The organism is Runella salmonicolor, assembly GCF_024158025.1.
In the GTDB taxonomy this organism is placed as follows: domain Bacteria; phylum Bacteroidota; class Bacteroidia; order Cytophagales; family Spirosomataceae; genus Runella; species Runella salmonicolor.
The window spans coordinates 173,015-230,685 of sequence record NZ_JAMZEL010000001.1; the positions used below are offsets into that span (position 1 = coordinate 173,015).

Genomic DNA, 57,671 nt, shown 5'->3' on the forward strand with positions numbered 1-57,671 from the left:
CCATTGCCCAAAAACACCTTGGCCACGACCCGCGGCTGGAGTTGATCTGCCTTCCTGGCGAATACGTCATTGTGACCCTTCCCACCGATAGCTTTGATTTGATTTTTGCCGATACATGGCCCGGCAAATACAATCATTTGGCCGAAACCCTGAATTTGGTCAAACCGGGCGGTTTTTACATCATCGACGACATGCTCCCCCAACCCAATTGGCCCGAAGGACACGCCGAAAAAGTAGCCACGCTCATCAAAACCCTCGAAGAAGATTCCCGTTTTGAAATGGTTAAAATGTCGTGGGCCTCGGGTGTGATTATTTTGGTCAAAAAAGCATAAAACTCTGCGGGTAGGTTTCGCAGCCAAGCGGTCGTGATGCTGACAATCATTCTTTATGCACATCTTTAAATTTCAGCATATCGACAAGTCGCTGTTCTTTTTCGTTGTCAAAACCGCATGAAGTCTTAAATTCTTTCGGATTTTCATACGTTCCAAAAAGCATATCCCACCAAACAATATCACCATAATTATTGGTGTGTTTGTTGTATTCGTGATGAATTCTGTGCATTTCTGGACGTTGGAAAATATAACCAACCCATTGCGGGCTTTTAACATTTGTATGATAAAAAAACTCCCCAAGTGCGGTACAAAGCGTATAAATTCCACCAGCCTCAATGCTTAATCCAAGTAAAAAATACACAAGCAAACTTCCAATGATTGAGTTGACCGTCATTTCTAATGGGTGCTTGTAAAAAGAAGTGATGACTTCGATTCGTTGCGGACTATGGTGAATTTGATGAAAATGCGTCCATAAAAAATCAACAGTGTGCCGCCAACGATGCCACCAATAAAAAATAAAAGTCGCGATAAAATACGCAATCACTCCCCCTAAATAAGGGTTTACGTGGTCTGAAAGATGAAATAATGAATAGACCGAAAACCACTTTTCCCACGTGTATCCTGCCAGTATCACTACGCCAAGTTGAACAAAATTTACCGCCAAAACTCTAATGGTCCAAGTCGGCACGTCAGGAAGTTTCCAACCCGGAATGAGTCGTTCTAAGATAAAGCAAAATCCAAAAACGATAAAAATGAGTGTAAGCATATTTTTAGTAGCTTTTTTGGTTTCTGTTACAAAACTCACCCCATATTCACCGTAAAAAATTGACATAAATCAATTCTCAAATCGGGCTTTACCATTTCTTAGCCCTCAATCTGCTGAGGGTTTCAAAGCTGATTCCCAGATAAGAGGCAATGTATTTGAGCGGCACGCGGTTACTGATATCGGGAAAAGAAGTGACCAAATGTCGGTAACGTTCATCTGCGGTTTTTTTTCTTAAATTTTGGGTGCGCTGCTCACTCAACACATAATAATGCTCCGTCAGAAGCCGCCCTACCCGATTAAATTCGGGGTATTGAAGATACAATTGATGGAGCCGTTGGAAAGAGATAGACCATAAAATACAGTCTTCAATCGTCTCAATCATCTCTTCGGAAGGCGTTTGAGTATAAAAGCTGACAATAGAGATTACAAAATCGCCTTCTTTCATAAACCACGAGTTTATTTCCTCTCCCTCTTTCAGATAATAGCCCCGCAAGCATCCCTGCTCTACAAAGTGCATTCGATGCGCCGTTTGTCCCTCTTTCAAAATCAATTGTTTTTTGGGCACGACTTCCTTAACCAAGGAGTTTCGCAATACCTCCTCAAACACATGGCTCATCGAAGGCCACAGTTGTTTGGTGAGTTCAATCAGCTTTTCCATATTTTGGGTTGTTTCAGGGTTTTAAACGCAAAATGGCCGCACATAAATGTGCAGCCATTTTAGTACTGAAAAGTTATTTATCCAAAAACGCGGTTAGCTCAGGCTCTTCACAATCTCCTGAAACTGCTCTACATCGATGGTCTTAGCCTCCAACGGCAGTTGCGTTTTAAGGGTTGCAAACACCTTATCGTCAAACACGAGGTTGAACATTTTGGAGTAATTGTTTTCTTTTTCTGACGTCAGGTAGTTCATCGCAATCTTACGGATGGTGTCGTTCATCTGCTCGCCCATTTCGTTGCCGTAGAAACCAAACTGCTCACGTACCATGTCTTCGGCGCGAGCAATCACTTCTTCCGATTCTACTTTGATGTCGACTTGTTCGGCCATCTTGTTTTTAATCAACGAAAGTTTCAGCGACTTCGTAAACTGCGGATAGTCGGCGTCGATTTGCTCAGACGTGAATTTTCCTTCGTTGGCGTTAAACAACCATTTTTTCAGGAATTCTTCTGGTAAATCAATGCTGATATTGTCTAACAACGCTTGGTCGATGTCACGACGCAACAACGAATCGGCTTCGCGGGCGTAGTTATTTTTGATGATTTCGGCTACTTGGTCGCGGAAAGCTTCTTCGTTATCTACTTTACCCACGCCCAATACTTTATCAAAAAACTCTTGATTGATTTCAGCAGGTGCCTGACGTGTGATGTCTTCTACCGTGAAGGTAAAATCACCCGCCAATGCAGCGGCATCTTCGTCTTTCAAGCCTGTCAAATGCGCTACGGCTTTGTCGTCAACGAAGGTGTTGCGAATATCAAACGTAATCTCGCTGCCTTTGCTCAAACCGATAAACTGTGCCTGCGCTTCTTCTTTGATTTGGCGCGAAGGTATAGCCGTTTTGGTTGAGAAGTCACCTTGTTTCAACTCGCCATAAATCATATCACCCGCTTCCGAAACTTCGGGATTGATTTGACCCGCAAATTGCGTACGCAGGTTTTCGATGGTATCATTCAATTCTTTTTCGCCCGCTTCGATGGTATAATTAGCAACCGACGGCAAAGTGCTCAAGTTCACCTCAAAGTCAGAAGCCAATCCCAACTCGTAGGCAAACTCAAATTCGCTTTGCTTGTCCCAGTCGATGGTTGATGTTTTTTCGCGGTCAATCTGCGGATCACCAACTACGGGAAGTTTATTGTCGCGGATATAGCCACTGACGGTGTCGCTCAACAATTGGTTGACCTCATCAATAACGATGCTTTTTCCGTACATGCGCTGAATCACCTGCGCGGGCACTTTACCCGGGCGGAATCCCTTCAAATTAACGCGTTTGCTATAATCTTTGAGGGTTTTATCTACTTTTGGTTGGTAATCCTCTTTTGCCAACTTTACGGTCAACGTGGCGTTGGTGGGTGTACTTTTTTCTAACAGAACCTCCATTTTGCAGTTATTAGTTATCTGTTATCCCGATGTCAATCGGGACGATGATTGAATGGTTACTCATTGAAAAAACCCTCAAACTTTGCGAGCTTGAGGGTTTAGTTTTTGACGGTTTCCGAAACGTATTTTTGTTCACGGACGACGGCCACTAAAGGTGCGGGCGGAGGGACTCGAACCCCCATGCCTTGCGGCGCCAGATCCTAAGTCTGGTATGTCTACCAATTTCACCACGCCCGCAGCGTGTGTGTTTGGGGCTGCAAAATTATGAATAGATTTGTAATAAATGCAAATAAATAGACAAGTTTTAACGTCTTTATTTTTGATTTTTTTTTCAAACCAAACTACTTAGCTGTTTATCAACAATTTACTAAAAATATAACCGTTTGTATTTTGCTCATAAATCAGAAAATAGTTGTAAAAAAAAATAATTCTGACTACTTTAGTCGTATTGAGTACAACAAATTCGGTCCACCGACCCATCCATAAACATGCCCATCGAAGTAGAAATTGATTTGGATCTTGAGCGTCTGGAGATTCTGAAACGATACCGCAGACTTCTACGTGCCGCCAAGCCCTTTTTGAAAGACAATGACGCCAAACTCATCAAAAAAGCGTTCAATCTTTCTGTTGAAGCCCACAAAGACATGCGCCGGAAGTCTGGCGAGCCTTACATTTATCATCCCATTGCCGTTGCCCAGATTTGTGTTGAAGAAATCGGCTTGGGAACTACCTCTATTATCTGCGCCCTTTTGCACGACGTTGTCGAGGACACCGACTATACCCTTCAGGACATTGAGCGCCAGTTTGGGAAAAAGGTAGCGCAAATCATTGATGGCCTCACCAAAATTTCGGGCCAGTTTGAGTTTGGAACGTCGCAGCAAGCCGAAAACTTCCGGAAAATGCTGCTGACGCTCTCTGACGACATTCGTGTCATCATGATTAAACTCGCCGACCGTCTGCACAACATGCGCACCCTCGACAGCATGGCGCGCGACAAGCAGTTGAAGATTGCTTCCGAGACCATCTTTATCTATGCGCCTCTCGCCCACCGTTTAGGTTTACATTCCATCAAGACCGAACTCGAAGACCTGTACCTTAAATATACCGAGCCCGAAGGTTTTGAAGAAATACGGAGCAAGTTGAGGGCGACCCGCGCCTCCCGCGACCGTTTTATTGCCAAATTTATCGAGCCGATTGAAGACGACCTCCGGGAGCAGGGATACGATTTTGTCATCAAAGGGCGTCCAAAATCCATTTATTCCATCTGGAATAAAATGCGGAAGCAGAAAAAGCCTTTTGAGGAAATCTACGATTTGTTTGCGGTGCGCGTCATTATGAATTCCAAAGACGACCCCAAAGAAGAGAAATCTGACTGCTGGCACGCGTATTCGATTGTCACAGACCATTATACCCCAAACATCGACCGCCTGAAAGACTGGCTGGCCACTCCGCGTGCCAACGGCTACGAATCGCTCCACATTACGGTGATGTACCGCCCCGAAGGCACCGACAAAGCCCAATGGGTGGAAGTACAGATTCGGTCCAAACGCATGGACGAAATCGCCGAAAAGGGGGTAGCAGCCCACTGGAAATACAAAGGCAACGATACCAAAACCAGTCAGGGAATCGACCAATGGATCAATCAGGTGCGCGAGATGCTCGAAGCCACCAAAGACAGCAAAGCCGCCGCGTTGGAATTTTTGGATGATTTCAGGAGCAATCTTTTTGCCGAAGAAGTATTTGTGTTTACCCCAAAAGGCGAACTACGCGTGTTGCAGCGCGGAGCTACGGCCCTAGATTTTGCTTTTGATATTCACTCTGAAGTAGGCGCTCGCTGCATTGCAGCCAAAGTAAACAACTCGCTCGTACCCATCAGCCAGTCGCTCAACAACGGCGACCAAGTTGAAATCATCACGGCCAAACGACAAAAACCCAGCGAAGACTGGTTAAAATTTGTCGTGACGTCGAAGGCCAAAGCGCGTATCAAAGAGCTTATCAAAGAAGAAAATAAGCAGTACCTTACAGACGGGCGCAGTATTATTGAACGCAAGTGCAAGATTCTGCACCTGGAAGTAACCAACGAATTGATTAATCAGCTGCGGGCGTATTTCAACTGCAAAACGCCCAACGACCTGTATTATCGTTTCGGAAAAGGCTACATCAATGCCGACGAAATCAAGAAATTCAAGCACGAAAAAGAAGCAAAGTTGAATGTGTTGGCCAAAATCAACACCGATACAATGCAAGACGGCAAGCAGTTTACCAAAGAGCTCAAAAAGATGCACGGTGAACGTGCCGACGCCGACGCACTGCTCATTGGAGAAGACATGGACAAGATTGACTACATCTTGGCCAAATGCTGTAATCCTATCCCCGGCGACGACGTATTTGGGTTCGTGACCGTCAACGAAGGCATTAAAATTCACCGTACTACCTGCCCCAACGCCCCCGAGTTGCTCTCCAATCACGGCAACCGTGTCATCAAAGCCAAGTGGACTTCACAACAAAAATTGGCATTTTTGGCGGGACTCCGCATCGAAGGCACCGACCGCGTGGGCTTGGTCAATGACCTGACCCGGATTATTTCCAACGAACTCCACATCAATATTCGGTCTATTGCGGTCGAAACAGACGAGGGGATTTTTGAGGCCATCATTAAGTTGTACGTGTACGATACCCGCCACTTAGAACAGCTTCTACAAAAACTGGAAAAAGTGGAAGGTGTATTTAAAGTCGCACGTTTTGATTGAAAATTCGTACTTTTGCCCCCGTTAATTGTTAATCGCACGGGTGCCTACGCGTCAATTATTAATTGCAGTGAGTACGCACCAGTGACTTTTAACCTTAACCTGTCAACCAAGAAAAAAATGCCCCAAGCCAAACACGAAAATTTAGAAGCGGCCAAACGCATCCTGACGGCTTATTTGGAACGTAAAGGTCTGCGCAAAACGCCCGAACGTTTTGCGATATTGGAGGAGATATACAGCCGCGAAGACCACTTCGATGTGGATGAGCTGTATATATCAATGAAGAATAAAAAGTACCGGGTAAGCCGCGCCACCGTCTATAACACGCTTGATGTACTGGTTGATTGTGATTTAGTGACCAAACACCAATTTGGCAAAAACCTAGCGCAGTACGAAAAAGCCTACGGCTACCGTCAACACGACCACATCATTTGCATGGACTGCCACCACGTGATGGAGTTTTGCGACCCACGCGTTCAGAATATCCAAAACATGGTCGGTGATTTGCTCAAATTCAATGTATTGCACCACTCGCTCATCTTCTACGGCAACTGCCAGCGCGTAAACTGCGAAAATAAAAATAAAATAAACGAAAGACCGCAAAGAATTGAAATAGAATAACTTATGAAAGTTGACGTATTACTGGGCCTCCAATGGGGCGACGAAGGGAAAGGAAAGATTGTGGACGTTTTGGCGCCCCAATACCAAGTAGTAGCACGTTTTCAGGGCGGGCCCAATGCGGGCCACACCCTCGAATTTGATGGTTTCAAACACGTACTGCACCAAATACCTTCGGGAATTTTTCGTCCTGAAATCAAAAACATCATCGGCAATGGCTTGGTTCTTGACCCGATTGTTTTGAAAAAAGAAATCGATGGACTCGCAAAATACAACCTCCCACTCAAGCAAAACCTCTTTATCTCCAAGAAAGCTTCGGTCATTGTACCGACCCACCGTTTGTTGGATGCCGCTTATGAGAAATCGAAAGGCGACTCCAAAATCGGCTCTACCTTGCGTGGTATCGGGCCTGCCTATCAGGACAAAGTAGCCCGCCAAGGATTACGCATGGGCGACCTTGTTTCCCCTGATTTTAAGGAGAAATACAATCGTTTGGTGGACCAACACAAGGTTATCCTTGATTTTTACCAATATGATTATTCTTCAACCCTCGCCGATGCCGAGGCAACCTTCTTTGAAGCAACGGAGTTTTTGAAAGACTATAACTTTGTAGATAGCGAATACCTCGTCAACGAAGCGGTTGAAGCGGGGCAAACGGTATTGGCCGAAGGCGCCCAAGGCTCTTTGCTTGATATTGACTTTGGCTCGTATCCTTTCGTAACGAGTTCCAACACCACGACCGCCGGTGCCTGCACGGGTCTGGGGTTGTCGCCGCGCCGTATCGGTGAAGTATTCGGGATTTTCAAAGCCTACTGCACCCGCGTAGGCAGTGGCCCTTTCCCCACCGAATTGTTGGACGAAGTGGGCGAACGGATGCGTCAGGAAGGCCGTGAATTTGGTTCTACTACGGGTCGCCCGCGTCGTTGTGGTTGGTTAGACCTGCCAGCGCTTAAATACGCCATCATGATTAACGGCGTGACGCAATTAGTGATGATGAAAGTGGATGTTTTGAATATTTTCGAAGAAATTAACATCTGTACACACTACCAACTGGCCGACGGAACCCTCACCGACCGTTTCCCGTACGATTTGTGTACCAATGAGGCCACGCCCGTGTACAAAACCATGAAAGGCTGGGCGCAGTCGCTCGAAAATCTTCATACTTACGACGAAGTTCCTGCCGAATTAGCCGCTTATATTGAGTTTCTGGAAGCAGAACTTAATTTGCCCATCAGCTTTATTTCAACGGGCCCCGACCGCGAAGCCATCATTCACCGCGAAGCACAAATAGCTTAATCCTAGAGCTATTTTTCAATATTATCATCAGGTGCGGACTTCGGTTCGCACCTTTTTTATTGCCACTTCGCCAACCGATATACGCTGGCGGTTTGCTGCCGTTAATGCGCAGGCAGGCAGTTCAAAGTTTTCGGGTTTTATAGGAAACATAGCACTTAAACGGTCGGGTTGTGAGCAACCCTCCGCACGGGGAAGAGAAACCCTCTGCACAGGGATGAGCAACCCTCCGCACAGGAAGTGTGTCGGGTTGCTCACAACCCGACTGGTGCCCCGAGAATAACCCCCTATTTCAAATAGCCTAAAATTTATGCTCAAGCAATTACTTGCTGACAAAGAGGAGATTCAGTTGTTGTTGTAGTAACCTGAAAATTTTGTATTTTACATCATCAAATGATTTAACAAATGTACTTTTTTGACCAATGATTTTACGTAGCCTGTTACTTCTTTTTATCCTTTCCATTGGCTGTACAAAGGCAGATGAAGTTGCTTCCAAAAAATCAACGCTGAAGATTTTGTTTGTAGGAAACAGCCTTACGTATACCAACGATCTGCCGCAACTAGTACAGGAAATGGGCAAACACGACAGCGTCAACATTGAGTATACGACCTTTCTTTTCCCCAACTATTCGTTGGAAGACCACTGGAACGAAGGCAAAGTGCAAAAGGAAATCGAAACGGGTAGTTATGATTTTGTCGTTGCCCAACAAGGCCCTTCCGCCTTGCCCGAATCGCAGGTTTTATTACTTGAATACACCCAACGACTGGCGGAAGTTTGTAGAAAAAACAATGCATCAATGGCCATTTACATGGTTTGGCCCTCTTCTACCCGTTTTTTAGATTTAGACAACGTCATTTACTCCTACACCCAAGCGGCCAAACAAACCCAATCGCTGCTTTGCCCAGCGGGCTTAGCCTGGAAATACGCCTGGCAATCAACGCCAAGCTTGCCGTTGTATGGCAATGACAACTTCCATCCGAGCATGACGGGCAGTCTTTTGGCAGCCTTCACGGTGTACGGAACATTGACCAACAAAGCCAACTTTGATTTCCTTGCGGCAGGAAAGCCTTCTTGGTCGGATGAAATATCGGCAAAGAATTTGGAGCTCCTGAAACAAGCCGCCTTGAAAGCCATGGAAAAGTGACTGATGGAAAATCCCTAGTTATTTTTCAGCAGTTCCCTCGCATCCTTCCCTTTTTTCAAAACTTATTTCTCTCTGCCAAGTTTATTAAACACATCTGCCAAAGCAGGTGCTCCATAAATCAACTTTTCATAAAAAATGCCTTCTTGTATAATTATTGGTGCGGGAATAACGGGGCTGACTGCCGCGCGTACACTTCAACAAAACGGCTGGAACGTCACGGTTCTCGACAAAGGGCGCGGCGTAGGCGGGCGCATGGCAACCCGACGTCTGGCCAATGCCCGCGCTGACCATGGTGCTCAGTATTTTACGGCCCGTACCGCCGAGTTTCAGCAATTTGTTTCAGAGCTAACCGAAGTAGGAATCGTTAAGCAATGGGCCTTGCAAGAAACCGAACTTAGTGATATTTCTTTTCATCATCCGCGTTTTGTGGGAGTGGAGGGCATGAGCAGCATTGCCAAATACATGGCTCAATCACTAAATGTACAAACTGGTCAGCGCGCAATACACATTTCAGGCGATGAAAACGGGTGTATTGTTCTGACCGAATCAGGACACGCCTATGAGGCCGATACGCTCATTCTTACCCTTCCTGCCCCGCAAGCCTTGGTGCTTTTAAACGACAGTTATCTGCTTTCAGCGGCCGAGTCCAGTGTTTTTGAAAGCATAGAATATGCCCCCTGCATTGCGGTAATGGTACTTTTGAAGGGGAATAGCCATATTCCAACGCCAGGCATCCTCAAATTTGGTCAAGGCCCCGTGGCATGGGTAGCCGATAATTTCCAAAAAGGGATTTCAGAAACAACGTCCCTTACCATTCATGCCAGTGCTGCCTTTAGCACGCAGCACTTAGAGGAAGACCTTACCACAACGGGTGAATTGCTCATTGATTCGCTCAGTGAGTGGATTCCCAAAGCGCAGATTGAATCGTTTCAGGTACATCGTTGGCGGTACAGTCTGGCCGAAAAATCTTATCCGCAGCCCTATTACGTCTGTGAAACTCCATTTTCACTATTGATGGGTGGGGACGGATTCGGTCAGGGAAATGTGGAAGGAGCGTTTCAATCAGGGCGGCAAATGGCCAATTTTTTACTTAAATTTTAGATATAAATATCCTGAAAATCTAAATTTCGGACCTCATATTCCCGCTATCATATCGGCCACCGCTCGGCCCGTGGCCATAGCGGCATTCAACGACGGATAAGAAGTATGATCGCCGCATTCGTACAAATGTTCGCTGATTTTCAAATTTGTTGCGGGCGCATTGGCGGGGTATTTGACCAACGATTCTGGAATATGATACGTACGAAGGTGCTTCCACGTTTTTACTTCATCGCCAAACCAACTAGTCAGCTCCTGTACGATGCGGTCGGTTAGTTTTTTTTCGTCAAACAATTCTAACCCTTGCGTACTCACCGATACCAACGCTTTGCCTTCGGGAGCATACGAGGGAGCAATATCGCTAGGCACACACAAATTATGCACCACAGACAACCGATTAGGATTGAGCGCCAGCATTTTTTCCTTCAACGGAGAACGCTCAGCGGCAAAGTAGGTGCAGGTCGTTACGTTATATTCTCGTTTTAGGTTCCGCCCCAGCAGCACATCAGCTTGTCGGGCATCGGTGGCCACGACTATATTTTTAGCCGTCAGGGTTTTACCGTCAGAAAGATGAACTTTATTACCTTCAATCTTTTCTACTTTGGTGTTTAATCTCAGAGAATGAGGCGGTAATTTAGCCGCCATTTGCTCGGGAATGGCCTGCATTCCTCCCGCAGGAATGACGGCGTCACCAGTGTAAAATTGCTTGAAAATAAACCGAAAAAAGTTACTGGAGGTTTCCAACTCATTTTCCAGAAATACGCCCCCAAAAAAGGGTTTAAAGAAATCGGCAATCATCTCATCGCTCCAGCCATAATTGCGCAAATAAGTAAGCGTATCGGTGGCGTGCTCGTGAAAAAAAGCCTCGGTAGATTCTTTGCTTACATTATTTGACAATTGAAGTACCTTGAGCTTATCCACCAGCGTCCCGACCGATGAAAAAAGGGTTTTCAACACCTGAGTAGGTTCTTTGAAGGGGTCGCTGATGACCGAAAAATCATTGTCTTTGCGAATCAAAGCACCCGAACGGAACGATTTTAACGCCAATGCGTTGTAATTCAACAATCGTTGTGCCTCCGGATACGCCGTCAATAATATCTGGAAGCCACGGTCCAACAGGTAGCCATCAACTTTATCGGTTCGCACCCGTCCGCCAACCGCCTCGGCGGCCTCCAATACCAAGGGGGTAATGCCAAAATGTGATAAATAATTGGTGCAAGACAAACCTGCGATACCCGCTCCGATAATAATGACTTCGTGATTGGCCATGATTGTAAATGAGTTTTGCACAAATTAAAGCGGAAGCCTCGTTCAAACCAACGTTTTTTTTGTTTTTAACGACCCCTCCGCTCCTTAAAATCTATGGTATCAACAAATTCAATCTAAAACTGTTTGCGTACCTTTGTGTCCCAAATTAAATAAAACCACTCGCTCCGGCGAAAAATAACCGTTAATATATACACAAATGCCTAAAGCTGAAATGATTACCGAAAAAGGGACAATGTTGATTGACTTTTACGATCAGGATGCCCCTATTGCCGTTGCCAATTTTATCAAATTATCGAAAAGTGGATTTTACGATGGCCTTACTTTCCACCGCGTCATTCCTAACTTTATGATTCAGGGAGGTTGTCCACAAGGAACTGGCCGTGGCGGTCCAGGATACACTATCAAATGTGAATTGACGGGCAACAATCAGTACCACGACCGTGGGGTTCTTTCGATGGCTCACGCTGGTCGCAACACGGGTGGCTCACAGTTTTTTATCTGCCACAATCGCACCAACACCGCTCACCTCGACCGCAACCACACGTGTTTTGGCAAAGTAGTAGAAGGGTTGGACGTTATTGATGCCATCCGTCAAGGAGATAAAATTACCAAAATCAACATCATCGAAGACGAAGCTTAGGCTTCGTCTTTACCCTTAACCAACATACTAAGATGAAAAAGTGGATTCCAATTTGTTTTCTGGGAATCAGCGTCTTGTTGATGTCCCTGACCAATTCTTCCCCGGTAGCGCTTTCAACAAGCACGGCCGATTCATTGTCTGACTACGTGGGAACGTACAAAATGAAAGACAACGGGTATTTTAGTGCATACAAAATCACCCTCAAAGAAGGTGCGTTGTTTGGAGAAGCCGACGAAAACGGGGCCAATAAGTTGCTCAAACAAGACAAACCAGATACTTTCAAATCCACCAGCCAATACGGCTCAATCATCACGTTCAAACGTAATCCTGAAACCAAAAAAGTGGTCGGGCTTTCGCTCTTGATTCAGGATACAGAAATGTTGGCAGACAAACAATAGCGTGTTGGCCAAAAGATAACGGTTAACTTTTCAAAAATCATGAAAGTAGAATTAGTACGCGTAGACGACGGCTTTCATTTTGAGGCCACGGGTTCATCGGACCAAAAAGTACACACCGATGCCTCTCCAAACATTGGCGGCAAAAATATGGGCGCTCGCCCAATGGAATTATTACTGATGGGACTCGGTGGCTGTACGGCCATTGACGTCGTGCTGGTCTTAAAAAAACAGCGTCAGGAGATATTAGATTTTCGAATTTCGGTAGAAGGCGACCGAATCAAAGAAGACGACACAGAGCGCTCACCTTTCCGCAAAATAACCATTCATTATTTCTTCAAAGGAAACCTCGACCGCGCCAAAGTAGAGCGTGCCGTAAAACTCTCCATGGAGAAATACTGCTCGGCAACGGCCCAATTTGAACCATTGGCCGAAATTTCGCACGAGATTACGATTGAAGCTTAACTAGTAAGCAGTAGACAAAATAGTACTGCCTACTGCTTACTTCCTACTGATTCTACCACCAACGATAAAACAGCCCAACGCGGGCGTTGAGGGTTGAAGCATCTTTGATTCCTTCGGCAACAGACTCAAACGGCATGTGTTGGTAAGTAGCTCCCGCTTCTAAGCCCAATTTTCCCTGTTTTTTAAACAGCACACGCACTCCTGCTCCCGCTTGGGCCACAAATCGAAAGCCATTATCTCCCGTCGGAATGCTTCCCCAGTAATTTATCAATTCGGCAAACGCTCCCCCGAGACCTACCTGCACATAAGGACGCACGCGGGCATTGACGTTTCCAACGTGATAACTCCCCGTCACTACCAAAGGTACGGCCGAAAAAGTACGCGTTTGAACCGCCGAAACATCTTGATTGTCAGAACTATAAACCTGTCTTCCAATACGATTTTGGAAGTATTGCGAGCCTATGGAAAGACCCGCCGATAAATTCGTTTTAGGAAAGACAAAGTCAACCGCAACGTTGTAATTACGCAGCGTTGTGTTATCCATATAATTACCAAATGTACCCGTTGGCAGCCCCAATCCGCCCGTTACCGACACCCGGTAAGTAGTATAACGTTCGTAGGGCGACTGACGTTTAAATAATTCGGGCCGGTCAACCACTTGCTGCGCAAAGAGCTCTCCCGCAAAGACAATGGCAATGGCCAAACAAATGACTCTTTTCATATTTTGTATTATTTAACGAGCAACTTTCGAGGTTTACGGGTCCGAGAAACCCCGCCCATTGCTGAATTTTTAATTCTTTTTAAGGTAGGTTGATTGGGTAAAAACGGCGTCAATGACCGATGCAACGGCATTTTCATCAAAAATTCCATCGCCTCGTATCTGTGCATTCCAGACCACCGTTGCTCTGTTGCTCGTGCCTGCATTCTTAAGGTCGATGATTTCAACCTGCCAATACCTTTCCGTCGTTTGATAATACGAGTACGTAGGCGGATAATAAAAACCACCACCGCCAAAACCCCAGTAGCTGTTCCAAGGATTAAAATTGGCCACTACTCCCGTTTGGGTTTCGCTGATTCGAAGCACGTTTACGCCAAAATCAGGCTTGGCAGTCTTGCCTACTCTGGCGTAGCCTCGCTTGGTCATATTTTCAGCCACACGGCTCAACACGCGAAAATCCAACGCCGTCGTGGCCACCCCCGAGCGGTCATTTTGAACCACAAATACACTATCCGCCAAGCTGAAAGTGCTATAATTTCCGAAATTGGTGTTTTTCTCGTAGTTTGTTATAAACACTTGTGAATCCTCTGGCGTTAGGTCCTGTAAGGCATCTGGGCTACACGACCAGCTCATTGCCGCCACCGCAAGCCCCATCATGATGTTCAAATACTTAACTTTCATTGTTTTACGAAATTGATTAAATGTGTGTCTGTTATTAACGAAAATATCCCCCAAATCATTTCATCCATTCATGCTCTATATTGCCCACGACCCTATTTATTGTCATCCGTTACCAACAAGCCCCAACGGCGAACCACACCGTTTTCCCATGCTCAAATACGAACTCATACCTGAGCAACTCATCTACGAAGGCACTTGCTCAAGCGAAAATTTCTTTTCGCCTAGCACGTTAGATGAGCGGTGGATTTTGGGCGTACATACCCGCCAGTATTGGGAAGATTTGAAGCAGTTACGGATTTCAGAAAAGATGGTCAGACGCATCGGTTTTCCGTTGTCGGTGCGGCTCATTGAGCGCGAAACCCGAATTGCCCAAGGCACCATTGAATGTACACACCATGCCTTAAAATATGGCGTTTCGATGAACGTAGCTGGTGGAACACACCATGCTTATGCCGACCGTGGGGAGGGTTTTTGCCTCTTGAATGACGTAGCCATTGCCGCTAATTATCTGTTGGAAAACAAATTAGCAACCAAGATACTGGTCATTGACTTAGACGTGCATCAAGGAAACGGCACTGCCGTTATCTTTCAGAACGACCCGCGCGTATTTACTTTTTCGATGCACGGCAAAGACAATTATCCTTTGCACAAAGAAATTTCTAATTTAGATATTGCCCTGCCCACGGGCACCCAAGACGATGAATATTTAGGACTTCTTACCAAAACACTACCTTCTCTTTTTGAACAACAAAAACCCGATTTTGCTTTTTACATTTCGGGCGTTGACATTTTGGGGACGGATAAATTGGGAAAACTTAAAGTAAGTATCGCAGGTTGTCGCCAACGCGATGAATTTGTGTTTGAACAATGCCAAGCGCACCAAGTTCCCCTGGTGGTGTCCATGGGTGGGGGATATTCCCCGCGCATTGCCGACATTGTAGAAGCACACTGCAACACGTTTAGAACGGCGCAGAAAATGTATTTCTGATGCAATTTTCCAGTGTGCGTCCGACGGTTCAAAACCGTCAGACGCATAAATAATTATTTCAACAACTGATACGTCACAAAAGCAAGTCCATACGCCAACGCCGTCATGTAAGCCAACTGAATCAGGGGCCATTTCCAGCCGTGGGTTTCGCGGTAGACAACCGCAATGGTACTCATGCACATCATGGCAAATACGTAGAAAATCAAGAGCGAAAACGCCAACGCAGGGGTGTACATTGGCTCACCCGTTTTGGGATTGATTTCGGCACGCATTCGGGCTTTTATGGTGCCATTGTCGTCATCTGCGGCGCTGCCGATGCTGTAAATAGTACTCATTGTTCCCACAAATACCTCACGGGCCGCAAATGACGCCAGCAAGGCAATGCCAATCTTCCAATCATAGCCCAAAGGCGCGATGGCAGGTTCAATAAATTTACCAAAATGCCCCGCGTAAGAATGTTCTAATTTATAAGCCGCAACGGCATTGTCGAGCGTGGTACCTTCCAGTGCAGGATTGGATTTCTGGACCGTTTCTTCCGCCCGTGCAATCGTATCGCCAGGGCCATAGGACGCCAACACCCACAAAATAATCGAAATCGCTACGATAATTTTTCCTGCTTCAGTCACAAAAGATTTGACGCTGTCCCACACCGACAAGCCCACATGGTACCACCTTGGAGTCTTGTAGGTCGGCATTTCCATCACAAAATAACCGCGCTCCGTATTTTTCACCATTCCTTTGATGACCCAAGCTGAAAGCAGCGCACTCACCAGACCCAGCAGGTAAAGCCCCATCAGCGTCAATCCCTGCAAGGTAAAAAATCCCAAAACAGGCGTTGCAGGAACCACCAAAGCAATCAAAATGGTAAAAATGGGCAAACGCGCCGAGCAGCTCATCAGGGGGGTTACGAGAATGGTAAGCAAACGCTCCTTACGATTTCCGATACTCCTAGCCGACATGATCGCAGGCACTGCACAGGCCACGCCCGAAATCAGCGGTACCACACTTTTGCCGTTTAGACCGAATTTACGCATCAGTTTATCCATGATGACCATCACCCGGGCCATATAGCCAGATTCTTCCAACAAAGCCACCAGAAAAAAGAGAAAGGCAATTTGAGGAATAAAAATCACCACGCCGCCAATACCCGCAATGAGTCCATCGGTCAATAAATCTGTTAAAGCTCCCGACGGTAACTGTTGTTTTAGCCAATCATTCAGCGCCGACACCCCCGCATCAATCAAATCCATCGGGTAGGTTGCGAGCGTAAAAACGGCCTGAAAGATGGTGAGCAACACCATCAAAAACACCGCATATCCCCAAAAAGGATGCAGCAAAATGGCATCTAGTCGCTTGGTCCACAGCGGCTTTACCAAAAAATCATCCGCCGCTTTGACCGAATCCTTGACCAAACCATCAATCACCGCGTAGCGATGCATGGTTTCGGCGGCCTGAAACCCACTTTCTTTGAAGTCATACTTCTCAATAAGTTGGTCAAAAGCGACTCTTTTTTCGGTGTTCAGAAACGAAAAAATATCGTGCTGTTGCACATAGTGCAACGCCAGATAATTATTGGAAAGTTGATTGGTACGCTTAACGTCGTTGATTAATTCTGGGAATTGATCGGCAGGATTAAAAAAATATTTTTGATTCAGCGTCGTGATTACGGGTCTTTCGAGGGTTTGCACAACGGCTTGCTTCAAATTATCCAAGCCTTCGCCCACTCGGGCATTGATACGCACCACGGGCACGCCAAGTTTCATGGCCAATTTTACCGCATTGACCTGAAGGTGCTTATCACGCGCTACGTCTAGCATATTCAGCGCCAACACCACGGGCAGCCCCAAATCTGCCACCTGCGTAAAAAGCAATAAATTGCGTTTAAGATTGGAGGCATCGGCTACCATCACCACCACATCGGGGTAGTTTTCATGGGCGGGATTGGCCAAAATATCAATCACAACCCGTTCATCCAGCGACTTTGGGTACAGGCTGTACAAACCAGGCAAATCAATGACGATGGACTCGGTTTTAGAGTCTAACAACCACGTCCCCGATTTTTTTTCAATCGTTACGCTTGGAAAATTCCCCACCTTTTGGCGCAGGCCGGTGAGTTGATTAAATAAGGAAGATTTGCCGCTATTGGGATTGCCGATAAGGGCTATGGTGGGTGTCTTTTTCAAAGTGTATTAAATGCTATCTTCAACCAAAACCGTTGCTGCTTCGTCTTTGCGCAGGGCAAGGCAGTAGCCATTGACCTGAATACCGAGGGGATCGCCAAAGGGAGCTATAAAATCCAACATTACTTCAGAACCGGGCAGGCAGCCCATTTCCAGCAATTTCAACGATAAATCCACTTGGCGAAATGCCTTTACAAAAGCACGTTCTCCTATTTTTAAATCAGCAATGGTTTTCATTCTGTATTCTCCGTCCGTTATTCGTTTCTATCATTTCGTCGTTCAAATCAATGAAAGAGCCAAATAATAGTTAATAACGAATTTATTTAGATTGAGTTTAAATAAACAACTGCAAAATAACATTTCTATTGCAAGAATATCAAATGACAAGCGTCATCCTTCCAAAACAAAAAATACAATTTATTGAAAATCAATATTTTATACATAATAATATCTATACTAATTCTAAATTCCCAACAAAATGAACACGACGAGTCGATTCTTCGACGGATAAACCTATTTTTGTTGATTAACAACATTTCTTAATGAAAGTTTTGGTAGCATACAGTTTGGCACTTATGGTGCTGGCACAAAGTCTCCTCCCCCGGGCGGCGACTGACCTGCTGCGCTCGCCAGAAGTATGGGCCCACTTTGTAGAACACAAGCAGGAATCGCCCCAACCATTGAGTTTTTGGCAGTTTATGCTCATGCATTATTCTGCCGATTCAAACCATACCAAACAAACCAAACACCACCTTCCGAGTGTTGATTTCAACGGCGTAGCGGGTCTTTGTGTCCTGCCGTCGGTGGCGATTGCCCTTGAACATTACAGTCTTCCTATTTTTGCAAAAAAAGCCAATTTCCAATGGCTTAATTCGTACGCCTTTCTCTCCTTCAAGGCGTTGATTTGTCCACCCCGAGCGTAGTTTTATTTTCCTTCATGGGAGCATTGGCTCTTTTCGGATGCCTTTGCGCAGCCGACTAAGTTCGTTTCTATTTTACGTATCGCTATTCTTGAATTTTTTCACGAACTCTGGCCAAAGCGTAAGCTCCTACTTCTAAATCACTCAGGTAAACTCTATCACAAAAAATTCTAAGCATTACTCCTCATGGATACCATTCGCCATCATGAAGGCTCTATTCTTCACAAAGAAGAACACTTGAGCAGTTCGGCTTTCATTACCGACATCGTCATTGGTATGTCTGACGGCCTGACCGTTCCTTTTGCCTTAGCAGCGGGATTAAGCGGCGCTGTGGACAGCAACGCGCTAGTTATCACCGCCGGAATCGCCGAAATAGTGGCGGGGTCTATCGCAATGGGATTAGGCGGTTTTCTGGCTGGACAAACAGAAGTAGAACATTACGATGCTGAGTTCAAACGTGAATACTGGGAAGTAGACCATTTACCAGAGCGCGAAAAAGCGGAAATCAAAGAAATCTTTGCCGACATGGGTATAAGCGAACCCCTACAGAATCAGGTGGTTGAAGACATTGCCAAAGACAAAGACAAATGGGTGGAGTTTATGATGAAATATGAGCTAGGGCTACAAAAACCCGACCCCAATCAGGCCCGAAAAAGCGCACTCACCATCGGTATTTCGTACGCAATGGGCGGATTTGTTCCTTTGCTGCCCTATTTTATCACAAGTACACCTACCGAAGGTTTGGCATGGTCAGCGGCAATGACCCTACTTTGTTTGTTCGTATTTGGGTATTTCAAAAGCAGAGCCACTGGTCAAGCGCCTTGGTTAGGTGCGTTGAAAGTAACCCTCATCGGCGCAGTAGCCGCCGCCGCCGCTTTCGGAGTGGCAAAAATGTTCGATTAAACTTAATAACCAACCCTAACTTCTCAAAAACAACTTAAAAAAGTACCATGATTGATTCACTGATTCATTACAGTATCAAAAACAAACTTATCATCGGGTTGGCCGTGCTGGCATTGGTGATTTGGGGCGGCTACTCGCTTTCGCGTTTGCCTGTCGATGCCGTTCCCGACATTACCACCAACCAAGTACAAATCCTAACCCTTACACCTACCCTCGCCGCGCAGGAGGTCGAACAGTTTGTGACTACTCCTATTGAGCTTTCATTGGCCAATATTCCGGATGTCACCGAAATCCGTTCCGTTTCCAAACTAGGCCTATCGGTGGTCACGGTCGTGTTCAAAGATGAAATGGACATTGTCAGGGGCAAACAATGGGTATCCGAACAACTCAAAATGGTGGAAGCCGATATTCCCACGGAATTTGGCAAACCGATGATTGCGCCACTGACAACGGGATTAGGTGAAATTTACCAATACACACTTGCCACCAAAGAAGGTTTTCACGAAAAGTACGACCTGACCGAACTACGCACCATTCAGGACTGGATAGTCAAACGGCAATTGGTTGGTATTGAGGGTGTAATTGAAATCAGCAGTTTCGGAGGGTTTGTCAAACAATACGAAGTAAGCGTCAACCCCGAGCGCCTACGCAGTCACAACATCACGCTTCCTGAGTTATTTACGGCGCTCCAAACCAACAACGCCAACACGGGCGGCAGTTACATTGAGCGCGTGGGCCAAGCGCAGTTTATCCGGGGCGAAGGCGTCGTCAAAAGCCTTTCTGACATTGAACAGATTGTGGTTAAGAATGTAAACGGCATCCCTGTTTTGGTCAAAGACGTGGCGGGCGTCGGCTTCGGGCACGCCAACCGCTTCGGAGCGCTGGTCCGTAACGGCGAAGGTGAAGCCGTGGGTGGTATCGTGCTGATGCTCAAAGGAGCCAACTCTGCCAATACCGTAAACGCCGTGAAAGAACGGGTAGCCCGTATTCAGAAAACCCTACCCGAAGGCATCGAAATTGTGCCGTTTATTGAACGAACAAAATTGATTAACAAAACCATTTCAACCGTTACCGAAAACCTCCTCCTCGGTGGGCTTATCGTTATTGTAGTTTTGGTTATGCTCATGGGGAGTCTGCGCGCGGGTTTGGTAGCGGCTTCGGTGATTCCGCTCGCCATGCTTTTTACGATTGGCATGATGAACACGTTTGACATTTCGGCCAACCTCATGTCGCTCGGGGCCATTGACTTTGGCGTAATTGTAGACGGAGCCGTGATTATTGTGGAGGCCATTGTTCACCGATTTCAGGTATGGTACGAAGAAAACAAACGAAACAACGTGGACAACCCTGCCGAGCGCGACAACATGGTGTACGAAACCGCCAAGCGCATCCGTACGTCGGCTGCTTTTGGCGAAATCATCATTTTGATGGTTTACCTACCCATTTTATCGTTGGTGGGCATTGAGGGCAAAATGTTTAAGCCCATGGCGCTCACGGTGGGTTTTGCCATTTTTGGGGCATTCGTGCTGTCGTTGACCTACGTACCGATGATGTCATCGTTGGTCATGGGCAAAAATCTAAACAAACACTGGACTTTTTCGGAGCGCTTTCTTAAATGGCTCTATCGCGGGTATGAACCCATGATTCGCTGGGCTTTGAACTGGAAAAAAGCGACCGTTGGCATCACAGTTGCCCTTTTTGGGGTTTCACTTTACATTTTCTCACAGTTAGGCGGCGAGTTTGTACCCACCCTCGACGAAGGTGATTTGGCCATTGATTTTCGAACGGCTTCGGGCACTTCGTTGACCGAAACCATCAATTCCGCTAACAAAGCCCACCAAATTCTAAAAAAGCATTTTCCTGAAATCCAACAAATTGTGGGCCGCGTGGGGGCGTCCGAAATTCCCACCGACCCGATGCCCATCGAGATGGTGGACCAAATGATAAACATGAAAGACATTTCAGAATGGAAGAACGCCAAAAACCGCGAAGAAATGTCGGAGAAAATGGCCGCCGTTTTGGCCGAAGAACTCCCCGGCACCAGCGTAGAAATGACGCAACCGATTCAGATGCGTTTCAATGAAATGATTACGGGCGTTCGCTCCGACGTGGTAGTCAAGCTGTTTGGTAATGACTTGGACATACTCTACGAACGGGCCAACGCCGCCGCCAAAATCATTGAAAAAGTGGACGGCGTAGCTAGTGTGCGGGTAGAACAAATTGTGGGATTACCCCAAATAAGCATTACTTACAATCGCGCTAAAATAGCCCAATACGGACTCAACATCGCCGACCTCAACCGCTTGGTTCGCTCAGGATTTGCAGGTGAAACCACCGGAACAGTCTACGAAGAAGAACGCCGCTTTGAGTTGGTGGTACGCCTTGACTCCGCTCACCGTCAGGACATTGAAAACGTTCGTCAATTGCTTGTGCCTCTGCCTTCTGGGGGTACGGTACCATTGGCCGAAGTAGCGCTCATTGATTTTCGCAAAGCCCCCGCCCAGATTTCGCACGAAGAAACCCGCCGCCGCATCACCATCGGTATCGGTGTCCTCAACCGCGACATTGAGAGCGTGGTCAATGATGTACAAACCCAGCTTGAGCAAAAAACAACGCTTCCTTCGGGGTATTTTTATACCTACGGCGGGGCCTTTGAAAACCTCCAACGCGCCAAAGACCGCCTGAGTTTTGCGGTGCCTTTGGCCTTGTTCCTGATTTTCGCGCTGCTTTACTTCACGTTTCATTCCATCAAAGAATCCTTGTTGATTTTTACGGCGGTTCCTATGTCGGCCATCGGCGGCATCATTGCCCTCTGGCTGCGCGACATGCCGTTTAGTATCTCGGCGGGGGTAGGTTTTATTGCCTTGTTTGGGGTGGCGGTATTAAACGGAATTGTGCTGATAAGTTACCTCAATGACCTCGAAAAAGAAGGAATTACCAACCTTAGAGAGCGCATCATGCGAACGGTAGAAGTTCGTTTTCGTCCCGTTCTCATCACCGCTACCGTGGCATCGTTGGGTTTTCTTCCGATGGCCATTTCCAACTCTGGCGGAGCTGAAGTTCAACGACCTTTGGCTACGGTAGTGATTGGCGGAATTTTATCCGCCACCCTTTTGACGCTGGTTGTACTGCCTGTGCTGTATGCGCTGTTTACGAAAGAGAATAGCAAATCCCTCCCCAAAGGAGGAATGTTGTTGGTATTGTTATTAATAATAGCAGCCAATGCAACAGGCCAAAATCAACAACCTCTCACCCTCACCCAAGCCATCGAACGGGCAACGCAGCAAAACCTGACGCTCAAAACCACGCAATTCAATATGCAGTCGCAGCAAGCGTTGGTAAAATCGGCCTGGTCGTTGCCTAAATTATCCGCCGATTTATTGGCGGGGCAAATTCAGAACCGCCCGTTGGATTATACACTGAGTGCGGTGCAAAGTTTTGAGCCTTTCGGGGTGTATCGAAGTCGAGAAAAAGTACTGACGCAACAAGTGAATGTAACCCAAAAGCAACAAGATATTCAGCGTAATGACTTGGTCTTTAACGTAAAACAGCAATACTATCAGCTCCTGTATCTGTACCGCCTCCAACAATTGCTCCGCGCGCAAGACACCCTCTATCAAAAAGCGGTAGAGGCGGCGGCCGTTCGCTATAAAACGGGCGAAAGTACCCAATTGGAACTGGTCGCGTCGGAGACAAATCGCCGCGAAACGCAAAACCGTCAGGCGGTTTTATCACGCGAAATACAAACTTCATACATGGGCTTACAGGCTTTGCTGTATTCCAATGAACCCATTCAAATAGATACGTTAGTGAATTTGCAGCGCTCTTCGGCGATACAGGAAGGCACCAATCGGTATGTGGCTTTGGCAGAAGAAGAAAACCGACTCAGTCGCACATTTACGGACTTAGAACGTGCCCAACTCAAGCCCGACTGGCGCGTTGGAGTGGCCAATCAATCCATTGAAAAACGGTTGGGTTTTACTTACGTTTCGGGGGGGTTAGGTATTCCACTCAACACTAAGCCCCAAAAGGCCCGCATCGAAGCCGCCCGAATCAGCGAACAGGCCACCGAAAACCAACTGAAAGCGGTGCAGTTTCAGACCGAAGCCAATGTCAAAATATTACGCGAAACCTTGGCCAAACTTCAAAACACCCTTCTCTACTACGAGCAATCAGCGCTGCCACAAGCAGATTTACTACTCAAAACCACCTATAAACAATTTCGTTTGGGCGACATTGAATACGTTGAGTTTTTTCAAAATACCCGGCAGGCATGGCAAATCCGGGAAAGTTATCTCAACCAACAGCTTCAATTCAGCCAAACGGTCATTGAGTTAGAAAAGTGGCTAGGAATCGAGTAATGCAATTGCCGAAATAGAAAGTTTAAGATAAAAAACAAACATAATGAAACGCACATATCTCCTCATAAATCCCTCAATGCCTGCTTTATCGCCCTGTAAAACAGATGCCTTCATGGGGCGCACCACCGACTTGATAAAGCGCCTTCTTTTGCCTTTTGCGTTTTGCCTTCTTCTGCTGAGCTGTTCAAAAACCGAAACCGCCCAAACCGAAGAGGCCACTGCCGCCGCTCCCACTGAACTCAAACTAACGGCCGAGCAGGAAAAAAACTTCGGAATTACCCTTGGCAGTCCCGAAATGCGGATGGTCTACGATGCCATTACCCTCAACGGCGTCGTGGAAGCGCCTCCGCAACAAACCGCTTCGGTGAGTTTTCCACTCGGTGGCATCGTGCGGAGTATCAACGTATTGGCAGGAAGTCAAGTAGGCAAAGGCAGCACTTTGGCCACCGTTGAAAGCCTAGAACTCATTCAGTTACAGGAAGATTATTGGAAAACAGTTGGACAATTGACTTTTGCGGAGCAAGAACGCCAACGCCAAGCTACCCTCTCGCAAGAAGATGTTGGGGCTAAACGCAAACTTCAGCAGGCAGAATCTGACGCTCGCGTACTCGAAGCAGCGAAACAAGGATTGGAAGCCAAATTGCAGGTTGTGGGAATCGACCCTAAAAACCTAAAAACCAACCAAATAGTGCGCACCATTGCCGTACGGTCGCCCATTACGGGCATAGTGAAAATGACCGATGCCTCAATTGGTAAATCAATCTCAGCGGGCGAATCCTTGTTTGAAATTGTGAATCAATCGGGCGCGCGGTTGGTATTGAAAGTATTTGAAAAAGACCTTCCACAAGTTAAAGTAGGGCAAAAAGTGGTATTTACGGGAGGCTCAGCTACCATCACGGGGCTGGGTAATAATTTCGACCCCACGAGCCGTACCGTAGACGCCTACGCCAACCTCAACGGCCTACGCCTATTAGCGGGCCAATACATCAATGGAAAACTGGAAGCCTCCCCACGTCAGGCCGAAACCTTACCTGAATCGGCGGTGGTGCGCACAGGCGAAGCAGCCCATGTATTTATCAAAACACCCCAAGGCGTTTACCAACCCGTCGACGTCAAAACGGGCGTGACACAAGATGGGTTCGTGGAAGTCATTTTTACCAAAAAACCTTCCGTTCCGATTGTTATCACAGGAGCGCAAACGGTGCAGGCGGAGTTGACGAAAGGATTGGGAGAAGAAGAGTAAGAAATTTAAAAGATACCTTGGTGGCCATTTACAGAATGGCCACTTTTTCAATTCTGCTGATTCTTGCTTATTTTTGAAAAAACTTCATCTCCTACCCTTCCTAGTATGCTTAAAACACTCTCATTACTCGCGCTTTCCATCGTCCTCGTAAGCTCTGTTTACAAAGAAAAAACGTATACCGTAGGGCAAATCAAAACTCCAAAAGGCGAGATACTTTTCCAGTTATACGACGAAACGCCCAACCATAAAGCCAGCTTTATCAAACTCGCCAATCAACATTATTGGGATACCCTCACCTTCAACCGCGTCATCAACAACTTTGTGGCGCAAGGCGGTTGCCCCGATACGCCCGCTGGATTTTCTGACTCTCCTTACCTGTTGAAGCCTGAATTCCGGAAAGAAATACGTCATATATACGGTGCCGTTGGAGCTGGCCGCGACAACAACCCCGAGATGTTGTCGGCAGGCTGCCAGTTTTACATTGTTCAAAACAAAAACGGCCTCGCCCGTTTAGACGATAAATTCACGGTTTTTGGGCAGGTGTTTAAAGGCATGGACGTAGTTGATGCCATCACTGCCGTCAAAACCGACTCACTTGACGCACCGCTGTCGCCCATCTCTCTCAAAGTGAGCGTTATTCAGTTAACCGCCAAAGAATTAAAAGAAAAAGGTTTTGCTGGCAAAATCGAATAATATCCCTATTCGACAAATTTCATCTACGATAAAAGTAATTTATCCCACTATACTAGTTGGGCAGCTAACGCTATACTTTTAGGTATTTTCCCTACCTTTGGCCACATCTGATTTTCAACGAAAAACTCTAAAAGCGTAAAAGCACTTTTTTAACCATGCTTTTTTCCAAGAAACCTTGGTTGGTATTTTGTGCTATACCCGTGTTGTTACTTGCGTTTGCTCTTTACAAAAACCTTCTTAATATCCCATTCGGTGACGACATTTATGTCATGGACATGTTTAATCTGCTCCATGAAGCAGATTCTGTTTGGGATAAAATGGGCATCATTTTCGGGCAACACAACGAACATCGCATTGCCCTTTCGCGCTCTCTAGCGTTACTGCAATACCAGCTCATGGGCACCATTGATTTAAGGATTTGGAGTATTCTTGGCAATCTAAGCCTGCTTTTCATTGGTGTGTTGTTTTATCAACATATCGGAGAACAGAAATGGTGGATTGTTCCCGTGGCCTTTATCATCATCTGTACCGCGTCCAACACCCTGATTCCGATGCAGAATTCCAACCTGTTTTCGGTCGTATTTGGGCTAGCAGCTTTGCATTTTGTGTTAAAAAAATCCCTTTTTGCCGTTTTTCTTACATTTTTTTGCACAGTACTTTCTATTTTCTCCAATAGTGGTGGCTTTGCGCTTATGGCCATCATCAGCGTCGTATTTTTTTTTCAAAAACGGTACAGCCTCCTCGGCATCTGGCTTCTTTGTTGCCTCGCTCTAATTGGGAGCTATTACCACAATTACCAGCCGCTTTATCGCCATCCTTCATCTGAACTGCTCTTTTACCAACTTCCTCAAGCGGCCGTTTTTTTCATTGGCTTTGCGGGTAGTATTGGCTTTAAGGTATTACCCACTGGCGCGCTTTTTATTGGGATATCGGCTATTGCGATTTACCGAAAATACTACCTCCAGAATCCCTTTGTTTTTTTAGGAGTTGTCTATTGTTTAATGATGGCGGCAATGACGACCATCATGCGTTACGAATACGGTATCGACACTGCCATTACAGAACGTTACCGCATTTATTCCATGGTTTTTGGGGCTTGTAGTGTTATTTTAGTTCGGGATTTTCTTGCGGGGTATTCGTCCGTAATTCAAAAGAGTGCTTTTGGGATAAGTTTACTTTTTTCTATCGCCACCAATCTAAAGTTTTTTATTCCCATGGTGCGCGGAGCAGAAGCGCGTAAAGAATTATTAACCTCAAAAATTGAGAATTATTATTTGAATAACTCTGGCTATAACTGCTTTGAAGTCAATATATTAAACAAGCTTACTGTCAACAATTTTTATCACTATCAGCTCCCAAGGCCGCTCCGCAACAAAACCTACTACGATAGCCTCAATCATTTTCCAGTCAATGCCCTCAAGCTACGCATTGACCAAGCATTTTATACCAAAGAGCACGTAATTATTAGAGGGAAAATCCTCAATCCTGCGCCTGAAATTACGTTTATGAAAGGGTTTGTACATCAATTTATCATTGTTCATCCCGCCGATACACCCTTTGACTGCTCACACAATGAATTGACGCACCCTGACAATGAAAAAAGCATGATTGTCAATATTGACTTGAACAACGACCGAAACCACATTCGCTTCCCGCTATTTTACTTGAAACTCCCCAAAAAACATTTTAAGCATAAAAAATACACCCTTTCGTTCCTCTTTATGACTGATACTTCCGTCAACTATCCTGCGTTGGCATCTAATGTGGTCTTTCATTTGTAGGCAGTGACTAAGGCACAAAATGTTACGTCGCTACGTTACAAATCATTAACTTTGTGGCCTTGACGCATTTAATCGTTTTGCAACGTCAGCGTCTAAGTTTGCGAAATCACTATCAATACGAATTAACAGTAAATTACCATGCCGGGAACCGAATTATACGGCGCCGAAGAGCGCAAAGAAATCAACGATGTGTTAGAAACCGGAATTTTTTTCCGTTATAACCACGAAGCCCAACGCAACAACATCTGGAAAGCCCGCGAGATGGAAGCGGAAGTGTGCAAAGTGGTAAATGCCAAATATGCCCACGCGGTATCAAGCGGCTCTACGGCGGCCCAATGCGCCATGGTGGCCGCGGGCATCGGGGCTGGTGACGAAATCATCGTTCCGCCGTTTACCTACATCGCCACCGTTGAAGCGGCTTTGATGATTGGTGCATTGCCCGTTTTTGCCGAAGTTGACGAAACCCTCTGTCTCTCTGCCGAAGGAATTCGCAAGGCCATCACGCCAAAAACCAAAGGAGTCTGCCTTGTACACATGTGCGGACAAATGGCCGACATGGATGCCATCATGGAAGTCATCAAGGAGCACAATCTGGTGCTCGTCGAAGACGCAGGGCAGGCCATGGGCGCAAGCTACAAAGGCACGTTTACGGGGCTGTGGGGCAAAGCAGGGGCATATTCTTACGATTTCTTTAAAATTGCCACGGCGGGCGAAGGTGGCGTTTTTGTCACCAACGACGAGCAAGCCTACAAAATAGCGGATTCTTATTCCGACCACGGTCACGACCACATCGGCTCCAATCGCGGCATGGAACAGCACCCCGTCATTGGATTTAACTACCGCATTTCAGAGCTGCACGCTGCCGTAGGGTTGGCCCAAACGCGCCGGGTTCCGTTTATGGTGGAGAAAAACAATGAACATAAAAAATGGTTGATGAACCGGTTGGCCAATGTGCCCGGCGTAAGTTTTGCGCGTATCCCCGACCCAGACGGCGACTCTGCTACGTTCTTAAACCTGCTGCTCCCGGATACTGATTCAGCACAATCCGTGGTCAATGAACTCAATGCGGCGGGTGTAGGTGGTTTTAACTATTGGTTTACCAACATGTACCACTTCATCAATCAGTGGGACCACATCAAAGAAATGCGCACCGCAGGCAAGTTGGCCGTGCAGGTTTTGGGTGCGCCCCAAGACTACGCCAATGTAGAACTACCTAAATCACAGGAAGTTATCGGGCGTTTGATTTCATTTGGTATTCGGGTTACTTGGACCCAGACGGAGTTAGAAACGTTGGCCAATAAGCTGGAAGCAGCCATTCGGAAGGCCATGGTGGCGTATACATGTTAATTTTCGACCCTGCATAATGGAAACTAAGCAATATCAAAATTATGTTTGTTAATTTTGATATTGCTTTTATTAAAAAGCATTTTGCAGAAAAACCATAAAAAGTCAAAAGTATAACATAACGGCAAGACCAATGAAAACACCGGAACAAAAACTTACCGTACCGCCCAAAAGTCTGGGTCGTTGGCTGATGGAAAGCAAGCGCCAAACACAAAAAGAAATGCAGGAAGCCTATAAGAATAACCCCAAAATCAAGGAGGTTTTTGAAAGATTAGAGGCTAAAACTAAAGGAATCTAATGGAAGCCTATTCATTTGAGTTTTTTCCTGAAGAACATTTTTACCTTTTTAAAACGCGATACGAAGTTCGATATGCAATTCGCTTCAAGCCCAGTTTCTACGTCCTCGACGCCGAGCCCGCTATTGCGGATAATGTATATGAATTAGTCATTGCACGCATTGAAAAGCCGGAAGGGCCTATTCCTCCCGATGAGCGGATTTTATACACAATTGCTGCCATAGCAGAAGATTTTTTCAAAAAAGAGCAGAATATTGCGATTTACGTTTGTGATGACAGCGACGGCAGAGGGAAAGCGCGTAAACGCAAATTTGACGGCTGGTTTGTCTATCTTAATTTTGAAGGTAGAGGCTATATGAAAATTGACCAAGGTTTCCACGAAGCTGACGGTTTCAGCTATTCCGCTTCACTTATTTTCAAATCTGAAAATCGACTCAAAATTCAAATCATCACTGCTTTGGATGAATTAGCCGATAGATATAATCAACCAAAATAAATAACCTAAAATTGTATTCCTCATAAGGATACACACGCGGCCAACCGCAACGAAATTAAGTTATGCATAAAAATTTCAAAGGAATCGAGAAAACCGTTTTTGGACGGGGAAGTTTTAACCAATTGGGCGACATCATCGCCCCGCACCGCCGCGAAAACAATCGCTACATGGTGTTTATTGTCGACAATTACTTTAAAGGCAAAGACCTTGAAAGTCGCCTGCCTTTATTGCCCGAAGATACGGTTTACTTCATTGACGTAGACCCACACGAGCCAACAACCGAACAGATTGACACACTCCGCGATGAGATTTTGGCCACCAAAGGCCTTCCGTCGGGCATCATCGGTATCGGCGGCGGTGCCATTATGGACATTGCCAAGTGCGTATCTCTGATGGTAACAAATGAAGGCTCTTCGACCCTTTATCAAGGCTTGGATTTGATTAAAGTACCGGGCATTTATCACGTCGGAGTCCCAACTATCTCTGGAACGGGGGCGGAAGTATCCATGACCGCCGTATTGACGGGCCCCGAGAAAAAATTAGGGTTAAAATGTGAATGGACCGTGTTTAATCAGGTAATCCTCGACCCAGACCTGATTGCCACTGTACCACGCGACTGGTGGTTTTATGTGGGGATGGACACCTACATTCACTGCATCGAGTCCGAAAACGGGCAGTTCAACAACGCATATTCACACGCGTACGCTGAGCAATCCATGAAACTTTGTCGCGAGATTTATCTGGGAGAAAACAGCGGGCAAACCGCCGAAAACGACGATAAACTCATGGTGGCGTCGCTCATGGGTGGTTTGAGCCTGACCTACTCAGAAGTGGGTATATGTCATGCCATTAGCTATGGGCTTTCCAAAATTTTGGGAATGCGCCACTGCTACTCCAACTGCATTGCGTTCAATCATCTGGCAGACTATTATCCAGAAGGCGTAGCAGAGTTTAAGGAAATGGTTGCCAAACACAACATTACGCTACCGCAAGGGTTATCCAAAGACTGGACCGACGCCCAAATCAACGCCATGGCGCACGTTTCTTATAAACTAGACCACATGTGGAACCACGCCGTAGGGTACGACTGGAAAGAAAAAGTAACGATTGAGGACATAGAAGCAATTTTCAGGAGACTATAAATTGAAAAAATCAGGTAAAATAAAGGCCCCTCCCGTCAAGTTTCAGACCAAAAGCGCCGCCGTCATTGCGCAGCGAACCGAGGAAACCAATGCCCAATCCCTGCACGGATTGGTGATTCGCTCTACTGGTTCTTGGTACGACATCCGCGATGCAGAAGGACAAATCTGGCAGTGCAGGTTGCGGGGTAAATTTAAGTACCAAGACCTAAAAGTCACCAACCCAGTGGCTGTTGGAGATTCTGTGTATTGGGAAATCGAAGATGAAACGGCCCAAAAGGGTGTCATCAACGATATTTTACCCCGTCGCAACTACATTGCCCGGAAGTCGGTGCATAAATCGGCCCACGCGCACTTATTGGCAGCCAACGTTGATCAGGCCATTATCGTGGCTACGCTTACTTTTCCGCGTACTTCGTTAGGGTTCATTGACCGTTTGTTGGTAGTGGCCGAATCATTTCGGATACCCGGCGTGGTCATTTTCAATAAGCAAGATCTTTTTGACGACGAAATCAAGGCGTATCAACAGGAACTCGTAGACCTCTACAACCGATTGGGCTATACATGTTTTACCACGTCGAGCGTAACGGGCGAAGGTGTTGATACCTTCCAAAAGCTATTGCAAGGAAAAGTCTCCGTTTTGTCGGGACATTCGGGCGTGGGCAAATCTACTTTGGTCAATACCATTGCGCCAGATTTGAACCTCCGAACCAACGAAGTATCAACGTTTGCCAACAAAGGAGTGCATACAACCACCTTTGCCGAAATGTTTGAACTGGCACCCGATACGTTTATCATTGATTCACCGGGCATCAAAGAGTTGGGATTATCGGAAATGGAAAAAGAAGAAATCGGCCATTATTTCCCCGAAATACGTGATTTAATCGGCCAATGTCGTTTCCATAATTGCCTCCACATCGACGAACCCAAGTGCGCCGTCAAAGAGGCCGTAGAAGCGGGCGAAATCGCCATGAGTCGATTTGAAAGCTATTTGAGTATGGTAGGTGGGGAAGATAACCGAAGGTAAGTGACCGTAGGGGCAGGGCTCGCGTCTGCCCCTAAACTGCCAACAAAAAGAGAGAAGCTTTCGCTTCTCTCTTTTTGTGTATTCTGCTTACTGAAGAATGCCTACTCTGATTAATAACCAGGATTTTGAGCGAAGACCGAAGTCCCTTCCGCCGTTTTAGCACTTCTGTCAATTTGTGTTTGGGGTATTGGACGTAAATAGTGTTTTTCCGCCACTGCTTGCGCTTGTGGATTATGCTTTTTAACTCTATCTACCAAAAGACCCCAACGTTTCAAATCTAACCAACGCATTTGCTCTCCCGCCAATTCACGAGCACGCTCATCTACAATAAAGTCAAAAGTCAATTCAGCCTCAGTGATTTTCATAGCGTCTTTTTTGCCTGGCCAACCCGCTCTTTGTCTTACTACGTTTATATCAGCAACTGCTTCTGCTTTTTTACCTAACTGGAATAACGCCTCGGCACGCATAAGATAAATATCAGCTAATCTCCATACAAAATAATCTCTTGAACCTCTCGGCTCAGTTCTGTCGGCACGTTTGGTGTCAAAAAACTTCTGCAAAGTTGGGAAAAGCGCCTCATCGTATCTACTCGGTACCAATACCTGATATTTTCTTTTAGCTCTTTCTGCTTGGCTCATCTCAAAACCAGGAATGAAAATTGTAGTATCACCAGCGGCAAAAGTAACCCGGGCTTTTGAGTTGTCGAATGAGGTATTAAAAGAACCAGGACTGTTACACAACCAAGTATCTTTAAAGGTTTTCTTGTAACGAGAATCATTTACTCTTTCACCAAAAATATTATTTAAGCAGAACGCCGTTGGTCTCAATCTTTTAAACGGACGGCCATTAAGTACATCTCTTACCATACCTGCTTGGGTATCATACTGCATCCCAAAGAATAAGTGAAGGTTATTGCCTCCCCCACCTTCGCCACCCGCATTGGTAGCATTGGTGATTTGATCCGTCGTGTATTGTACTGCAAAAACCACTTCCGAATTCTGTTGGTTGTTTTCGTCGTGTACAGCGGCAAAATCATCCAAAAGTCTAAAACCATACTTTGTAATAAGGCTGGTACACAAATCAGCGGCTTTTTGGAAATCATCAGCGGCTTTATTTGGCCCATATGCTTTGGCTAGATATACCTTTGCCAATAGTGCCTCAGCCGAGGCTCTTGTAGCTCTACCATAATCATTAGAATGTGCCTTATTTTCTAAATCAGCAATAGCCTCATTACAGTCTTTGATTATTTGGGCATAAACTTCTGCCGAACTACTTCTTTTGGACTCTTTGGTAGGCGCCAAGGTCTCAGTCAGCCTCAAATCAAGCGGGCCAAACTGCTCATGTAAAATATAATAATAGTGGGCTCTCAAAAATTTTGCCTCGGCAACTCTCAATTTTTTGGTTGCATCAGACACTCCCTGTACCGCCGCAGCTCTCTCAATTACCGCGTTACAGGTATTTATACCTTTGTACATTTCATCCCACAGGATAGCCAAGTAATCTACGGTTGGTTGAATTTGGGTATCGTAAAAATGAAAACCTTTATATCCACCATCGGCACCCGTGGCGTAAATATCAGTTCCGTACTCCGTGAATGTCAAGCCCAACTGGGTACCATAAAACGTTCTGAGCGATGAATAAGCCGCCTTTGTAGCATCTTCAAACCCTTTGGCCGTATTTATATAATCGTTTCCGATGTTTGAAATCACCTCTTCTTTTAGCAAATCTTGGCAAGAAGTACTGACGAGTAGCATACTACCCAATACAAATACTTTTATTTTATTTATATTCATGATGATTAATACTTTAAAATTTAATGTTTAAACCAAATGTAGTTACTGTAGTAGAGGGTGTAACTCCACTATTTACCTCAGTTGTACCCGTTGGCGAACCAGTGATAGCCGCCTCTGGATCTACACCATTGTACTTGGTCAAGTAAGAAGACCAAATCTTTGGTTGTTGTATTGACGCATACAAACGCACCGATTCAGCACCGATTTTCTTAGCAATCGCATTACTGAATGTATATCCAAAGTTGATATTTCTTAGCTTAATAAAAGTCCCATCATAGTAAAAGAGTGTTGAGTTGTACACTGGAAACTCTTGATTACTTTTTGGACGTGGGAACTCATTGGTAGGATTATTAGGAGTCCAATAGTCAACTTTTATTTGTTGATAACGACCTGCAAGTTGTAGCTGGTTTCTGTGGAATCCTGACAAAATAGTGTTACCGAAGCGACCAAACAGGAAGAAGCTCAAGTCAAATCCTTTGAATTCAAATCGATTGGTAAGACCACCCGACCATTTTGGCACGTCGTTTCCAATAATTACTCGGTCGGCTGCGGTAATTCTACCATCACCGTCTGTATCCTGCACTTTGATTTGTCCAACCTCAGAACCATACGATTTAGCTAAATCAGCTTCGTTAGTTTGCCAAATTCCTGCTTTTTTGAAATCAAAATAAGTATTCAATGGATAACCAATAAACCATCTGTTACCTAAATCATCTACTTTACCATTGTACAATTCAACGATTTCTTCTCTGTTGCGAGTAAATTGGAAGTCTGTTGTCCACTTAAAGCCACTTTTTGTGTTAACGTTTACCGTAGTAAGTCCTAACTCAATACCTTTATTTCTGGTATGCCCCACGTTGTTACTGAAGAAGTTAAACCCAACAGAACCAGGCAAGAAATCGTTTAGGAGAAGGCTTTTCGTATTTGTTTCATAAAACTCCAGCGAACCTTGTACACGCCCACGGAAAACAGAGAAATCTAATCCAACGTTAGCAGTTGAAGTCGATTCCCATTTTAAATTTGGGTTACTAATGGTACCTGGTCTAAATCCGAATGCTCCTGTTGCTCCAAAAGCATAAGTGGTACGTCCCAATAATCCTTGTGTTTGATATGGCGCAACCCCTTGGTTACCTACTTGTCCCCAACCTGCACGGAGTTTTAACATATCTACAAACGTAACGTTTTTCATGAAGGGTTCGTTGCTGATATTCCAGCCAACAGCTATACCTGGGAAGTTACCATATTTGGTGTTTTCACCGAAGCGGCTCGAACCATCACGACGCATTGTTACGGTTAGCAAATACTTGTCATCAAATGAATAGTTTACCCGACCCATCAATGAGGCAATGGTCCATTCGGTAAGTGAAGATTGAACTCCCAAAACAGATGTTGCAGAATTTAAACTAAAAAACGATTGTGCTTGGGCTGGTATTCCTTGAACTTCACTTCTGTATCTTTCAAAATTATCCTTTTGAATAGATTGTACCCCCGTTAAATTCAGGGTATGTTTTCCGAAAGTTTTGTTGTAGTTCACGATGTTTTCCATTGTGAAGTTAAACCCAAAGCGATTCTCGTTGAATGCTTGGGCATCACCCCGACGACGAGCGTTTGTTTCTGAACCAATAAAACGACCCCAACGCGATATAGTAAAGTCAGGACCTAAGTTTAAACGGTAAGTCAAACCATCAATGATTTTAACCTCTGCATAGATGGAATTAAAGATTCTATACTTTTTAGTATTATCCACATTAACTCCTGGCTCTACCTCAGATAGCGGGTTAGACAAAAGCGCATCGTTCGTAGGTTCAAAAATCAAAGAACCATCGGCATTATAAGCTGCACCAAGGGGATTGGCATTCAATGTATTGGCATAAGGGTTAAGGTTCTCGCCGTTTCTAATCGAATACATCATGTAACTTGATATACCAACCCTAAGTCTTTTATTTATTTGGTGGTCAATGTTTGCACGAAGCGAATTACGCGTAAAATCTAACAGTTTTGTGATACCCTTATCTTGGAAAAACCCACCCGAGATATAAAATGAAGTTCTGTCGTTTCCTCCTTGGATACCAATGGTATGATTTTGCATCAATCCAGTTCTGAGTATTAAATCCTGATACTGGGTATTTCTTCCAGCCGCAATACCAGCCGCAACATTAGGGTCACCACCCAAAACTGCCACTTTGGCATCGGCTGCTGGATCAGCAACTCCCGTTGGAACAGGATTTCCTGCGGCATCTCTGTATAAGCCTGTGGCTCTGTATGCTTCTCTTACGTATTCGGCAAATTCTTCTCCCGAAAAGAGTTCCAATTTGCTGTAAGCCTTAGAAGCACCCGCATAAGTGTCAAGCGTAACCGTTGTTTTTCCTTTAGTTCCACCTCTTTTTGTAGTAACTAAAACAACTCCGTTTGCACCTCTAGCACCATAAATAGCAGTGGCTGTGGCATCTTTCAAAACTTCTATTGACTGGATGTCATTTGGGTTGATGTCCTCATAACCAGCCGACAATGGTATACCATCAACTACGTATAGAGGGTCGTTTCCAGCATTAAAAGACCTACGACCACGAATTAGAATTCTTGGAGCCGCACCTGGCTTAGAGCCTGATTGTGAAACGTCAACACCAGCTGCACGACCTTGTAGGGCTTGTCCAAGGTTAGTTAAAGGCATTTCTGTAATTTGCTTGGCCGTTACTTGTGATATTGCACCAGTCATTTGGCTTTTCTTCTGAGTACCGTACCCTACAACTACCACTTCATTGAGTGATTTCTGGTCTGTTACAAGAGTAATATTGATGGTAGAGCGATTGCCTACTGGAATCTCTTGCTTTTCAAAGCCTACTGCCGAAAATACCAACACCGCAGCGTCATCTTTTACATTTACTTTAAAATTACCTTCACCATCGGTATTTGTCCCCGTGGTAGTTCCTTTTACAACTACACTAACTCCCGGAAGGGGTGCGTTATCTTCCGATGATAATACTTTTCCGCTGACAGTCTTGTCAGCATTTACGGTTGCGATAAGTTTACCGCCACTGCCATTTGTCGGTGGGGTGTAAGCCATGGACGTCGATGCACTCAGCACCGCAACAGCCACCCACACACTGCACAAAGTAGAGAATCTCCTCATAATTTTTGATAAAATTGAAATAGGTTAAAATGTAATTATTCTGGGTTCTTATATTAAATATTCAAAGTTTAGATAGGTTGAGTTTAGCGTTATTGGCTTAGTTAAGCAAAATTTAGCCCAAATTATTTTATGCAATCGTTCCCGGTAACGTTTCCGATACATAAATTTTTACGTAATTTTTTGACTATTTTTAAGTTAAACCCCATTTTTGCCACTAATGTTTTTTAAAATAATAAAACTATTTTTTGTACTTTATCAACATTACGTCGACAAAATACGCCGTTAGAACGACAATTGAACAGGAATGAACGCACGAAAAACTAATAGATTTTCCAGAGAATCCAGCCCACTAATGCCAGCCCAACAAAAAGGGCAACGAGCCAACGGGTAAGGTAAAAAGCAGAAGCAATGGGTTTTACTTCCTGATCGAGTGGATCAATTTCAGGGATGGTGTGGACAGACTCTAACACTCGCTTCCAAAGCGTACGCATCTCTTGGGACGTCATGCCCATGTAGGTATCCGAAAACTGACCTACCAACGTTCGTGCTTCTGCGATTTCGTCTGATTTATAGGGGTGATTGGTGAGCCAAACTTGCCAAAAATTACTAAGTTCGACATCGTCAGGTTGCTGTACCCACCGTATAAACAGCGGCTCCGCTGCAAAGTCCTCGACGGTGTATTGAGCAAAGTTTTTCATTTGGTACTTTAGCAAGCCTGAATAGGATTTAATCTTGTCAAATAAGCGACCAACCGTCTGTTTCTACTGACATAACTGACAATTTTTTAAACCAAACCTTCATTTGTACAAATGAATGAAGTGAGTTCTTTTCGCTTATTTTTTTTAGAGAAGAAAGCCCTAATCATAGTTAATTCTACTCACAATACTCCGACCCAATGTAATTTCGTCGGCGTATTCTAAATCTCCACCGATAGGAATACCGCGTGCAATAGTGGAAATTTTGAGGGAGAAGGGTTTTAATTTTTTTTGAAGGTAGAAAGAGGTCGTATCCCCTTCCATTGTTGGGCTGAGGGCCAGAATAATTTCTTTAACTTCCGAAGTATGTTGGAGCCGCTCCAGAAGCGAATCTATTTTTAAATCACTCGGACCGATACCTTCCAGCGGTGAAATAATCCCGCCCAAGACATGATAAAGCCCATTGTACTGCCCCGTATTTTCGATGGCCAATACGTCTCGGCTATCCTGCACCACACAGATAACGGAGGCGTCGCGTTTGGGGCTCAAACAAATGCTGCACAGCTCGCCATCCGATATGTTATGGCATTTTTTACAATAATGAATCTGCGTCCTTACCGCCACCAGCGCATCAGCCAACGAATGTGTCTCTTTTTCAGTACGTTTGAGTAAGTGAAGTACAATTCTTAAAGCACTTTTTTTTCCGATGCCGGGAAGTTTTGATACTTCACTTACTGCTTCTTCAATTAGTTTTGAGGGAAAATTCATATGGTATAATCGGCAACACCCAGTTTCTCCCGCAAAAATACGAAATCCCCGTGCCCGGTCATACTAAAAATAAACCTTATTCTTTCCCTTTAGCGTAGCGCAGCGGCGTAACTCCAAATAGTTTTTTGAACTGTCCGATAAATTTAATCGGGTGACTATAACCCAATTTCTGAGAAACACCAGTAACATTCAGCGCTCCTGATTTTAGCCATTCGGCGGCTTCATTCATGCGTTTTTGCTGATAGTATTGATAAAAAGGCATCCCAAAAGCCTCCTTAAACAGGTATTTGAACTTACTCTCGCTCATACTCAGCTGGTTGCTTAGCTCAGTAATGGTAGGAATCGGCTGTTCAAATTGAAGCATGTAGTTGTTGACCACCCATTCTATTTTGAGACGGTCATTTTTCAAAACTTTGGGACTTTTTAAAACCTCAAAATAAGAATTCAGGTAATTAAACAACGCACTTTTTAAGCGCAGGTTATTGTTCAGACGCGAGGGGTCGGAATTTCGAACAAGGGTCAACAACTGCGAATCGAGCGATTCGTAAAAAGAAGGCAACGACACAAAATCATAGAGATTCTTAATCTGAGCAAATGAGTCAAGAAGATTATTCTCGGTCAGCCATTCTGTCGACACCGAAAGCTTCAACAACCGAATCGTTTTGTATTTCTTCAATGGTTCAATTTCGATTCTTTCCTCCCCAAAAGAAAGAAATTGTGTTTTTGTCTGCGTAGTCTGTTGAGAACGATGCACTCTAACCAATTCAGAGGTTTCCCACAAACAGGTAACACCGGGTTCAGGCAAGGGCAGTAGAGTTTTGCCCGACATTAAAATAAACTCAGCATCCAGTCCTTGCTCTAGGTTGAATGTTGTACCCTTAAAAATAACGTTGAGGTTATGTATAGTACTCATAACTATTAAAGTGTTTTAAATTTCATAACATTTACAGAGTTCGCAATACTTCTAACAAAGTAAACTAATTTCTATGCCTTTTTGGTACATTTTTTCAATAAAAAACTTTAGGAATAAGGATTTTGACATATTTGAAAACTATTTAAACAAGTTCTTTAAAAAATCATCTATTTTCAATCAGGCATTTCAGGCAAAATACCTTATATTATTCAACTGAACACATTTATAGATAGTATAGCCCCTACAAAGGGCTAAAAACGCAATCAAGTCCGACATGTTTTTTTCTGGGGGTTTAAAGCAAACAATGACGAGATTTTACCGCTCTAAGGGGTTTTTCTTCCAGAATAATTGTAATTTTGGTATATAATAAACGGAACCGTTTATTATATACCATTTGTACCTAAATGAGTATTATTTACCACGAAATCATCCCACTTATCGACTATCACAGCTTTATTATGTCTAAAGTGGTAAACATGACGGAGGTGGGTTTTAGTCGATTTATGAAAATAAACTGTGAAAACCTTCATTGACAGTCTCAACAACATCTGATTGGGGCACGCCTCTCGGCTTTTAATAGACACACCCTCACCATCACTGGGGTTTCTTTTTGGTGCCGTTTCAACAATTTATCCTATTTCAACCGCCTTTTCAAGAAAAACACCAATGCACTCCTAAAGAATTTCGTGAGAATTATTCACGAACCCGAACCTTTGTTTAGTGTTATTGTACTTTTTGGCGTAATTTTGCATAACTAAAAGTGAGTTTACGGAATTCGCGGTCGATTGGCCCAGAAATCAGCGGAGCTTTCATCTATCAAATACATTAACTTTTATGTCAAGGCTTCCCTAAGTTGCTCCTTATTCTTTGCAGCATCAGGCAACGCTCGATTCTATGTTATACTCTAAAAACCAACACTTTGGAAGTCGTCATCTTAAAAAAATCTTTTATTATCGTAAACTTTAGCGAAGTACCGTTCCAAACAATTCAGTCAATGATTTTGGACGAATAGCGCTTAATCATCATTTCTTATCTAAGTGACGGCTTGTAAAGCCAAATTCTATATATCATTTTTTCTTATCGTTACGTTTGCAGTTGTTATGTCAGAAACTGATACAAAATCTGTCATAAACCCTGTCGACCATAAACTTTTATTTACTAATTATGAGCAAGCAATCGTATATCCCCGTAGTCATTGAATGGGCCAAACGCAAGGGATATGAGCAAATTCGGGCAAATATGGAAGGTTTTGAGCAACCAATTGCTTACGAACGTCAAAATGACGACGAGCGATTCATTCCAGATGTCACTGCCAAGCAACTTCTGGAGCAATCCTACTTTGAAATTATTCTTAAAGGGGACAGTCCCGACAAAATCGTTTCGAAACTTCGTTTGTTGAGTATGTTGGTAAGCCAGAAAGGCGGACGTTTATTCCTGATGACGCCTCCCGGAAATCTCAATTTCGCCAAAGAACTCGTCACCAAATACTCAATCAACGGCGAAATCGTCAAGATTGTTTAAGTAGGTATTCTTCGCCATTTCATGGATAATAGTCGGCAATTTTGGCACAACATCCGTCAAAAAATGCATCCCCAAAGCAGCGATGACCGCTGCCTTGGGTCCCGACCTAAGAAAAAATACCAAAATGCGTTTTGTCAATCTAGCATCCGCAACTGACTTCCCTGTTTTTCATATTCTTCCATTGGAGCTTTCCCTATTTTGCTGACGTAGATTTTCGGAGAAATGACAATCACTTTCTACCCCTAAATTTATCAAATTATAATCTTTCATTAAGGCTTCCTTAAGTTGGACGGTGTAGGTTTGCAACCAACGTCACCTCACCGTTTAAAGCCCTGAATATGGACGTCGCCTTGTTTCTGCACAAAATTCTGGTCTTGATTGATGATTTGAAAGAGCTTTTCTTGTCCTTCTACTTTAGGCTTCGTTGTGACTGCTGATCATCAGATTCTGAAGTATATTAGCAACTAAAAACGTCGACTAGCCTTTGCTGTAAATCACCGCACTATGGAAAATCCCAAAAAAATACTTTTTGTAGAAGACGATAAAAGAATCTCCGACGCCACCAAAAAAGGCCTTGAAAAACAGTCATTTACCGTCGAGCCTGCGTACGACGGTTTTGTGGGTGCCCGACTAGCCACCACCCAGCCTTATGACCTCATCATACTAGACATCAACCTGCCCCTCATGAATGGCTTCGAAGTGTGTAAGGCCATTCGGCAGCATGGTAGCACGACCCCCATCCTGATGCTCACGGCATTGGGTGAAATCGACGATCGCGTAAAAGGCCTTGACTTTGGAGCCGACGATTACCTTATCAAACCTTTTGACTTCCGCGAACTGATGGCCCGCATCCATGCGCTCCTGCGTCGCGCTAACCCTACCCACGACCAAGCCTCGGAAGTGCTTCGAGAAGCAAACCTTGAAATGAATCTAGTGACCAAAACCGTCAGACGAGACAATCAGCCCATCGACCTCACCGCCCGGGAATTCGAGTTGCTGGAGTTTTTGCTGCGCAACAAAGGCCGTGTGTTGTCGAAGATGGACATTATTGAACACGTTTGGGAATTGAATTTTGACACAAATACCAACGTAATCGAGGTGTTTATCAACTATTTACGCAAAAAAATCGACCGCAATTTTGAGCCCAAGCTGATTCATACCAAAACAGGATTAGGCTATTATCTCAAAGCCGACTAGCCAATGCAAATACGCTACAAAATCGCTTTGCAATTTACGCTTATCGTACTGGCCATCTTGCTAGTATTTTCGGGAATCGTGTACTACCGCGCTGAAAGTCAACGCCGAACGAGTTTTTATGACCGACTTTCTCGTAGGGCAAAAACCACCGCTCGGCTACTGGTAGATGTCAAAGAATTTAACACTACCCTACTCAAACTGATTGATAAGAACTCTTCTTCTCGCCTGCCCGAAGAAGAAATTTTTATTTATGACTACCGAAATCTATTGTTGTATTCAAACGTCGAAAAAGTCTCTCCTTACGTGACGCAAGAGCGAATCAATGAAATCAGACTGGCCCAGGAAATCAAATTTCAGTACGAAGGCCGCGCCGTCATCGGTCTGGTGTTTGAAGGACGTTACGACCGCTTTGTGCTCATCGCGTCGGCCATTGACAAAAATGGCAAACTACAGTTGAAGGAGCTCATTATCACTTTATTGTTTGCGTTTTTGGGGGGCATCCTGACCACAGTTGGATTAGCTTTGTTTTTTGCCCATCAGTCATTGCGGCCCATCAGTACCATTAACCGTGAGATTGGGGAAATCACGGCCAAAAACCTCCGAAAACGCATTCATCAGGGCAATGAAAAGGATGAAATAGCGCAATTGGCCATCAATTTCAACCTAATGCTCGAACGACTCGAACTGGCATTTACACAACAGCGGCAGTTTGTATCGCACGCGTCGCACGAGCTTCGAACACCGCTTTCGGCCCTCAAAACGGAGATTCAAATAGGGCTTTCTTCTCCCAATTCTCCCGAAGAGCACCACCAAATTTTACAAAATCTCCTCAAAGACACCGACCGACTTATTGAGCTTTCCAACGGATTGCTCCAACTTGCCCGCATCAACGAAACCCCCGACGAGCTACCGTTTAACAAAGTGCGCATGGAAGAAGTGCTCCTCAATGCCCAGCGGGAGGTAGTGGCGAGCCATTCCGATTATCAAATTCAATTTGACTTTGACCAGATTCCGGAGGAAGACCACCTAACGTTGGTCATGGGCAACGAAGCCTTGCTCAAAAATGTTTTTGTTAATTTATTGGAAAATGCCTGTAAATATACGCCCAACCATCAGGCCAGTCTGCGGTTAGGATTTGATGCCGAGTGGTGCATGGTGAGGGTCATTGACCAAGGCATCGGTATCTCAAAACAAGATCTACCCAATATTTTCCAACCTTTTTACCGTGCCAAAAATGCCATTGATTACCACGGTTTCGGCATTGGGCTGTCGGTCGTAAAAAGAATCGTAGAGCTCCACGAAGGCCAACTCGAAGTAAAAAGCAGGCCGCACCTAGGCACTGAGTTTATGGTTAGGCTCAAGCATTTGAAAGAAGAATCAGCCCGCGATTTTATCCGCTAATGGACACCTCCCGCCGAAAAGATGTCATTTATTTCCGGCCTCCTAAGTGAATTCTAATTTTTCGTTAAGTCCTCCTTAAGTTTTGGGATAAACCTTTGTGTCATCAATTTAAGGTTCCACCCAAAACATTACGCCCATGGAATGGACTGCACAAAACTCAAAAACCATCGCCGCCGTGTTGGCTTTACTGCTCACAACCAGCGTAGTAGGCGGCCTCTACTATTGGGACAAAAGCGGTGGTGTAGCCAAAGAAAGAGATAAAAACGCCCTCAAAGCCGACTCTCTCTTGTCGGTAAAACTCAACTTAGAGCGTGACATTCACCATTTAAGCCTTGATTTAAACAGCGCTCGGCGCGAAAATGCGGGCATCACGAAAAAACTTGCTTCTACCCAAACTTTTTTGGCCAAAAAAAACAGGATTGTGGCCAAACTGACCCAAGAAACCCACGCCCAAAAAGATGATTTGATAACACTTAAACAACAAGTAGCAGAGCTTGACGCTCTCAGAAGTGAATTAAAAGCCGAAATAGAAAACTACCAAAGCCAAAAAGGCCAGTGGCTCGTCGATAATAATCAACTCAAAACCACCAACGAAACCCTCCAAGTACAAATCCATGACTTGAATGGTAAGCTAAACAGCATGGTTCCGAAAAGCGTGGTAACGGCTACCAATTTTAGGGTAGATGTCTTAAAAAATAATCACAAAGTAACCGCCAAGGCAAAAAAAGCCAACAGCATTATGGTCTCGTTTACGCTGCCAGCATTGCTCACCACCGAAGGGAATCAGCAGGTATTTTTGAGCCTGGCCGACGTCGAAAACCGACCGATGGGCGGTGCGATTCAGCAACTTTCTGTCAATGCCAACGAAACCACACTTGCTGTCCCCGTTCATGCTGTACAGACCCTCGACTTTGGCAAAAATCCCCAAAAAGCGGTGTTTGAATTTATCCCCAACGAAAAAATAACCAACGGAATATACAGAGCCAGTATTTACACCGAAAACACCTACCTCGGCTCCGTAGAATTTCAGTTGCGCGACAGCTTTCTGTTTTTTTAACACAATCAAATCGTCGTTACTTTTTTCCACACCATTATTTCGACTTGACCAATTACCCCACCCCACCTTGCATCTTTTTTCATTAACCTAAAAAAAAGCGCATGAAAAAACCACTCAACCTCCTACTTGTCAGCCTATTTTGGCTTACAGCAGGTATACTGACCGCCCAGGCGCAGGATTTGGCAACCGCTCTTCAATGGCTGGAAAGAGGACAAACCGAAAAAGCCAGCCAACAGCTTCAGCAGCTCCTTCAGAGCCAGCCAACCGCCCAAACGTATTTTTATAATGGCTATGCCGCCATCCGCACCCATCATTTACAGGAAGCAGGCAATTTTTTTGAGAAAGGAATGATTTTGGACGAAAAACGTCATCCGCTCAATAAAACAGGTATGGGCATTGTGGCGATGCTGGAAGGACGTACCACCGACGCCGAGCGTATTTTGGCCGAAGTTATGAAAGAAAGCAAAGGAAAGGATGTCGAAATTTTGGGTCGGATTGGGGAAGCTTACACGGGCTATACGCAGGTAATCAACGCTACCGACAAACCCATGTACGCCCAATTCAACGCCGCCAAGGCCATCGAATACCTAGAGCAAGCCCTCAAACGCGACAAGAAAAACGGGCAGCTTTGGCTGGCACTGGGCGATGCCCGAGCGCTATCTACTCCCTCCAACGGCGGCCCTGCGGTGACAGCCTACGAGTACGCGCTCGAATTTTTGGCCGATAAAAGTCTGCCCAATCACCGCATCGGTACCATTTACTGGGCGGGTAAAAGTTATAATCTAGCGAACGATTTTTACCGAGCGGCCCTCAAAGCAGATTCGCTGTACGCGCCTTCGTATTTGCAGTTGGCGGAGTTGAATTTCAAAACAAACCGTTACAAAGAAGCTGCGGCGGCTATGAACAAGTACTTGGCCCTCGCAGAAAAGCCCGACGCCCAATTACGGTATCGTTCGGGGCAGTTTGATTATTTGGCGCGCGAATATGCCCGAGCCGTACAGAAAATCGAACAGGTAAAAAACGAAGTGGAAACACCCGTCAAATATCGGCTTTTGGGAAGGTCTTACTTTAGTTTGAAAGACTATGACAAAACCATTGAAAACCTGAAAACATTTCTTGAGAAAGCCCCCGACAAAGCAGAAGGGCTAGAATACAAACTGCTGGGGCGCGCCTACCAAAACATCAGCGACACCACCATTGCCAAGGACTCCATCGCGGTTTTTTATCTGGCAAAAGCCGCTACCACCGACACCACCGAAAATTTATACAGCGAAGTGGCCGAAATGAGCTACAAACTCAAACACTACGAAGACGTCGTCAAATACGTAGAAGCGGGTGAAAAACGCTTTCACAAGTCATCGGTAAAAGACAAATTTTGGTTGGCCATGGCCGCCTACAAAATGGGCCGCGAAGACTCTACCATGTACCTAAAAGCCGATTCGGCCTTTGCGGCAGTGCAGGAATCTAGCCCCGACCATTTGCCCACGATTCTGTACCGCGCCAAATCCAATTATTACGGATATGCCAACCAAGATACCGCCTACGTAAAATCAATCCCTTTTTATGAGCGATTTGTTGAGCTGGCCTATACAAAAAAAGAAGAGCAGAAATTTAAGTACGACATGAGAATTGCCCTTAAATACCTCTTTTCGTACTATACATCGGTGGAAATCAACCCCGAAAAAGCCCTCGACATGGCCCAAAAAGGCAAAGCACTCGACCCCTCCGACAAGGATTTCAACGATATGATGGCCCAACTAAACAACCGACCTCCTAACCCTTCCTTTTCTAAACCTCAGTAATCTGATTGTATTCGTGGCTGTATGTAACCAATTGACTGCTATCATTGATGGCAGTCAATTTTTATTCTTACAGCTCTACTTAGTCTAAATCATTGATTGTATGAACATTGTGGCGGTAGAAAAAGCGGTAGATAATCGGAAAAATCATCAGTGTAAGGACGGTGGCCGTAATCAACCCACCAATCACCACAATCGCTAGTGGCTTTTGGGTTTCGGACCCGATGCCCGTAGAAAGCGCCGCGGGCAACAACCCGATAGCCGCCATAAGGGCCGTCATTACTACGGGACGAATCCTTGATTTTACACCTTCTCGAATCGCCGTGTCAAGCGGCATTCGGGAAGATAAATTTTTGTTGAAAACCGAAATCAAAATCACCCCATTCTGGATACAAATTCCGAATAAAGCAATAAAACCTACCCCCGCTGAAATTCCAAAATTGATTCCTGTAAAATGAATAGCTAAAATCCCTCCCATGATGGCAAAAGGAACATTAGCCAATACCAAACCTGCATCTTTAGCATTGCCAAACATGATGAACAGGATGATAAAAATAGCAATTAAACACATAGGTACGACTTGCCCCAATTGCTTGGTTGCACGTACCTGATTTTCAAATTCACCCGTCCAGTTGATGGAGTACCCTTTAGGTAACTTCTTCAAAATAGGTGCTACTTTGCGCTGGGCTTCGGCAATGGTACTGCCCAAATCGCGCTCCCGTACTGAGAATTTAACCCCGATAAACCGTTTATTGTTATCCCGGTACACAAAAGCAGGGCCCGTTACTTTGCGCAGCGTAGCGATTTCTTTCAACGGAATCTTACTTCCTTTTAAGGTGGGTACCATCAGCCGCAAAATATCGTCTTCGGTACGACGGTATGGTTCCTGATAACGAAGACGAATATCAAATTTGCGCTCTCCTTCGTATAAAATGGAAGCCGTTTTGCCACCAATGGCCATTTCAATCACGGCCTGCGCATCGGCAATGCTAACTCCATACAATGCCATTTTGCTGTCGTGCAGAATCACGCTCATTTCGGGCTGACCTATATTGCGCAAAATCCCTACATCCTTCACCCCAGGCACATCTTTGATGGCCTCAATAACTTCATTGGCCTTGTCGTTCAGAACATCCAAATCATCTCCAAAAATCTTTACGGCATTACTGGCATTCATACCCGCCACGGCCTCCGCTACGTTGTCGATGATGGGTTGTGAATAATTGTAATTAATGCCCTGAAATTGTTTGAGTTTCGTGTCCATTTCTTCAATTAGGTCATCGGTCGAAATCTTACGTTTCCAATCGTCTTTAGGTTTCAGGTTGACCTGCATTTGTACGTAATAAAATCCCGACGGATCAGTGCCATCATTGGAGCGGCCCGTTTGCGACAATACACCGTTTACCTCGGGAAATTCCATGAGTTTTTGGCGCAGGATTTTTACCGTTTTTACAGTTTCATTCAGCGAGCTACTCATTGGCAATTTGGCTTCCACCCACAAGGCCCCTTCGTTGAGTTGGGGCAAAAATTCGGTTCCCAACAGGGTAGCTGAAAAAAGTGTTGTACCCAAGAAAATCATGGATGCCAATACGCTGATTTTCTTGTTGCGATAACACCATTCAAAGCCTCTCGAAACCACACGGTCAAAGAAATGGACAATCGGATTATTTTTTTCCCGAACATTTTTCCGCAACAAAAATGAGCAAAGCACTGGCACCAGCGTAAGCGTATACAACAACGCCCCTAGCAAGGCGAAGCCCAGCGTATAGGCCAGTGGGCTAAACATTTTACCTTCTACTTTTTGGAAACTGAAAATAGGAATGAGCGCAGTGATAATGATGAGCTTAGAAAAAAACACGGCTTTCCCTAGTTCGCCACCCGTCTTTTTGATAAGGCCCAATTTTGCTAGTTTATTAAACCGCTCCATCCCGTTTTTATGCGCCATATGGTCGAGTGCCACAAATATTCCTTCTACCATCACCACCGCCCCATCGATGATGATACCAAAATCAACCGCCCCCATGGAAAGCAAATTGGCCGACATCCCCTTGAGCTTTAGGCACATAAAAGCAAACAATAACGCCAACGGAATAATAATGGACACAATCAGCGTGGTGCGCCAATCGGCCATGAACAGAAATACGATGACCGTAACAAACAATATACCTTCAAAGAGATTATGAAGCACCGTTTTGGTACAAAAAGCAATCAAATTGTCGCGGTCATAAAACGTCACCATTTTTACGTCGGGGGGCAAAATTTTGGTGTTAAGCTCCTCAATTTTGGCTTTGACCCTGGCCAGTACTTCGCTGGGGTTTTCACCTTTGCGCTGCACTACAATTCCCTCCACCACGTCGTCGTTGGTGTTGAGACCTGCTTGCCCTACGCGGGGCAAATTTGATTCTTTGACCTCCGCCACGTTTTTAACCAATACTGGATTGTCGTTGACGTATTCTACAATGATATTTTCAATATCGGCAATAGAGTTGAGCAAGCCAATACCCCGCACTACGTACGCCTGGCCGTTGCGCTCAATGACATCACCACCCACGTTGACGTTGCTTTTGGTAACGGCCTGGTAGACTTCCAATGGCGTAATATCATATTTGGCCAATTGCGTAGGATTGGCCTGAATCTCATAGATTTTTTCCCGACCACCAAAGGCAACCACGTCGGCAACGCCTGGTACGCTCCGTAGCTGTCGGTCAATAATCCAATTGTGCAACGTCAATAGTTCGCGGCTATCGCGGTCTTTACTTTCCAGTGTAAACCGAAAAATCTCGCCCGTGGGGCCATAAGGTGGCTGTACATCAGGTTCAACACCTTCGGGTAGCGACACCGTTCTGAGCTGATTATTAACCTGTTGTCGGGCAAAAAAGTCATCCACATCATCTTCAAAAATGATTTTGATGATGCTCAATCCAAACATCGTAATACTGCGCACGTTGGTTTTGCGCTGTACAGAATTCATGGCCACCTCCACGGGCACCGTCACGAAACGTTCGATCTCTTCGGCACTGCGGCCGTTCCATTCCGTCACCACAATGATTTGGGTATTGGTCACGTCAGGAAATGCCTCCAGCGGCGTATTGAGGTAGCTCACCACGCCCGAGATGACCAAAATACCCGTCATAAAGAAAACGAAAAATCGGTTTTTGAGCGAAAATCCGACAATTCCTCTGATAAATTTATTCATAAGTATAAAGCGCCCCCAAAGGGGCATTTATTAACATCTTTGTTGGAAAGTCAGGCGACTAATCGTTTAAAGCATCATACACCAACAGCTGATTTTTGGCAATCACCCGCTCGTTGTTTTTCAAACCCTGCTGTATATACGCAACATCATTCAGCATTTTATAGACATTCACTTCACGCGTTTCAATGTTGGAGCGGCCTTTAAAAACCATCACCCAATTTTTACTGCGGTCAAAAATGACGGCGCCCGCTGGGATAGCCGTCATGGAGCCTCCTTCATCAAATTTGAGCGATACAGTAGCGTGCATTTCGGGCTTGAGCTTATAGCCTGCGTTATTGAGCCGAATCCGTACTTTCATGGTCTTATTTTCGGGGTCAAGCACGTTGTAAATTTTATCCACACTTCCCCGAAACAGCTCGTCGCCGTAGCTAATGGTCTTAATATCAGCCATCATTCCGAGTTTCACTTTCGGAATATCGCTCTCGTTTACGTTGGCCATCACCCAAACCTCGCTGATTTGACCAATCGTAAAAATCTGCTCGTTGTTATCAGACCGAAGCTGCATTCCAGGGTTGACGTTTTTGCTGAGCACAAAGCCATCAATCGGTGCTTTGACAATGTAGTTTTGGGTTTTTCCTAAGCCATAAATACGAAAAACTTCTTTCATTCGACTGAGTTCTGCCTGCGCGTTTTCTACTTCTTTTTTGGCCGAAGTTACTTCTCGCTGCGAATTAAGTTTACTTTCAAAAAGTTCTTCCGCTGTTTTAAGGTTTTTCTCGGCCACCAACACTTCTGCCTGCGCCTGAATCATTTGTCGCTCAAAATCAGCTACTTCCCCCGAACGTATGGTTGCTAGTACTTGGCCTTTGCGAACATAATCGCCCAGTTCGACCGTTACGTTTTCTACATTTCCCCCCACCAGCGGAAACACTTTAATGACACGGTTTTCGTCAGCAATAACTTTACCGACGAGGGTCAATTCACTTCGCACGGGCTCCGTCACAACGCTTGCTAGTTCGATGCGCTTCATCATGGTGTCCGACAACATAAAAGCCTTGTTATCTTCAACAATAGGCTTTTTTTCTTGACAAGCCGCCAATATTCCACCGCATACAATGACCAAAAAGAAAGTTTGTTTAGTATTCATTTTATTTAAAAAGTTCTTGTCCAACCGTGAAATTAAGCTCTTCGTACGCTCCCACTCTATCCGCCTTCAGGCGGTTCAATTCTTTGATACTTTCGCTGTAGGTTTCAATCAAATCAATAAATTCGAGCAATGTCAAATTGCGCTTTTGGAAGTTTTCCAGCACACCTTTGTTTAGCAACTCAAACTGGTCGGTAAATTTTGAATCGACGCTTTGCACCATGTTTTCAACGTAGCGTACCTTCTCCAAAGCCGCCGCCACTTCATTGGTCACCGTGTTTATTTTCTGATTCTGTAGGCCTTTTTGGTAGTCAATTAGGGTTTTAGCCACTTTAATGTTACCTTGATTTTTGTTAAAAAAAGGCAGATCAGCCGAAAGCGTCAGGCCCGTATAATTATTTACAAAGCTACCCGCTTGGTCGTAGGTTGCTCCGATACGTACATTGGGTACTGCAAGAGCTTTTTGCAATCGGTAATTCAACTCAGCCTGCCGGGCAAACGACTCTGTCACTTTCACATCCCCCCTATTTTGCAGGGCTAACTCATTGAGAAGCGAAACGTTATAATTTGCTAACTGATACCGACTTAACTCCGTTTCGTTTACCAGCGGAGTCACCGACTTCTCCGTGTTAAGTAATGTTTTTAGGTCTTTTTGTTTTTCTGTTAGTTGAAACAGAATCTCGGTTTTGTCATTATTCAACTGAAAAAGCAGCGCTTTGAGGCGGAGCAACTCCCGTAGCGATACGTTGTTTTTTTCGTATTGTGTTTCAAACGCCACCACGGTACGCTCCAAAGTCTCAATCTGCCGCTGATAACGGTTGAGGGTATTTTGTAAGAAGAAAATATCGAAAAAATTGGAACGCAGTTCAAACTTGAGGATACGCAGCAAATCCATAAACTCATATTCGGTCATGCGGACGTTTTCGAGGCTAAGCGCCACTTGCTTGTTTCGTTTGCCCGCCGTCTGAATCACCTGCTCAATAGAAATGATTTTTTGTCCGCCGCGCCCCACATCCAGCACCCGTTGCCGGTTAGGATTGTAGAGGTTCCATTCGGTAGAGAGTGTGGGATTATCCCATAATCTTGCCTGAATGACCGACGCCTGCGCCGCATCAATCCGATACCGCTCCGCCAGCAAAATGAGGTTTTTTTCAACAAACAGGCTATCGGCCTGCCTGAGTGAAATCCGTAACGAGTCTTGGGCAAACCCACAAATCGGCAGCAGAAAGGCCATTAAAATGATAATTCGCATAAGTAGTAAAAATACTTTTTGCAAAGGTGTGTCGGCAACATTAACCTGATATAAAGCCGACCTTAAAAAAAACTAAATTGGCAAGCGAAGGCGTTAGGATGTACTATATTTGGCCTAAGAATAGTTTAGAAACCATGAAAACTGACACCGAACCAAAAAAAATCCTGATCATTGAAGATGACCAACGGATTGCGCAACTGCTCACGCGGGGATTGACCAACAAGGGTTTTGACACTGAAGTGGCCTACAACGGTCAACTGGGCTTACGCCGGGCACTAACCATTGCCTTTGATTTGGTGATTCTTGACATTAACCTTCCCGAGTTGAGCGGTTACGAAGTATGCAAGCGACTGCGTGATGTAAAACCCACCCTCCCGATTCTGATGCTTACGGCTATGAGTGAGGTAGACGACAAAATCGAAGGGTTTGAGGCAGGCGCAGATGATTACATTATTAAGCCGTTTGATTTCAGAGAGCTTTATCACCGGGTATTGGTAGGCTTACGCCGAAACAGCCCAGAAGTCGAAACGGTCGGAAAAGTGCTTCGAATTGCCGATTTGGAGGTTTTTTTAGATAGTAAACTCGTCAAACGCGCTGGAAAAGAAATCAATCTCACTGCCCGTGAGTATGAATTTTTGGTGTTTTTGGTCAAAAACAAAGGAAAAGTACTTTCTAAAAACGACATTGCCGCCCAAGTGTGGGACGTTCATTTTGATACGGGCACCAACGTCATTGAAGTCTATATCAACATTTTAAGACGGAAAATAGATCGCGATTTTGAACCCAAACTAATCCACACACGCCCGAGTTTAGGCTATATACTGCGCGAATACCCATGAAAATCCAAACTAAAATTGCCATTCAGTTTTCGTTGATTGTGGGAAGCTTGCTGGCCATCTTTTCATTTGTCATTTACCAATTATTTGCCGAATTCAGGGAGCAAGAATACTACGACCGACTGAAAAGCAAAGCCATAACGACCGCCCAATTGCTCATAAAGGTGGACGAAATAGACCGTGATTTGCTCAAAATCATTGATAAAAATACCCTCACGGCGTTAGTCGATGAAAAAGTATTGGTATTTGATCAACAAAACAAACTGTTTTACAGCAGCTTAGACGACCACGTCATTCACTACGGCAATGATTTATTGAACCGCGTCAGAAAAGAAAAATACGTCGAAACAAGCGATGACGAAAACGAAGTAGTTGGGCTTTTGTATGAACTCAACGGGCAAAATTACATTATTTTAGCCTCGGCCTATGACAAATTCGGCCACAGCAAGATGGCCAATCTCCGCGATATACTTTACAGCGGTTTGGTCATTGGCATTCTAATTACGGTTTTACTGGGGATTTTTTTTGCAGGAAACGCGTTAGGCCCAGTCAATCAGTTCATTAGTCAAATCAGCACAATCACGGCCAACAATCTGCGCGAACGTTTGGATGAGCGCCACGGGAAAGACGAAATCGGCCAACTGGCGGCGGCGTTCAATAAAATGATGTATCGTTTAGAACAGTCGTTCGAATTGCAAAAAAGCTTTGTTTCGCACGCCTCCCATGAACTCCGAACCCCCCTTGCCGCCCTTAAATCGGAAGTAGAAATAAGCTTGGACGAAAAACTCAGCGTGGCCCAGCACCGAGGCATCTTAGAAAATATCCGAAAAGACATAAACCGACTCATTGCTCTGAGCAATAGCCTTTTACAGATTGTCAGACCACTAAAATCTTCCATCAACAGCGCGGCCGAAGTCCGCATCGACGATGTGGTGTTTCAGGCGCAAGATGATTTACTTTTGAGCAAACCAGAGTATCGCATCAGCGTAGAATACGCAAAGGAACCCGAAAATGAAAAGCACATTACCGTTCTGGGCGATGAACCTCTTCTTAAAACTGTCTTTACCAACCTAATAAGCAACGCCTGCAAGTATTCCGCTAACCATCAAGCACTTGTGATTATTAACTTTAACGAAACACACACTCTCGTCAGCGTCCAAGACGAAGGCATCGGCATTCCAGCAGAAGACCTTACCGCCATTTTTGAGCCTTTTTATCGCTCAAAAAATGCCCTAACTATTTCAGGCTTTGGCGTGGGTCTGTCGGTGTGTAAAAGGATTGTCGAACTGCACAAAGGTAAAATTCACGTGGACAGCCAACTTCAGCACGGCAGTAAGTTTTTGGTGGAATTACCCCATATTTCGTAATGTGTAACAAATATCACTGTACAAGCCTCTGATAGTTTGGAACTTTGTCGTATCAAATTAAAATCAAAACCGACAAAGACCATGTTTGACTTCCTTAAAACCAAAAAAAATTACGAAAACGTTAACGCTTCGAGCTTTAAACAATTGATTGAAGAAACTCCCAATGCCGTAGTGTTAGATGTGCGTACCGCCGCCGAAATGCGCTCGGGTGCCATCAAGGGAGCCATCAATATTGATTTAATGAGCGCCGATTTTCAACAAAAAATCGCCAAATTAGACAAGAACAAAACCTATTTTGTGTATTGTCGCAGTGGAAATCGCAGCGGTCAAGCCTGTAAGATGATGGGAAATGCGGGCTTTGAGCACGTTTACAACCTATCGGGCGGGATGATGAGCTGGCCCTACTAGGGCACTTTGTAAGTAGCTAAATTGTTAATTCATAAAATAATATCCGATTATGACGGCAGTACTTAAGAATTGGGATTTTATGCGAATTTTGCGGATGGGGATGGGCTTGTGGCTCATCTATTCCGCCTTTGTTGACCATCAACCACTTCTGGGATTGCTGGGAGGCTTGTTTGCATTGCAGGCCATCATGAATGTAGGTTGCTGCGGATCAGGTGGTTGCGCCACGCCAAACACCCGCCAAAGCACCCCAAAAACCATTGAAGACACACAGTATGAAGAAGTTAAGTAATATTCCGTGGGGCTGGCTGGGCGCGGTGGCAGGGGCCATCGGCGGGTATTGGTACTGGAAAGAAATCGGGTGCCTAACGGGAACCTGCCCGCTCAAATCTCAGTGGCAAACCATGGTGCCTTACGGCGCATTGATGGGGTATTTTGGCGGTGGAATGTTGCAAGATTTACAACTTAGTAAATTTATGCCGCGCCGCAACGACGCCGAGAAGTAATACTGGCGTATTTTTTTATCTTTAAACAACAACAGATCATGGAAAAGAAACAGACATTTAATGAAATAATTCAGAGTGAAACGCCCGTTTTGGTGGATTTTTTTGCCGAATGGTGCGGCCCGTGCAAAATGATGTCGCCGATTTTAAAAGATTTCGCTTCTCAAATGGGCGACCGCGTGCGCGTCATTAAAATCGACGTTGATAAAAACCCTGCGGCATCCCAAACTTACCGCATTCAGGGTGTGCCAACATTGATTCTTTTTCAGAAAGGGAAAATCGTGTGGCGACAATCGGGCGTAGTGCAGAAAAAACAGTTGGAACAGATTGTAAATCAATTGGCTACACAAGCTCAATAGACGACGCTTCCACCCCAATTCAACATCTTTCCTGACAATCTCCATCAGGAGATGATGAAAATCATCCCAAAGCCTTGATTTTCAAGCGCTTTTGTGACATATATCACTGACTCGAAGGGGTTTTTAGTCCGACCTTTACCCCATGAAATCAAACGCCCAAAAACTCATCGTTGTATGCCTACTTTGTACGGCGCTTTTGGTGGGTTTGTATTTTGTGATTGAAGGCATTAAACACTAAAAACACCTTACGAACATGAAACCTAACATGGGCGGCACCGACCGCATTATTCGCCTTATTGTAGCCGCTATCGCCGTTGCTCTGTATTTTACAGGAACCCTTACGGGCACACTCGGCATCATCGCGCTGGTGGTAGCCGCCGTTTTTACACTGACAAGCGTGGTGAGTTTTTGTCCACTCTATACTATTTTTGGCTTGAATACTTGTTCAGTGAAATAAGAGATTCCAATCTATTTTACCCTTTGCAACCTGCTCTCGACCGAAGCAGGTTTTTTTATGCCTTGCTAGGGGTTTCGTGGGCAAAAACCCACAATTCAACCTGAATCTTTCTCAATTCAAGAAAGAAGTCATTTTTCTCACGGTGATTGCCGCGAATTTTACGGCGTATTTGAACCAAAACAGCAACGCCATGAAATTCAACGAATCTAAAACATTCTCTTTATCCCTAAAAAACTACGCATTCGTCTTCCTGCTGGGCGGGGTGCTTTTGTCAAGCTGCAAAAGCGCCCAAGTAGCTTTCTCCCCTGAACTAAACGCCACCGCAATGCCCGTCAAAGGCCGTCAGGGATTCCAGATTGGGCAGGTAATTCGGTACGGCGATTACCGCACCGACAAAGTCAAGCGCGGCTGGACCCGAAGCTACGATGTGCCGTTTATTCTCAGGTTTCAGGGCGCACAGGAAAAACTCAGTTTTACCCAATTCAGTCCCGAAGGCCGCGCGGTCAGGGTATCGTGCGTCAGTCGCTTCAAAAGCAACGATTTGAGTTTGGTACAAGACTTTTTCAGCATCCCGCTTCAATACGAAAATTATTTTGCGGGTACTCTCCTCACCGCAGAGGAAGACACTTGGGATTTTGTGTTGTACAATCCCAACGGTGATTTCCTGAGGCAGAAAGAATCAGCGGGCTACGCCCGAAACTACGCCCAGACCATCGAAATCAAAGCCGTTCGCGGTCTGGAAAACCAACCCGAGTGGCTCAAAAAAATGGCCGTTTACGGGCACGAATTTGTTCTGAATGGCAAAGTAGTTGGGGCCGTATCTACCCTCAACAACGGCACGGTTTGGATTGACCCTTCGTTGGACGCCGAAACCCGAACCATCTTGGCGGCGCTGGCCACGGGCATCCTGCTCCGCACCGACGTAGAAGTGGTGGAAACAAACAGCTAACCCGCTAAGTAAGGCCGAAAGAAGCCACTGGTTACAGCGCAACGATTCGCTGAGCCATTTGTGCACTCCAATACGCAAATTTGACAGTTCACAGGAATCCTTTTTTAGATTTTCGGTAAATGAGCCAATTTTGCATTGTCAATGTGAGACACATACAGCCATCGAAAACAATCATTATTTTATCATAGGTTAGGGTTTAGAAGCAGACAAAGTCGGGTTATTTAGCCCGACTTTGTTTTTTTATCAATGAAGCAGAAACACTCTAAGAGAAAGGTTTTAGCCACCGCTACTGTTTCATAAATGTAATAAACCCTGTATAACTGCTGCCCGAATTATTTTGTAACGGCGTTAAGCCATATTGAGCTACACCACTTTCAAACCTTCCCACCACGTGCAAGGCACCAAAAGCCCCAACCGCAACCCCTGTACCTATATCATCGGTCTGTCCTCCACCCCGTAGAAGTCCCTGCAATCCACCAAAACTGCTGTATTCGGCCACAAAAAGGTCAAACAAACCAAAAGGTTGGAGTTCATTAGCACCCGCTGCGGAGGGGGTATTAAAATTGATGGTACCGCTATAATATCCCGTTACGTAAACATTGGCATTGACTCGCCTTACAATCGCCTCCCCAAAATCACCGCTTGTTCCTCCGCCTCTTTGTCGCCACAACAGCCCCCCGAAAGTATTGTATTTAACGACAAAAATATCAGCACTCCCCGCCGAAACAAGTTCATTGCTCCCCGAAGCCGAGGGGGTATTGAAATTGGCAGTATTGACAAAATGACCCGTTATATAAAAATCGCCATTGGAATCTACCGCAATATCTTTCCCATCATCAAAACCTGTTCCGCCCCCTCTTTGTACCCATTCGGGCGTGCCTAAAGAGCTAAACTTTACCACGAAAATATCGCGCTCCCCATCTGAGACAAGGTCAAAACTCCCCGCGACTGAGGGCACATTAAAACTGGCCTTAGTATTAAAAAAACCCACTACATACACGTTACCACTTACATCTACCCCTATCCCATTGCCTTGGTCCGAGCTAGTCCCACCTCCACGCCGCAACCATTGTACTACGCCTGAAGTATTATATTTGGCCACAAAAACATCAGTGTTTCCCGCAGAGACCAGTTCGTTGCTTCCCGTGGCCGAGGGGGTATTGAAATTAGCGGTAGTTGAAAAATAACCCGTCACATACACATTACCACTGCCATCTACCGCAATTCCTCGACCTTCATCTCCCGACGTTCCACCTCCGCGCCGCAACCACTGCAATGCCCCCGAAGTATTGTATTTAG

The 57,671-nt window shown here is 45.1% G+C and carries 51 protein-coding genes and 1 tRNA gene (2 of these 52 running past the window's edge); 34 read left to right on the forward strand and 18 right to left on the reverse strand.

The features are described from left to right. A protein-coding gene (locus NCI00_RS00825) for an O-methyltransferase (RefSeq protein WP_253523997.1) crosses the window boundary here: on the forward strand, positions 1 to 332 show its 3' portion. 250 nt of this gene lie to the left of the window's left edge; only the last 332 of its 582 coding nucleotides appear in the window; its start codon lies beyond the left edge, outside the window; it ends in the stop codon at positions 330 to 332. A gap of 46 nt (positions 333 to 378) precedes the next feature. On the opposite strand, the gene NCI00_RS00830 is transcribed toward NCI00_RS00825, so the two are convergent. The 4 genes from NCI00_RS00830 to NCI00_RS00845 form a co-directional block, all read right to left on the reverse strand. After that, on the reverse strand, positions 379 to 1,098 hold the full coding sequence (locus NCI00_RS00830) for a sterol desaturase family protein (RefSeq protein WP_253523998.1): 720 nt from the start codon (positions 1,096 to 1,098) through the stop codon (positions 379 to 381). An 88-nt stretch (positions 1,099 to 1,186) separates the two neighbouring features. Continuing rightward, positions 1,187 to 1,756: a Crp/Fnr family transcriptional regulator gene (locus NCI00_RS00835; protein ID WP_253524000.1), complete on the reverse strand. Its 570-nt coding sequence runs from the start codon at positions 1,754 to 1,756 to the stop codon at positions 1,187 to 1,189. Between the two features lie 93 nt (positions 1,757 to 1,849). Continuing rightward, on the reverse strand, positions 1,850 to 3,190 hold the full coding sequence (gene tig, locus NCI00_RS00840) for a trigger factor (protein ID WP_253524002.1): 1,341 nt from the start codon (positions 3,188 to 3,190) through the stop codon (positions 1,850 to 1,852). A 155-nt stretch (positions 3,191 to 3,345) separates the two neighbouring features. Continuing rightward, positions 3,346 to 3,427, reverse strand: a tRNA-Leu gene (locus NCI00_RS00845). Between the two features lie 251 nt (positions 3,428 to 3,678). Between NCI00_RS00845 and NCI00_RS00850 the strand changes: the two genes are divergently transcribed. The 5 genes from NCI00_RS00850 to NCI00_RS00870 all read left to right on the forward strand — a co-directional run bounded on the left by NCI00_RS00850 (position 3,679) and on the right by NCI00_RS00870 (position 10,094). After that, the gene (locus NCI00_RS00850; protein WP_166559444.1) at positions 3,679 to 5,940 is read left to right on the forward strand and encodes a RelA/SpoT family protein; all 2,262 of its coding nucleotides are present in this window, start codon (positions 3,679 to 3,681) and stop codon (positions 5,938 to 5,940) included. A 117-nt stretch (positions 5,941 to 6,057) separates the two neighbouring features. Further along, the gene (locus tag NCI00_RS00855) at positions 6,058 to 6,558 is read left to right on the forward strand and encodes a Fur family transcriptional regulator (RefSeq protein WP_114066434.1); all 501 of its coding nucleotides are present in this window, start codon (positions 6,058 to 6,060) and stop codon (positions 6,556 to 6,558) included. Between the two features lie 3 nt (positions 6,559 to 6,561). Next, the gene (locus NCI00_RS00860) at positions 6,562 to 7,851 is read left to right on the forward strand and encodes an adenylosuccinate synthase (protein ID WP_114461450.1); all 1,290 of its coding nucleotides are present in this window, start codon (positions 6,562 to 6,564) and stop codon (positions 7,849 to 7,851) included. Between the two features lie 419 nt (positions 7,852 to 8,270). Beyond that, on the forward strand, positions 8,271 to 8,993 hold the full coding sequence (locus NCI00_RS00865; RefSeq protein ID WP_253524005.1) for an SGNH/GDSL hydrolase family protein: 723 nt from the start codon (positions 8,271 to 8,273) through the stop codon (positions 8,991 to 8,993). A gap of 135 nt (positions 8,994 to 9,128) precedes the next feature. Continuing rightward, entirely contained in the window at positions 9,129 to 10,094 is a 966-nt protein-coding gene (locus tag NCI00_RS00870) for an NAD(P)/FAD-dependent oxidoreductase (RefSeq protein WP_253524008.1), read from the forward strand. Between the two features lie 33 nt (positions 10,095 to 10,127). Here the strand turns inward: NCI00_RS00870 and NCI00_RS00875 are convergent, their stop codons facing one another. Continuing rightward, a complete protein-coding gene (locus NCI00_RS00875; RefSeq protein WP_253524010.1) occupies positions 10,128 to 11,360 on the reverse strand; it encodes an NAD(P)/FAD-dependent oxidoreductase in 1,233 nt (410 codons plus the stop codon). A 196-nt stretch (positions 11,361 to 11,556) separates the two neighbouring features. Between NCI00_RS00875 and NCI00_RS00880 the strand changes: the two genes are divergently transcribed. The 3 genes from NCI00_RS00880 to NCI00_RS00890 are packed head-to-tail and all read left to right on the forward strand — an operon-like array spanning position 11,557 to position 12,860. After that, the gene (locus NCI00_RS00880; RefSeq protein WP_166559437.1) at positions 11,557 to 12,000 is read left to right on the forward strand and encodes a peptidylprolyl isomerase; all 444 of its coding nucleotides are present in this window, start codon (positions 11,557 to 11,559) and stop codon (positions 11,998 to 12,000) included. Positions 12,001 to 12,032: 32 nt separating this feature from the next. After that, complete coding sequence (locus NCI00_RS00885; protein WP_114461445.1) at positions 12,033 to 12,398, forward strand: DUF3471 domain-containing protein; 366 nt, start codon at positions 12,033 to 12,035, stop codon at positions 12,396 to 12,398. A 39-nt stretch (positions 12,399 to 12,437) separates the two neighbouring features. Then, positions 12,438 to 12,860, forward strand: a complete 423-nt coding sequence (locus tag NCI00_RS00890) for an OsmC family protein (protein ID WP_114461444.1) — start codon at positions 12,438 to 12,440, stop codon at positions 12,858 to 12,860. A gap of 52 nt (positions 12,861 to 12,912) precedes the next feature. Here NCI00_RS00890 and NCI00_RS00895 read toward each other — a convergent pair whose 3' ends face one another. Together NCI00_RS00895 and NCI00_RS00900 are read right to left on the reverse strand one after the other, a co-directional pair. Beyond that, complete coding sequence (locus NCI00_RS00895) at positions 12,913 to 13,581, reverse strand: OmpW family outer membrane protein (RefSeq protein ID WP_253524012.1); 669 nt, start codon at positions 13,579 to 13,581, stop codon at positions 12,913 to 12,915. Positions 13,582 to 13,650: 69 nt separating this feature from the next. Continuing rightward, positions 13,651 to 14,259, reverse strand: coding sequence for a DUF4136 domain-containing protein (locus tag NCI00_RS00900; RefSeq protein WP_253524014.1), 609 nt, complete (start codon positions 14,257 to 14,259; stop codon positions 13,651 to 13,653). A 70-nt stretch (positions 14,260 to 14,329) separates the two neighbouring features. Here NCI00_RS00900 and NCI00_RS00905 point away from each other — a divergent pair, with 70 nt between their 5' ends. After that, entirely contained in the window at positions 14,330 to 15,247 is a 918-nt protein-coding gene (locus NCI00_RS00905) for a histone deacetylase family protein (protein ID WP_253524017.1), read from the forward strand. Between the two features lie 53 nt (positions 15,248 to 15,300). Here the strand turns inward: NCI00_RS00905 and feoB are convergent, their stop codons facing one another. Together feoB and NCI00_RS00915 are read right to left on the reverse strand one after the other, a co-directional pair. Next, positions 15,301 to 17,430 carry a ferrous iron transport protein B gene (gene feoB, locus NCI00_RS00910; RefSeq protein WP_253524020.1) on the reverse strand — a complete coding sequence of 710 codons (2,130 nt, stop codon included), beginning with the start codon at positions 17,428 to 17,430 and terminating at the stop codon, positions 15,301 to 15,303. A 6-nt stretch (positions 17,431 to 17,436) separates the two neighbouring features. Then, a complete protein-coding gene (locus NCI00_RS00915) occupies positions 17,437 to 17,664 on the reverse strand; it encodes a FeoA family protein (RefSeq protein WP_114066446.1) in 228 nt (75 codons plus the stop codon). Between the two features lie 305 nt (positions 17,665 to 17,969). Here NCI00_RS00915 and NCI00_RS00920 point away from each other — a divergent pair, with 305 nt between their 5' ends. The 11 genes from NCI00_RS00920 (at position 17,970) to rsgA (ending at position 31,630) form a co-directional block, all read left to right on the forward strand. Next, the gene (locus NCI00_RS00920; RefSeq protein WP_253524022.1) at positions 17,970 to 18,350 is read left to right on the forward strand and encodes a hypothetical protein; all 381 of its coding nucleotides are present in this window, start codon (positions 17,970 to 17,972) and stop codon (positions 18,348 to 18,350) included. Positions 18,351 to 18,533: 183 nt separating this feature from the next. After that, positions 18,534 to 19,250: a VIT1/CCC1 transporter family protein gene (locus NCI00_RS00925; protein ID WP_253524024.1), complete on the forward strand. Its 717-nt coding sequence runs from the start codon at positions 18,534 to 18,536 to the stop codon at positions 19,248 to 19,250. A 47-nt stretch (positions 19,251 to 19,297) separates the two neighbouring features. Then, positions 19,298 to 23,611 carry a CusA/CzcA family heavy metal efflux RND transporter gene (locus tag NCI00_RS00930; protein ID WP_253524026.1) on the forward strand — a complete coding sequence of 1,438 codons (4,314 nt, stop codon included), beginning with the start codon at positions 19,298 to 19,300 and terminating at the stop codon, positions 23,609 to 23,611. 43 nt (positions 23,612 to 23,654) lie between these two features. After that, the gene (locus tag NCI00_RS00935; RefSeq protein WP_253524028.1) at positions 23,655 to 24,854 is read left to right on the forward strand and encodes an efflux RND transporter periplasmic adaptor subunit; all 1,200 of its coding nucleotides are present in this window, start codon (positions 23,655 to 23,657) and stop codon (positions 24,852 to 24,854) included. A gap of 105 nt (positions 24,855 to 24,959) precedes the next feature. Continuing rightward, positions 24,960 to 25,547, forward strand: coding sequence for a peptidylprolyl isomerase (locus NCI00_RS00940; protein WP_253524029.1), 588 nt, complete (start codon positions 24,960 to 24,962; stop codon positions 25,545 to 25,547). Positions 25,548 to 25,702: 155 nt separating this feature from the next. Beyond that, positions 25,703 to 27,328 carry a hypothetical protein gene (locus NCI00_RS00945; protein WP_253524031.1) on the forward strand — a complete coding sequence of 542 codons (1,626 nt, stop codon included), beginning with the start codon at positions 25,703 to 25,705 and terminating at the stop codon, positions 27,326 to 27,328. A gap of 138 nt (positions 27,329 to 27,466) precedes the next feature. Beyond that, complete coding sequence (locus NCI00_RS00950; protein WP_114066453.1) at positions 27,467 to 28,675, forward strand: DegT/DnrJ/EryC1/StrS family aminotransferase; 1,209 nt, start codon at positions 27,467 to 27,469, stop codon at positions 28,673 to 28,675. Between the two features lie 130 nt (positions 28,676 to 28,805). After that, positions 28,806 to 28,970 (forward strand): hypothetical protein, encoded by a 165-nt coding sequence (locus NCI00_RS00955; RefSeq protein WP_253524034.1) that lies wholly within the window; start codon positions 28,806 to 28,808, stop codon positions 28,968 to 28,970. Continuing rightward, on the forward strand, positions 28,970 to 29,464 hold the full coding sequence (locus NCI00_RS00960; RefSeq protein ID WP_253524036.1) for a DUF6169 family protein: 495 nt from the start codon (positions 28,970 to 28,972) through the stop codon (positions 29,462 to 29,464). Before NCI00_RS00955 ends, NCI00_RS00960 begins: the two co-directional genes overlap by 1 nt. A 62-nt stretch (positions 29,465 to 29,526) precedes the next feature. After that, positions 29,527 to 30,606, forward strand: coding sequence for an iron-containing alcohol dehydrogenase family protein (locus NCI00_RS00965; RefSeq protein WP_253524039.1), 1,080 nt, complete (start codon positions 29,527 to 29,529; stop codon positions 30,604 to 30,606). A 100-nt stretch (positions 30,607 to 30,706) separates the two neighbouring features. After that, the gene (gene rsgA / locus NCI00_RS00970) at positions 30,707 to 31,630 is read left to right on the forward strand and encodes a ribosome small subunit-dependent GTPase A (protein ID WP_114460632.1); all 924 of its coding nucleotides are present in this window, start codon (positions 30,707 to 30,709) and stop codon (positions 31,628 to 31,630) included. A gap of 110 nt (positions 31,631 to 31,740) precedes the next feature. Here rsgA and NCI00_RS00975 read toward each other — a convergent pair whose 3' ends face one another. The 5 genes from NCI00_RS00975 to NCI00_RS00995 all read right to left on the reverse strand — a co-directional run bounded on the left by NCI00_RS00975 (position 31,741) and on the right by NCI00_RS00995 (position 38,929). Next, complete coding sequence (locus tag NCI00_RS00975; protein WP_253524041.1) at positions 31,741 to 33,423, reverse strand: RagB/SusD family nutrient uptake outer membrane protein; 1,683 nt, start codon at positions 33,421 to 33,423, stop codon at positions 31,741 to 31,743. Positions 33,424 to 33,436: 13 nt separating this feature from the next. Beyond that, positions 33,437 to 36,487, reverse strand: a complete 3,051-nt coding sequence (locus NCI00_RS00980; protein ID WP_253524043.1) for a SusC/RagA family TonB-linked outer membrane protein — start codon at positions 36,485 to 36,487, stop codon at positions 33,437 to 33,439. A gap of 386 nt (positions 36,488 to 36,873) precedes the next feature. Further along, complete coding sequence (locus NCI00_RS00985) at positions 36,874 to 37,251, reverse strand: hypothetical protein (RefSeq protein ID WP_114460609.1); 378 nt, start codon at positions 37,249 to 37,251, stop codon at positions 36,874 to 36,876. Positions 37,252 to 37,410: 159 nt separating this feature from the next. Continuing rightward, positions 37,411 to 38,016 carry a recombination mediator RecR gene (gene recR, locus NCI00_RS00990; RefSeq protein ID WP_114460608.1) on the reverse strand — a complete coding sequence of 202 codons (606 nt, stop codon included), beginning with the start codon at positions 38,014 to 38,016 and terminating at the stop codon, positions 37,411 to 37,413. A 76-nt stretch (positions 38,017 to 38,092) separates the two neighbouring features. Next, positions 38,093 to 38,929, reverse strand: coding sequence for a helix-turn-helix domain-containing protein (locus NCI00_RS00995; protein WP_253524045.1), 837 nt, complete (start codon positions 38,927 to 38,929; stop codon positions 38,093 to 38,095). A gap of 1,164 nt (positions 38,930 to 40,093) precedes the next feature. Between NCI00_RS00995 and NCI00_RS01000 the strand changes: the two genes are divergently transcribed. From NCI00_RS01000 to NCI00_RS01020, 5 genes are all read left to right on the forward strand, one after another. Beyond that, entirely contained in the window at positions 40,094 to 40,450 is a 357-nt protein-coding gene (locus NCI00_RS01000) for a hypothetical protein (protein WP_206023291.1), read from the forward strand. 504 nt (positions 40,451 to 40,954) lie between these two features. Beyond that, complete coding sequence (locus tag NCI00_RS01005; RefSeq protein ID WP_253524046.1) at positions 40,955 to 41,647, forward strand: response regulator transcription factor; 693 nt, start codon at positions 40,955 to 40,957, stop codon at positions 41,645 to 41,647. A 3-nt stretch (positions 41,648 to 41,650) separates the two neighbouring features. Next, positions 41,651 to 43,048, forward strand: coding sequence for a sensor histidine kinase (locus NCI00_RS01010; RefSeq protein ID WP_253524048.1), 1,398 nt, complete (start codon positions 41,651 to 41,653; stop codon positions 43,046 to 43,048). 136 nt (positions 43,049 to 43,184) lie between these two features. After that, entirely contained in the window at positions 43,185 to 44,105 is a 921-nt protein-coding gene (locus NCI00_RS01015) for a DUF8428 domain-containing protein (protein WP_253524050.1), read from the forward strand. A gap of 101 nt (positions 44,106 to 44,206) precedes the next feature. Next, the gene (locus NCI00_RS01020) at positions 44,207 to 45,907 is read left to right on the forward strand and encodes a tetratricopeptide repeat protein (RefSeq protein WP_253524052.1); all 1,701 of its coding nucleotides are present in this window, start codon (positions 44,207 to 44,209) and stop codon (positions 45,905 to 45,907) included. 79 nt (positions 45,908 to 45,986) lie between these two features. On the opposite strand, the gene NCI00_RS01025 is transcribed toward NCI00_RS01020, so the two are convergent. The 3 genes from NCI00_RS01025 to NCI00_RS01035 are packed head-to-tail and all read right to left on the reverse strand — an operon-like array spanning position 45,987 to position 51,496. Next, positions 45,987 to 49,100, reverse strand: a complete 3,114-nt coding sequence (locus tag NCI00_RS01025) for an efflux RND transporter permease subunit (RefSeq protein ID WP_253524053.1) — start codon at positions 49,098 to 49,100, stop codon at positions 45,987 to 45,989. A gap of 58 nt (positions 49,101 to 49,158) precedes the next feature. Continuing rightward, positions 49,159 to 50,247: an efflux RND transporter periplasmic adaptor subunit gene (locus NCI00_RS01030; RefSeq protein WP_253524054.1), complete on the reverse strand. Its 1,089-nt coding sequence runs from the start codon at positions 50,245 to 50,247 to the stop codon at positions 49,159 to 49,161. A gap of 1 nt (position 50,248) precedes the next feature. Beyond that, positions 50,249 to 51,496: a TolC family protein gene (locus tag NCI00_RS01035; RefSeq protein ID WP_253524057.1), complete on the reverse strand. Its 1,248-nt coding sequence runs from the start codon at positions 51,494 to 51,496 to the stop codon at positions 50,249 to 50,251. A gap of 134 nt (positions 51,497 to 51,630) precedes the next feature. Here NCI00_RS01035 and NCI00_RS01040 point away from each other — a divergent pair, with 134 nt between their 5' ends. The 8 genes from NCI00_RS01040 (at position 51,631) to NCI00_RS01075 (ending at position 56,372) form a co-directional block, all read left to right on the forward strand. Beyond that, positions 51,631 to 52,335 carry a response regulator transcription factor gene (locus NCI00_RS01040; RefSeq protein WP_253524060.1) on the forward strand — a complete coding sequence of 235 codons (705 nt, stop codon included), beginning with the start codon at positions 51,631 to 51,633 and terminating at the stop codon, positions 52,333 to 52,335. Next, positions 52,332 to 53,699 (forward strand): sensor histidine kinase, encoded by a 1,368-nt coding sequence (locus NCI00_RS01045; RefSeq protein ID WP_253524063.1) that lies wholly within the window; start codon positions 52,332 to 52,334, stop codon positions 53,697 to 53,699. Before NCI00_RS01040 ends, NCI00_RS01045 begins: the two co-directional genes overlap by 4 nt. An 81-nt stretch (positions 53,700 to 53,780) precedes the next feature. Then, positions 53,781 to 54,107: a rhodanese-like domain-containing protein gene (locus NCI00_RS01050; RefSeq protein ID WP_253524066.1), complete on the forward strand. Its 327-nt coding sequence runs from the start codon at positions 53,781 to 53,783 to the stop codon at positions 54,105 to 54,107. A 49-nt stretch (positions 54,108 to 54,156) separates the two neighbouring features. Beyond that, positions 54,157 to 54,396, forward strand: coding sequence for a hypothetical protein (locus NCI00_RS01055; protein ID WP_253524068.1), 240 nt, complete (start codon positions 54,157 to 54,159; stop codon positions 54,394 to 54,396). After that, complete coding sequence (locus NCI00_RS01060; RefSeq protein ID WP_166559411.1) at positions 54,380 to 54,610, forward strand: hypothetical protein; 231 nt, start codon at positions 54,380 to 54,382, stop codon at positions 54,608 to 54,610. The genes NCI00_RS01055 and NCI00_RS01060 overlap by 17 nt, the downstream gene beginning before the upstream one ends. A gap of 35 nt (positions 54,611 to 54,645) precedes the next feature. After that, positions 54,646 to 54,966, forward strand: a complete 321-nt coding sequence (gene trxA / locus NCI00_RS01065; RefSeq protein WP_229599590.1) for a thioredoxin — start codon at positions 54,646 to 54,648, stop codon at positions 54,964 to 54,966. Between the two features lie 253 nt (positions 54,967 to 55,219). After that, a complete protein-coding gene (locus tag NCI00_RS01070; RefSeq protein WP_253524071.1) occupies positions 55,220 to 55,423 on the forward strand; it encodes a YgaP family membrane protein in 204 nt (67 codons plus the stop codon). Positions 55,424 to 55,499: 76 nt separating this feature from the next. Continuing rightward, the gene (locus NCI00_RS01075; protein WP_253524076.1) at positions 55,500 to 56,372 is read left to right on the forward strand and encodes a hypothetical protein; all 873 of its coding nucleotides are present in this window, start codon (positions 55,500 to 55,502) and stop codon (positions 56,370 to 56,372) included. Positions 56,373 to 56,658: 286 nt separating this feature from the next. Here NCI00_RS01075 and NCI00_RS01080 read toward each other — a convergent pair whose 3' ends face one another. Then, positions 56,659 to 57,671: the 3' portion of an SBBP repeat-containing protein gene (locus NCI00_RS01080; RefSeq protein WP_253524080.1), read on the reverse strand. The gene runs 547 nt beyond the window's last position; the window shows 1,013 of its 1,560 coding nt (coding positions 548-1,560); its start codon lies off the right edge, out of view; its stop codon occupies positions 56,659 to 56,661.

What these genes read in the sequence shown, in the direction of transcription:
- NCI00_RS01050 (WP_253524066.1), top strand. Translation starts at nt 53,781, where the DNA reads ATGTTTGACTTCCTTAAAACCAAAAAAAATTACGAAAACGTTAACGCT.
- NCI00_RS00960 (WP_253524036.1), top strand. Translation starts at nt 28,970, where the DNA reads ATGGAAGCCTATTCATTTGAGTTTTTTCCTGAAGAACATTTTTACCTT.
- NCI00_RS00830 (WP_253523998.1), bottom strand. Translation starts at nt 1,098, where the DNA reads ATGCTTACACTCATTTTTATCGTTTTTGGATTTTGCTTTATCTTAGAA.
- NCI00_RS01010 (WP_253524048.1), top strand. Translation starts at nt 41,651, where the DNA reads ATGCAAATACGCTACAAAATCGCTTTGCAATTTACGCTTATCGTACTG.
- NCI00_RS01055 (WP_253524068.1), top strand. Translation starts at nt 54,157, where the DNA reads ATGACGGCAGTACTTAAGAATTGGGATTTTATGCGAATTTTGCGGATG.
- NCI00_RS00925 (WP_253524024.1), top strand. Translation starts at nt 18,534, where the DNA reads ATGGATACCATTCGCCATCATGAAGGCTCTATTCTTCACAAAGAAGAA.
- NCI00_RS00890 (WP_114461444.1), top strand. Translation starts at nt 12,438, where the DNA reads ATGAAAGTAGAATTAGTACGCGTAGACGACGGCTTTCATTTTGAGGCC.
- NCI00_RS00945 (WP_253524031.1), top strand. Translation starts at nt 25,703, where the DNA reads ATGCTTTTTTCCAAGAAACCTTGGTTGGTATTTTGTGCTATACCCGTG.
- NCI00_RS01035 (WP_253524057.1), bottom strand. Translation starts at nt 51,496, where the DNA reads ATGCGAATTATCATTTTAATGGCCTTTCTGCTGCCGATTTGTGGGTTT.
- NCI00_RS00975 (WP_253524041.1), bottom strand. Translation starts at nt 33,423, where the DNA reads ATGAATATAAATAAAATAAAAGTATTTGTATTGGGTAGTATGCTACTC.
- NCI00_RS00940 (WP_253524029.1), top strand. Translation starts at nt 24,960, where the DNA reads ATGCTTAAAACACTCTCATTACTCGCGCTTTCCATCGTCCTCGTAAGC.
- NCI00_RS01005 (WP_253524046.1), top strand. Translation starts at nt 40,955, where the DNA reads ATGGAAAATCCCAAAAAAATACTTTTTGTAGAAGACGATAAAAGAATC.
- NCI00_RS00850 (WP_166559444.1), top strand. Translation starts at nt 3,679, where the DNA reads ATGCCCATCGAAGTAGAAATTGATTTGGATCTTGAGCGTCTGGAGATT.
- NCI00_RS00980 (WP_253524043.1), bottom strand. Translation starts at nt 36,487, where the DNA reads ATGGCTTACACCCCACCGACAAATGGCAGTGGCGGTAAACTTATCGCA.
- NCI00_RS00905 (WP_253524017.1), top strand. Translation starts at nt 14,330, where the DNA reads ATGCTCTATATTGCCCACGACCCTATTTATTGTCATCCGTTACCAACA.
- NCI00_RS00860 (WP_114461450.1), top strand. Translation starts at nt 6,562, where the DNA reads ATGAAAGTTGACGTATTACTGGGCCTCCAATGGGGCGACGAAGGGAAA.
- NCI00_RS00930 (WP_253524026.1), top strand. Translation starts at nt 19,298, where the DNA reads ATGATTGATTCACTGATTCATTACAGTATCAAAAACAAACTTATCATC.
- NCI00_RS00835 (WP_253524000.1), bottom strand. Translation starts at nt 1,756, where the DNA reads ATGGAAAAGCTGATTGAACTCACCAAACAACTGTGGCCTTCGATGAGC.
- NCI00_RS00915 (WP_114066446.1), bottom strand. Translation starts at nt 17,664, where the DNA reads ATGAAAACCATTGCTGATTTAAAAATAGGAGAACGTGCTTTTGTAAAG.
- NCI00_RS00995 (WP_253524045.1), bottom strand. Translation starts at nt 38,929, where the DNA reads ATGAGTACTATACATAACCTCAACGTTATTTTTAAGGGTACAACATTC.
- NCI00_RS00955 (WP_253524034.1), top strand. Translation starts at nt 28,806, where the DNA reads ATGAAAACACCGGAACAAAAACTTACCGTACCGCCCAAAAGTCTGGGT.
- NCI00_RS00950 (WP_114066453.1), top strand. Translation starts at nt 27,467, where the DNA reads ATGCCGGGAACCGAATTATACGGCGCCGAAGAGCGCAAAGAAATCAAC.
- NCI00_RS00920 (WP_253524022.1), top strand. Translation starts at nt 17,970, where the DNA reads ATGAAAGTTTTGGTAGCATACAGTTTGGCACTTATGGTGCTGGCACAA.
- NCI00_RS01060 (WP_166559411.1), top strand. Translation starts at nt 54,380, where the DNA reads ATGAAGAAGTTAAGTAATATTCCGTGGGGCTGGCTGGGCGCGGTGGCA.
- NCI00_RS00985 (WP_114460609.1), bottom strand. Translation starts at nt 37,251, where the DNA reads ATGAAAAACTTTGCTCAATACACCGTCGAGGACTTTGCAGCGGAGCCG.
- NCI00_RS00935 (WP_253524028.1), top strand. Translation starts at nt 23,655, where the DNA reads ATGAAACGCACATATCTCCTCATAAATCCCTCAATGCCTGCTTTATCG.
- tig (WP_253524002.1), bottom strand. Translation starts at nt 3,190, where the DNA reads ATGGAGGTTCTGTTAGAAAAAAGTACACCCACCAACGCCACGTTGACC.
- NCI00_RS01020 (WP_253524052.1), top strand. Translation starts at nt 44,207, where the DNA reads ATGAAAAAACCACTCAACCTCCTACTTGTCAGCCTATTTTGGCTTACA.
- NCI00_RS01040 (WP_253524060.1), top strand. Translation starts at nt 51,631, where the DNA reads ATGAAAACTGACACCGAACCAAAAAAAATCCTGATCATTGAAGATGAC.
- recR (WP_114460608.1), bottom strand. Translation starts at nt 38,016, where the DNA reads ATGAATTTTCCCTCAAAACTAATTGAAGAAGCAGTAAGTGAAGTATCA.
- NCI00_RS00900 (WP_253524014.1), bottom strand. Translation starts at nt 14,259, where the DNA reads ATGAAAGTTAAGTATTTGAACATCATGATGGGGCTTGCGGTGGCGGCA.
- NCI00_RS01030 (WP_253524054.1), bottom strand. Translation starts at nt 50,247, where the DNA reads ATGAATACTAAACAAACTTTCTTTTTGGTCATTGTATGCGGTGGAATA.
- NCI00_RS00880 (WP_166559437.1), top strand. Translation starts at nt 11,557, where the DNA reads ATGCCTAAAGCTGAAATGATTACCGAAAAAGGGACAATGTTGATTGAC.
- NCI00_RS00865 (WP_253524005.1), top strand. Translation starts at nt 8,271, where the DNA reads ATGATTTTACGTAGCCTGTTACTTCTTTTTATCCTTTCCATTGGCTGT.
- NCI00_RS00885 (WP_114461445.1), top strand. Translation starts at nt 12,033, where the DNA reads ATGAAAAAGTGGATTCCAATTTGTTTTCTGGGAATCAGCGTCTTGTTG.
- NCI00_RS00895 (WP_253524012.1), bottom strand. Translation starts at nt 13,581, where the DNA reads ATGAAAAGAGTCATTTGTTTGGCCATTGCCATTGTCTTTGCGGGAGAG.
- NCI00_RS01025 (WP_253524053.1), bottom strand. Translation starts at nt 49,100, where the DNA reads ATGAATAAATTTATCAGAGGAATTGTCGGATTTTCGCTCAAAAACCGA.
- NCI00_RS00875 (WP_253524010.1), bottom strand. Translation starts at nt 11,360, where the DNA reads ATGGCCAATCACGAAGTCATTATTATCGGAGCGGGTATCGCAGGTTTG.
- NCI00_RS01015 (WP_253524050.1), top strand. Translation starts at nt 43,185, where the DNA reads ATGGAATGGACTGCACAAAACTCAAAAACCATCGCCGCCGTGTTGGCT.
- NCI00_RS01045 (WP_253524063.1), top strand. Translation starts at nt 52,332, where the DNA reads ATGAAAATCCAAACTAAAATTGCCATTCAGTTTTCGTTGATTGTGGGA.
- NCI00_RS00870 (WP_253524008.1), top strand. Translation starts at nt 9,129, where the DNA reads ATGCCTTCTTGTATAATTATTGGTGCGGGAATAACGGGGCTGACTGCC.
- NCI00_RS00855 (WP_114066434.1), top strand. Translation starts at nt 6,058, where the DNA reads ATGCCCCAAGCCAAACACGAAAATTTAGAAGCGGCCAAACGCATCCTG.
- NCI00_RS01070 (WP_253524071.1), top strand. Translation starts at nt 55,220, where the DNA reads ATGAAACCTAACATGGGCGGCACCGACCGCATTATTCGCCTTATTGTA.
- NCI00_RS01000 (WP_206023291.1), top strand. Translation starts at nt 40,094, where the DNA reads ATGAGCAAGCAATCGTATATCCCCGTAGTCATTGAATGGGCCAAACGC.
- NCI00_RS00965 (WP_253524039.1), top strand. Translation starts at nt 29,527, where the DNA reads ATGCATAAAAATTTCAAAGGAATCGAGAAAACCGTTTTTGGACGGGGA.